48 protein-coding genes and 1 pseudogene (2 of these 49 running past the window's edge) are annotated in these 57,237 nt (G+C 69.3%); 24 read left to right on the forward strand and 25 right to left on the reverse strand.

The window, feature by feature from the left end:
• Positions 1-957: the beginning of a DNA internalization-related competence protein ComEC/Rec2 gene (locus AC0IYU_RS15160; RefSeq protein WP_472118234.1), read on the reverse strand. 1,485 nt of this gene lie to the left of the window's left edge; 957 of the gene's 2,442 nt are visible here — the first part of the coding sequence; its start codon is at positions 955-957; the stop codon falls past the left edge of the window.
• Positions 958-1,097: 140 nt separating this feature from the next.
• Between AC0IYU_RS15160 and AC0IYU_RS15165 the strand changes: the two genes are divergently transcribed.
• The 6 genes from AC0IYU_RS15165 to AC0IYU_RS15190 all read left to right on the forward strand — a co-directional run bounded on the left by AC0IYU_RS15165 (position 1,098) and on the right by AC0IYU_RS15190 (position 10,522).
• A complete protein-coding gene (locus tag AC0IYU_RS15165) occupies positions 1,098-4,631 on the forward strand; it encodes a transglutaminase family protein (protein WP_472118237.1) in 3,534 nt (1,177 codons plus the stop codon).
• 63 nt (positions 4,632-4,694) lie between these two features.
• A complete protein-coding gene (locus AC0IYU_RS15170; RefSeq protein ID WP_472118239.1) occupies positions 4,695-7,475 on the forward strand; it encodes a circularly permuted type 2 ATP-grasp protein in 2,781 nt (926 codons plus the stop codon).
• A gap of 104 nt (positions 7,476-7,579) precedes the next feature.
• Positions 7,580-8,401 carry a basic amino acid ABC transporter substrate-binding protein gene (locus tag AC0IYU_RS15175; RefSeq protein WP_472118241.1) on the forward strand — a complete coding sequence of 274 codons (822 nt, stop codon included), beginning with the start codon at positions 7,580-7,582 and terminating at the stop codon, positions 8,399-8,401.
• A gap of 19 nt (positions 8,402-8,420) precedes the next feature.
• The gene (locus AC0IYU_RS15180) at positions 8,421-9,380 is read left to right on the forward strand and encodes a transglutaminase family protein (RefSeq protein ID WP_472118244.1); all 960 of its coding nucleotides are present in this window, start codon (positions 8,421-8,423) and stop codon (positions 9,378-9,380) included.
• Positions 9,377-9,835, forward strand: a complete 459-nt coding sequence (locus tag AC0IYU_RS15185; RefSeq protein ID WP_435440138.1) for a RidA family protein — start codon at positions 9,377-9,379, stop codon at positions 9,833-9,835. Before AC0IYU_RS15180 ends, AC0IYU_RS15185 begins: the two co-directional genes overlap by 4 nt.
• Before the next feature lie 72 nt (positions 9,836-9,907).
• Positions 9,908-10,522, forward strand: coding sequence for a nucleotidyltransferase family protein (locus tag AC0IYU_RS15190; RefSeq protein WP_472118247.1), 615 nt, complete (start codon positions 9,908-9,910; stop codon positions 10,520-10,522).
• On the opposite strand, the gene AC0IYU_RS15195 is transcribed toward AC0IYU_RS15190, so the two are convergent.
• The gene (locus AC0IYU_RS15195) at positions 10,494-11,510 is read right to left on the reverse strand and encodes a hypothetical protein (protein WP_472118251.1); all 1,017 of its coding nucleotides are present in this window, start codon (positions 11,508-11,510) and stop codon (positions 10,494-10,496) included. The two genes, AC0IYU_RS15190 and AC0IYU_RS15195, sit on opposite strands and share 29 nt — an antisense overlap.
• Positions 11,507-12,409 carry a hypothetical protein gene (locus AC0IYU_RS15200; protein ID WP_472118253.1) on the reverse strand — a complete coding sequence of 301 codons (903 nt, stop codon included), beginning with the start codon at positions 12,407-12,409 and terminating at the stop codon, positions 11,507-11,509. The genes AC0IYU_RS15195 and AC0IYU_RS15200 overlap by 4 nt, the downstream gene beginning before the upstream one ends.
• A 131-nt stretch (positions 12,410-12,540) precedes the next feature.
• Between AC0IYU_RS15200 and AC0IYU_RS15205 the strand changes: the two genes are divergently transcribed.
• Positions 12,541-13,551: a CbrC family protein gene (locus AC0IYU_RS15205; protein WP_472118255.1), complete on the forward strand. Its 1,011-nt coding sequence runs from the start codon at positions 12,541-12,543 to the stop codon at positions 13,549-13,551.
• Between the two features lie 3 nt (positions 13,552-13,554).
• Positions 13,555-13,923 (forward strand): hypothetical protein, encoded by a 369-nt coding sequence (locus AC0IYU_RS15210; protein WP_472118258.1) that lies wholly within the window; start codon positions 13,555-13,557, stop codon positions 13,921-13,923.
• A 166-nt stretch (positions 13,924-14,089) separates the two neighbouring features.
• Here the strand turns inward: AC0IYU_RS15210 and AC0IYU_RS15215 are convergent, their stop codons facing one another.
• The 9 genes from AC0IYU_RS15215 to AC0IYU_RS15255 form a co-directional block, all read right to left on the reverse strand.
• The gene (locus tag AC0IYU_RS15215; protein ID WP_472118260.1) at positions 14,090-15,004 is read right to left on the reverse strand and encodes a LysR family transcriptional regulator; all 915 of its coding nucleotides are present in this window, start codon (positions 15,002-15,004) and stop codon (positions 14,090-14,092) included.
• A 27-nt stretch (positions 15,005-15,031) separates the two neighbouring features.
• Positions 15,032-15,361 carry a ferredoxin gene (gene fdxA / locus AC0IYU_RS15220; protein ID WP_472118263.1) on the reverse strand — a complete coding sequence of 110 codons (330 nt, stop codon included), beginning with the start codon at positions 15,359-15,361 and terminating at the stop codon, positions 15,032-15,034.
• Between the two features lie 31 nt (positions 15,362-15,392).
• Positions 15,393-16,169 (reverse strand): enoyl-CoA hydratase-related protein, encoded by a 777-nt coding sequence (locus tag AC0IYU_RS15225; RefSeq protein WP_472118266.1) that lies wholly within the window; start codon positions 16,167-16,169, stop codon positions 15,393-15,395.
• Complete coding sequence (locus AC0IYU_RS15230) at positions 16,166-17,329, reverse strand: CaiB/BaiF CoA transferase family protein (protein ID WP_472118269.1); 1,164 nt, start codon at positions 17,327-17,329, stop codon at positions 16,166-16,168. Before AC0IYU_RS15230 ends, AC0IYU_RS15225 begins: the two co-directional genes overlap by 4 nt.
• The gene (locus AC0IYU_RS15235) at positions 17,326-18,708 is read right to left on the reverse strand and encodes an FAD-dependent oxidoreductase (RefSeq protein ID WP_472118272.1); all 1,383 of its coding nucleotides are present in this window, start codon (positions 18,706-18,708) and stop codon (positions 17,326-17,328) included. Before AC0IYU_RS15235 ends, AC0IYU_RS15230 begins: the two co-directional genes overlap by 4 nt.
• Before the next feature lie 73 nt (positions 18,709-18,781).
• The gene (locus AC0IYU_RS15240; protein ID WP_472118276.1) at positions 18,782-19,630 is read right to left on the reverse strand and encodes an ABC transporter permease; all 849 of its coding nucleotides are present in this window, start codon (positions 19,628-19,630) and stop codon (positions 18,782-18,784) included.
• A 10-nt stretch (positions 19,631-19,640) separates the two neighbouring features.
• The gene (locus AC0IYU_RS15245; RefSeq protein ID WP_472118279.1) at positions 19,641-20,435 is read right to left on the reverse strand and encodes an ABC transporter ATP-binding protein; all 795 of its coding nucleotides are present in this window, start codon (positions 20,433-20,435) and stop codon (positions 19,641-19,643) included.
• Between the two features lie 4 nt (positions 20,436-20,439).
• Positions 20,440-21,471 (reverse strand): ABC transporter substrate-binding protein, encoded by a 1,032-nt coding sequence (locus AC0IYU_RS15250; RefSeq protein ID WP_472118282.1) that lies wholly within the window; start codon positions 21,469-21,471, stop codon positions 20,440-20,442.
• Between the two features lie 181 nt (positions 21,472-21,652).
• Positions 21,653-24,043, reverse strand: a complete 2,391-nt coding sequence (locus AC0IYU_RS15255; RefSeq protein ID WP_472118285.1) for a DNA polymerase II — start codon at positions 24,041-24,043, stop codon at positions 21,653-21,655.
• A 193-nt stretch (positions 24,044-24,236) separates the two neighbouring features.
• Here AC0IYU_RS15255 and AC0IYU_RS15260 point away from each other — a divergent pair.
• Positions 24,237-25,899 (forward strand): annotated as a pseudogene (locus AC0IYU_RS15260) (GMC family oxidoreductase).
• Here AC0IYU_RS15260 and AC0IYU_RS15265 read toward each other — a convergent pair.
• The 8 genes from AC0IYU_RS15265 to AC0IYU_RS15300 all read right to left on the reverse strand — a co-directional run bounded on the left by AC0IYU_RS15265 (position 25,874) and on the right by AC0IYU_RS15300 (position 32,753).
• Positions 25,874-26,899 (reverse strand): LacI family DNA-binding transcriptional regulator, encoded by a 1,026-nt coding sequence (locus tag AC0IYU_RS15265; RefSeq protein WP_472118288.1) that lies wholly within the window; start codon positions 26,897-26,899, stop codon positions 25,874-25,876. The pseudogene AC0IYU_RS15260 and the gene AC0IYU_RS15265 sit on opposite strands and share 26 nt — an antisense overlap.
• A gap of 124 nt (positions 26,900-27,023) precedes the next feature.
• A complete protein-coding gene (locus tag AC0IYU_RS15270) occupies positions 27,024-28,004 on the reverse strand; it encodes a 2-hydroxyacid dehydrogenase (protein WP_472118291.1) in 981 nt (326 codons plus the stop codon).
• 5 nt (positions 28,005-28,009) lie between these two features.
• The gene (locus AC0IYU_RS15275; RefSeq protein ID WP_472118294.1) at positions 28,010-28,963 is read right to left on the reverse strand and encodes a sugar kinase; all 954 of its coding nucleotides are present in this window, start codon (positions 28,961-28,963) and stop codon (positions 28,010-28,012) included.
• A gap of 23 nt (positions 28,964-28,986) precedes the next feature.
• Positions 28,987-29,736, reverse strand: a complete 750-nt coding sequence (locus AC0IYU_RS15280) for a sugar phosphate isomerase/epimerase family protein (protein WP_472118297.1) — start codon at positions 29,734-29,736, stop codon at positions 28,987-28,989.
• Positions 29,736-30,491: an amino acid ABC transporter ATP-binding protein gene (locus AC0IYU_RS15285; RefSeq protein WP_472118300.1), complete on the reverse strand. Its 756-nt coding sequence runs from the start codon at positions 30,489-30,491 to the stop codon at positions 29,736-29,738. Before AC0IYU_RS15285 ends, AC0IYU_RS15280 begins: the two co-directional genes overlap by 1 nt.
• A 47-nt stretch (positions 30,492-30,538) precedes the next feature.
• Positions 30,539-31,336 (reverse strand): transporter substrate-binding domain-containing protein, encoded by a 798-nt coding sequence (locus tag AC0IYU_RS15290; protein WP_472118303.1) that lies wholly within the window; start codon positions 31,334-31,336, stop codon positions 30,539-30,541.
• Between the two features lie 67 nt (positions 31,337-31,403).
• Positions 31,404-32,057 (reverse strand): amino acid ABC transporter permease, encoded by a 654-nt coding sequence (locus AC0IYU_RS15295; protein WP_435485813.1) that lies wholly within the window; start codon positions 32,055-32,057, stop codon positions 31,404-31,406.
• 24 nt (positions 32,058-32,081) lie between these two features.
• Positions 32,082-32,753, reverse strand: coding sequence for an amino acid ABC transporter permease (locus tag AC0IYU_RS15300; RefSeq protein ID WP_435440165.1), 672 nt, complete (start codon positions 32,751-32,753; stop codon positions 32,082-32,084).
• A 442-nt stretch (positions 32,754-33,195) separates the two neighbouring features.
• On the opposite strand from AC0IYU_RS15300, the gene AC0IYU_RS15305 reads away from it, so the two are divergent.
• The 8 genes from AC0IYU_RS15305 (at position 33,196) to AC0IYU_RS15340 (ending at position 49,076) form a co-directional block, all read left to right on the forward strand.
• Positions 33,196-34,755 carry a TolC family protein gene (locus AC0IYU_RS15305; RefSeq protein ID WP_472118306.1) on the forward strand — a complete coding sequence of 520 codons (1,560 nt, stop codon included), beginning with the start codon at positions 33,196-33,198 and terminating at the stop codon, positions 34,753-34,755.
• Positions 34,752-35,549, forward strand: coding sequence for an efflux RND transporter periplasmic adaptor subunit (locus AC0IYU_RS15310; protein WP_472118309.1), 798 nt, complete (start codon positions 34,752-34,754; stop codon positions 35,547-35,549). Before AC0IYU_RS15305 ends, AC0IYU_RS15310 begins: the two co-directional genes overlap by 4 nt.
• A gap of 53 nt (positions 35,550-35,602) precedes the next feature.
• Positions 35,603-41,548 carry an Ig-like domain-containing protein gene (locus AC0IYU_RS15315; protein ID WP_472118312.1) on the forward strand — a complete coding sequence of 1,982 codons (5,946 nt, stop codon included), beginning with the start codon at positions 35,603-35,605 and terminating at the stop codon, positions 41,546-41,548.
• Positions 41,545-42,936: an efflux RND transporter periplasmic adaptor subunit gene (locus AC0IYU_RS15320; protein ID WP_472118315.1), complete on the forward strand. Its 1,392-nt coding sequence runs from the start codon at positions 41,545-41,547 to the stop codon at positions 42,934-42,936. Before AC0IYU_RS15315 ends, AC0IYU_RS15320 begins: the two co-directional genes overlap by 4 nt.
• Positions 42,937-42,942: 6 nt before the next feature.
• Positions 42,943-45,045, forward strand: coding sequence for a site-2 protease family protein (locus AC0IYU_RS15325; RefSeq protein ID WP_472118319.1), 2,103 nt, complete (start codon positions 42,943-42,945; stop codon positions 45,043-45,045).
• Positions 45,046-45,170: 125 nt separating this feature from the next.
• On the forward strand, positions 45,171-46,844 hold the full coding sequence (locus AC0IYU_RS15330) for a hypothetical protein (protein WP_472118322.1): 1,674 nt from the start codon (positions 45,171-45,173) through the stop codon (positions 46,842-46,844).
• A gap of 178 nt (positions 46,845-47,022) precedes the next feature.
• A complete protein-coding gene (locus tag AC0IYU_RS15335) occupies positions 47,023-47,370 on the forward strand; it encodes a hypothetical protein (RefSeq protein ID WP_472118325.1) in 348 nt (115 codons plus the stop codon).
• A gap of 95 nt (positions 47,371-47,465) precedes the next feature.
• Positions 47,466-49,076, forward strand: coding sequence for an MFS transporter (locus AC0IYU_RS15340; RefSeq protein ID WP_472118328.1), 1,611 nt, complete (start codon positions 47,466-47,468; stop codon positions 49,074-49,076).
• Between the two features lie 9 nt (positions 49,077-49,085).
• Here AC0IYU_RS15340 and AC0IYU_RS15345 read toward each other — a convergent pair whose 3' ends face one another.
• Both AC0IYU_RS15345 and AC0IYU_RS15350 read right to left on the reverse strand, forming a co-directional pair.
• Positions 49,086-49,781 carry a nitroreductase gene (locus AC0IYU_RS15345; RefSeq protein WP_472118331.1) on the reverse strand — a complete coding sequence of 232 codons (696 nt, stop codon included), beginning with the start codon at positions 49,779-49,781 and terminating at the stop codon, positions 49,086-49,088.
• Positions 49,778-51,079: an NUDIX hydrolase gene (locus AC0IYU_RS15350; RefSeq protein ID WP_472118334.1), complete on the reverse strand. Its 1,302-nt coding sequence runs from the start codon at positions 51,077-51,079 to the stop codon at positions 49,778-49,780. The genes AC0IYU_RS15345 and AC0IYU_RS15350 overlap by 4 nt, the downstream gene beginning before the upstream one ends.
• A 248-nt stretch (positions 51,080-51,327) precedes the next feature.
• Between AC0IYU_RS15350 and AC0IYU_RS15355 the strand changes: the two genes are divergently transcribed.
• Positions 51,328-51,804, forward strand: a complete 477-nt coding sequence (locus AC0IYU_RS15355) for a hypothetical protein (protein WP_472118337.1) — start codon at positions 51,328-51,330, stop codon at positions 51,802-51,804.
• Entirely contained in the window at positions 51,779-52,036 is a 258-nt protein-coding gene (locus tag AC0IYU_RS15360) for a DUF1488 family protein (RefSeq protein WP_472118340.1), read from the forward strand. Before AC0IYU_RS15355 ends, AC0IYU_RS15360 begins: the two co-directional genes overlap by 26 nt.
• Positions 52,037-52,070: 34 nt before the next feature.
• Here AC0IYU_RS15360 and AC0IYU_RS15365 read toward each other — a convergent pair whose 3' ends face one another.
• A complete protein-coding gene (locus AC0IYU_RS15365; RefSeq protein WP_472118343.1) occupies positions 52,071-52,784 on the reverse strand; it encodes a Crp/Fnr family transcriptional regulator in 714 nt (237 codons plus the stop codon).
• 138 nt (positions 52,785-52,922) lie between these two features.
• Entirely contained in the window at positions 52,923-53,663 is a 741-nt protein-coding gene (locus tag AC0IYU_RS15370) for a Crp/Fnr family transcriptional regulator (RefSeq protein ID WP_472118346.1), read from the reverse strand.
• Between the two features lie 206 nt (positions 53,664-53,869).
• Between AC0IYU_RS15370 and AC0IYU_RS15375 the strand changes: the two genes are divergently transcribed.
• The 4 genes from AC0IYU_RS15375 (at position 53,870) to AC0IYU_RS15390 (ending at position 56,214) form a co-directional block, all read left to right on the forward strand.
• Positions 53,870-54,085: a hypothetical protein gene (locus AC0IYU_RS15375; protein ID WP_435440178.1), complete on the forward strand. Its 216-nt coding sequence runs from the start codon at positions 53,870-53,872 to the stop codon at positions 54,083-54,085.
• A gap of 70 nt (positions 54,086-54,155) precedes the next feature.
• Positions 54,156-55,049: an HDOD domain-containing protein gene (locus AC0IYU_RS15380; protein WP_472118349.1), complete on the forward strand. Its 894-nt coding sequence runs from the start codon at positions 54,156-54,158 to the stop codon at positions 55,047-55,049.
• Between the two features lie 13 nt (positions 55,050-55,062).
• Positions 55,063-55,311, forward strand: coding sequence for a helix-turn-helix domain-containing protein (locus AC0IYU_RS15385; protein WP_472118351.1), 249 nt, complete (start codon positions 55,063-55,065; stop codon positions 55,309-55,311).
• Between the two features lie 150 nt (positions 55,312-55,461).
• Positions 55,462-56,214 (forward strand): hypothetical protein, encoded by a 753-nt coding sequence (locus tag AC0IYU_RS15390; protein WP_472118353.1) that lies wholly within the window; start codon positions 55,462-55,464, stop codon positions 56,212-56,214.
• A 21-nt stretch (positions 56,215-56,235) separates the two neighbouring features.
• Here the strand turns inward: AC0IYU_RS15390 and AC0IYU_RS15395 are convergent, their stop codons facing one another.
• Complete coding sequence (locus AC0IYU_RS15395) at positions 56,236-56,589, reverse strand: hypothetical protein (protein WP_472118356.1); 354 nt, start codon at positions 56,587-56,589, stop codon at positions 56,236-56,238.
• Between the two features lie 228 nt (positions 56,590-56,817).
• On the opposite strand from AC0IYU_RS15395, the gene AC0IYU_RS15400 reads away from it, so the two are divergent.
• Positions 56,818-57,237, forward strand: partial view of a (2Fe-2S)-binding protein gene (locus AC0IYU_RS15400; protein ID WP_472118359.1) — the 5' portion only. The gene runs 84 nt beyond the window's last position; only the first 420 of its 504 coding nucleotides appear in the window; it begins with the start codon at positions 56,818-56,820; the stop codon falls past the right edge of the window.

Here is a 57,237-nt window from a genome sequence, read left to right on the forward strand (position 1 = left end):
GGCCAGCAGCAAGCCGCCGACCAGCGCGGCCTGTGGCGCCGGCACGCGCAGCATGAGCCGGGTGCTGCGCCGCCAGAGCCAGCCGACGACGTGCGCGGCAAGCCAGGCGAACATGGTGATGTGAAGGCCCGAGATCGACATCAGGTGGGCCACGCCCGTCGCGCGAAAGACGTCCCAGCCCGCGCGGTCGATGGCGCTCTGGTCGCCGGTGACCAGGGCCGCGATCACACCCGCCTGGCCGCGGTCGGGCACCCGCGCGAACACGGCGTCGCGCACCGATTCCCGTGCGCGCTCGACCGGGCGCAGCCATGTGGTCGACAGCAGGGCCGGGGCCGCGTCGCGCGCACCTGTGCGCACGTAGCCGCTGGCATGCAGACCTTGCTCCCACATCCACAGCTCGCCGTCGAAGCCATGCGGGTTGCGGTTGCCGTGCGGCGCCTTGAGCCGCACCGTGAAGCGCCAGCGCTCGCCGGCATGCGGCGCATCGGCGAGGTCTTCGGCATACCAGCCGAGCGCGATGCGGTCGGGCACGAGCGGCGGCGTGCCTTCGGTGCGGTCGGCCCAGCGCGCGGATTCGACGTCCAGACGGAATCGCGCGCCGGCCTCGTTGCGTTGAGGCATTTCCGCGACGACGCCGGTCACCTGCAGGTCGCGCCCTTCGAGTCCGGGACGCAGCGCGCCCTGCGCATAGGCCACGGCGCGCCACCCCGCGAGGCCCGCGCCAGCCATGGCGCCGCACACGAGCGCGATCGTCACGAGCAGTTGCGCCGGCAAGCGCCGCCACGCGAGGCCAGCCACGGCAGCCAGCAGCAATGCGGCATAAAGCCATGCCGGCCACAGCGTCGGTTGCTGCAGCTGCAAGGCCGCGCCAAGCAGCGAGCCGCCCAGTGCGGCGAAGGTGCCTGCGCCGCGCGCAACACCGGCCACAGCACCGCCGGCCGTGCGAAACGACGTCAACTCGAGCCCCCCATCCCCATGATGCAAACCCTCCCCAGGTCGCGCTCAATGGCGCGTTAATTGCTTGGCATCTGGGCTAGTATGCGTCTCACCAGAGACATCTTTTCGATGCAATCTGTCAGTACTGCACACAAAAACGCATGTCCATTCACGCCGCTCTCCACCACGTCACTCACTACAAATACGACCGCCTGGTGCAGTTGGGCCCGCAGGTCGTGCGCCTGCGTCCCGCGCCGCATTGCCGCAGCAACGTGATCTCGTACTCGCTGCGGGTCGAACCCGCCGAGCACTTCGTCAACTGGATGCAGGACCCGTTCGCCAACTACCAGGCGCGGCTCGTGTTCCCCGAGAAAACGCGCGAATTCAAGGTCACCGTCGACCTCGTGGTCGAGATGGCGGTCTACAACCCCTTCGACTTCTTCCTCGAGCCGCAGGCCGAGAACTTCCCGTTCAAGTACACGGCCTCGCAGGCCGAAGAGCTCGCGCCCTACCTCGTGGCCGACCCGGTCACACCGCTGCTGGAGGCCTACCTCGACAAGGTCGACCGCAAGGAACAGCGCACCATCGACTTCCTGGTGGGCATCAACCAGCAGGTGCAGCAGGACGTCAACTACCTGATTCGCATGGAACCCGGCGTGCAGACGCCGGAAGAAACGCTCGCCAGCGGCAGCGGCTCGTGCCGCGACTCGGGCTGGCTGCTGGTGCAGTTGCTGCGCCACATGGGCTTGGCCGCGCGCTTCGTCTCGGGCTACCTGATCCAGCTCACGCCCGACGTGAAGTCGCTCGACGGCCCGAGCGGCACCACGGTCGACTTCACCGACCTGCACGCCTGGTGCGAGGTGTTCCTGCCGGGCGCCGGCTGGATCGGCCTGGACGCCACCTCGGGCCTGATGGCCGGCGAAGGCCACATTCCGCTGGCCTGCACGCCGTCGCCGTCGAGCGCCGCGCCCATCGAGGGCGGCGTCGACGAGTCCGAGGTCGAGTTCGGCCACGAGATGAAGGTCACGCGCATCTACGAATCGCCGCGGGTCACCAAGCCCTACACCGAAGAGCAATGGTCCGAAGTGCTGGCCCTGGGCGACGCAGTCGATGCGCGCTTGAAGGCCGGCGACGTGCGCCTCACCATGGGCGGCGAACCCACCTACGTGGCCACCAGCGACCGCGACGCGCCCGAGTGGAACACCGACGCCCTCGGCCCCACGAAGCGCGGCTACGCCACCGAACTCGTGCATAAGCTGCGCGCCGAATACGGCAGCGGCGGCTTCCTGCATTTCGGCCAGGGCAAGTGGTACCCCGGCGAGCAGTTGCCCCGATGGGCGCTGTCGATCTTCTGGCGCGCCGACGGCCAGACGCTGTGGCACGACCACGAGCTGTTCGCCGACGAACGCTTTCCCACGCACTACACGAGCGAAGACGCGCGCCGCTTCACCACCGTGCTGTCGCACAAGCTCGGGCTGACCGAGCGCTACATCCAGCCCGGCTACGAAGACACCTACTACTACCTCTGGCGCGAACGCCGCCTGCCGGTGAACGTCGACCCCTTCGAATCGAAGCTCGACGACGAACTCGAACGCGTGCGCCTGCGCCGCGTGTTCACGCAGAAGCTCGACGCGGTGATCGGCTACATGCTGCCCATCGAGCCGGGCAACGCCGATGGCGACGCGCCTGCGCTCGCCGGCCCGGGCTGGAAGACCGGCCCCTGGTTCCTGCGCGACGACCGGCTGTACCTGATTCCGGGCGACTCGCCCATGGGCTACCGCCTGCCGCTCGATTCGCAGCCGTGGGCGAGCAAGGGCGACTACCCCTACCTGATCGAACGCGACCCGACCGCGCCGCGCGGTGTGCTGCCGAGCGCCACCGACTACCGCGCGCGCTATGCCGAGACTTCGACGTCGGCGCCGCAAGGAGACCGCGGCGCCGTCCCGTACGCCTTCGGCACGCCGCCGGTGGTGCCCGCGGCACTGCGCATGCAGGGTGCCGGAAGCGCCGCCGCCGCGACTGCGTCCGCAGGCACAGGGCCCGCAGCCGCCGCCCAAGACGCCGAAGACATCGGCAATGCCGCCACGCGCCAGCCGCTGCGCGGCGAGTCCGCCCACTGGGTCACGCGCACCGCGCTGTGCGTCGAGGTGCGCGACCCGCGCCGCGCCAACGGCCCGTCGGCCGAGAAGAAGGGCAGCGCCTCGGGTGTGCTCTACGTCTTCATGCCGCCTCTGGCGCGCCTGGAGGACTACCTCGACCTGGTCGCGGCTGTCGAAGCCACCGCGCGTGACCTGGGCGTGCGCATCGTGATGGAAGGCTATCCGCCGCCGCGCGACCCGCGCCTGAAGATGCTGGCCGTCACGCCCGATCCGGGCGTGATCGAGGTCAACATCCACCCGGCCCACAACTGGAAGGAACTGGTCGCGCACACCGAGTTCCTCTACAACGCCGCGTTCGAAACCCGCCTGTCGGCCGAGAAGTTCATGACCGACGGGCGCCACACCGGCACCGGCGGCGGCAACCACTTCGTGATGGGCGGCGCCACGCCCGCCGACAGCCCGTTCCTGCGCCGGCCCGAGCTGTTGGCCAGCCTGCTGCTGTACTGGCACAACCACCCCTCGCTGAGCTATCTGTTCTCGGGCATGTTCATCGGCCCGACCAGCCAGGCGCCACGCGTGGACGAAGCGCGCAACGACCAGGTCTACGAGCTCGAAATCGCCCTGCAGGAAATCGCCAAGAACCGCGAGATCTACGGCGCCAACATGCCCGCGTGGCTGGTCGACCGCACGCTGCGCAACATCCTGATCGACGTGTCGGGCAACACGCACCGCAGCGAGTTCTGCATCGACAAGCTCTACTCGCCCGACTCCAGCACCGGCCGCCTGGGCCTGCTGGAACTGCGCGCCTTCGAAATGCCGCCGCATGCGCGCATGAGCATCGCGCAGCAGCTGCTGATCCGCGCGCTGGTCGCCCGGTTCTGGGACGAACCCTACAAGGCCCCCGTCACCCGCTGGGGCACCGAGCTGCACGACCGCTTCCTGCTGCCGACCTTCGTCAAGATGGACTTCGACGACGTCATCAGCGAAATGCGCCAGGCCGGTTTTGCGTTCGATCCCGACTGGTTCGCGCCGCACTTCGAGTTCCGCTTCCCGCTGGTCGGCCAGATGCAGGCCATGGGCGTGGAGCTGTCGCTGCGCAACGCGCTGGAGCCGTGGCACGTGATGGGCGAAGAGGGTTCGGCGGGCGGCACGGTGCGCTATGTCGATTCGTCGCTCGAACGCATCGAGGTGCGCGTGACCGGCCTGAATGAAAGCCGCCACGTCATCACCGTCAACGGCAAAGTGCTGCCGCTGCAGCCCACCGGCGTCACGGGCGAGTTCGTGGCCGGCGTGCGCTACAAGGCCTGGAACCCGCCCTCGGCCTTGCACCCCAGCATTCCGGCCCATGCGCCCTTGACCTTCGACCTGGTCGACACCTGGATGAAGCGCTCGCTGGGCGGCTGCCAGTACTTCGTGGCCCATCCGGGCGGACGCAACTACGACACCTTCCCGGTGAACGCCTACGAGGCCGAAAGCCGCCGCCATTCGCGCTTCACGCGCACCGGCCATACGCCGGGCCTCATGCGCACCCCGCCGGCAACCATCGAGTTGCCGGGCAGCCGCGAATTCCCGTTCACGCTGGACCTGCGGCGATAAGGGGACATTCCGCACACGGCTGCCACGGACACCCCGTGACGGCGGTGTGACAATCCCCCTCCTGTGGAACCTTTGAACGAATCCCTGTTCGACGCCCAGGCACTGGACTTTCCAGCGGCCCTGGCGTCGGCGCTCGCCCCGGCCGCGCTGCCCGGCCATTTCGACGAACTGCGCGGCAAGGCCACGGCGGTCGTGCCCGCGCGGCCGGCGCCCGGCGCGGCACCCGCCCCTGCCGCCGCTCCGCTGCTGTACGACGCCGCCACGGAACGCCCGGTCATGCCGGCCCCGCCGCTGCCCCTGCCGCAATCGCAGTCTCAAACGCAGTCGTCGCAATCCCAATCCCAATCGCAATCCCAGTCTCAGTCACAAGGCCCGTCCGGCGAACAACCGCCGCTCACCCCCGCCTGGAATGCCTTCTTCGAGCAACTCGGCCCGGGCGGCTTCAACGACCTGCCACGGCGCGCCGTCAGCCTCGAGCGCCAGATCCGCGACAACGGCGTCACCTACAACGTCTACGCCGACGCCAACGGCCCGCAGCGGCCCTGGTCGCTCGACCTGTTCCCGCTGATCGTCTCGCCCGAAAGCTGGAGCCAGATCGAGGCCGGCGTGCTGCAGCGCGTGCGCGTGCTCGACCGCGTGATGGCCGACGTCTACGGCCCGCAGCAGTTGCTGGCCGAAGGACTCATTCCGCCGGCGCTGGTGAGCGGCCACCCCGGCTACCTGCGCGCGCTGCACGGCGTGAAGCCGCCCGGCGACACCTGGCTGCACATCACGGCCTTCGACCTCGCGCGCGGCCCCGACGGCAACTGGTGGGTGGTGTCGCAGCGCACGCAGGCGCCGTCGGGCCTGGGCTACCTGCTCGAGAACCGCCTGGCCATCACGCGGCAGTTTCCGCAGGCCTTCGAGGCGCTGCACGTGCAGCGCCTGGCGGCCACCTACAGCGCCATGATGGAAGGGCTGCAGCGCATGTGCCCGGCCGGCGTGCCGCCGCACATCGCGCTGCTCACGCCCGGCCCGTACAACGAAACCTACTTCGAGCACGCCTACCTGGCGCGCTACCTGGGCATCACGCTGGTCGAGGGCAACGACCTCACCGTGCGCGACCAGCGGCTGTACCTCAAGACCCTGCAGGGCCTGCGCCCGGTGCACGGCCTCATCAAGCGGCTCGACGACCAGTACCTCGATCCGCTGGAGCTGCGCCCCGACTCCACCCTGGGCGTGCCCGGCCTGCTGCAGGCCATTCGCGCCGGCAACGTGCTGGTGGCGAACATGCCCGGCTCGGCCTTCCTCGAATCGCCGGCCCTGCTGGGCTTCCTGCCCGGGCTGGCGCGCCGCCTGATCGGCGAAAAGCTCAAGCTCCCCGCGCTGCCCACCTGGTGGTGCGGTGAACGCGCCGCGCTCGAGGCCGTGCTGCCGCAGCTCGGCGACTGCGCCATCAAGCCCACCTACCCCGGCTTCGAAGGCCGCGCCAGCTTCGACGCCGTGCTCGGCAGCCAGCTCGGCCGGCGCGAGCTCGACGAATGGGCCGGGCGCATCGTGCGCGAGGGCGACGTGCACACCGTGCAGGGCTACCTGCCGCTGTCGCAGATGCCCACCTGGGCCAATGACATGGGCCCGGGCCACATCGCGCCGCGCGCGATGCTGCTGCGCGTGTTCGCGGTGAGCGACGGTGCGCAGTCGTGGCGCGTGCTGCCCGGCGGCCTCGCCCGGCTCGCGGGCCCCGACGCGCAGATCGCCTCCATGCAGCGCGGCGGCAGCAGTGCCGACGTGTGGGTGCAAACGCATGGCGAAGTCGACCGCACCACCCTGCTGCAGCCGCACGCCACGCCGGCCTCGCTCGCGCGGCACCGCGCGCCCGTCACCAGCCGAGCGGCGGAAAACATGTTCTGGCTCGGCCGCTACACCGAGCGCGCCGAGAACGCGGTGCGCCTGGCACGCCTCACGCTCAACCTGCTGGGCGGCGAAGACCAGTCCTCGCGCCCGCTGCTCGAATGGCTGCACCGCATGGCGCTGCGCAACGCGCTGGTGCCGGCCGAGGCGCCGAGCGCGCCGCAGTCGCGCCGCGTGTTCGAGCGCGCACTCGTGGCCGAGCTGGGCGACGTGGCGCATGGCGGCAGCGTGGGCTACAGCCTGCGCTGCATCCGCGAGGCGGCCGCCGCCGTGCGCGAGCGCCTGTCGCAGGACAACTGGAACCAGATCGTCCGCGCCGAGACCGAATTTTTGCGCCGCGCCGCCGAGCAGGCCGGCGAAGGCAGCTTTGCCACCAGCGCCGCGCTGCGCGCGCTCGAATCCGCCAGCACCGCGCTGGCCGCCATGACCGGCGCGCAGACCGACCGCATGACGCGCGACGACGCCTGGCGGCTGCTGTCCATCGGGCGCCACATCGAGCGCCTGGGGTTCCTGTCGAACGCGCTGGAGGCCGGTTTCGAGAACGGCGCCGTGCATGAGGTGAGCGGCTTCGAAGCCATGGTGGCGCTGTTCGACAGCACCATCACCTTCCATGCGCGCTACCAGCAGCGCCGCGACGTCGCCACCATGGTCGACCTGCTGGTGCTCGACGCCGAGAACCCGCGCTCGCTCGCCTGGGTCACGCAGACCCTGCGCGGGCGCATCGCGCGGCTGGCCGGCAGCGCGCCGGGCAAGCTCACCGCGCTGTCCTACGAACTGCCCGACCCGTCCAGCTGGACGCTGGAGCACCTCTGCGCCGCCGGACCCGACGCGAACTATCCAGCGCTTCTGGAGCTGCTCGCCAACTGCGAGAGTGCCGCCTACCATGTGTCGGACGCCATCGGCACACGCTACTTCACGCTGACTTCGGAATCGCTGCGCTCCGTAGGCGCTTGAACGGGCACTCCCCCATGCTTCGCACACCCCTCGCGGGGGGTCAACGCCTGCGGCCCGGCAAAGCCGGTTCCGCGGCGTTCCACGATAAATTCAAGGAGACGCGCATGCGCTGCACCGCCATCAACCGCCGCTTCGTACTGACCGCCTCGGGCCTGTGCATGGCTCTCGCTATCGCCGGCTGCGGCAAGCAGGAGCCCGCCCCGCCCGCGGCCTCGAGCGCCGCACCGGCCGCCGCTCCCGCCCGCGTGCTCGTGGTCGGCACCGACGCCGCCTATACCCCCTTCGAGTCGCAGAACGACAAGGGCGAGATCGTGGGCTTCGACATCGACGTGGTGAAGGCCGTCGCGCAAAAGGCCGGCATCGAGGTCAAGTTCGTGAACACGCCATGGGAAGGCATTTTCAATGCGCTCGACCAGGGCGACCGCGACCTGCTGGTGTCGGCCATCACCATCACCGACGAGCGCCGCCAGACCATGGACTTCTCGCAGCCGTATTTCGACGCGAAGCAGCTCATCGCCGTGAAGAGCGATTCGCCCGTGGCGAAGTTCGACGACCTCAAGACGCTCAAGGTGGGCGTGCAGAACGGCACCACGGGCGACGAAGTGGTCGGCAAGCTGCTGGGCAAGGCGAACACCGCCATCAAGCGCTTCGAGTCCACGCCGCTCGCGCTGAAGGAACTCGAAGCCGGCGGTGTGCAGGCGGTGGTGGCCGACAACGGCGTGGTGGTGCACTACCTCGCCAACAACAGCGCAGGCGGCTTCAAGACGGTGAGCGATGCGGGCTTTCCGGTCGAGAAGTACGGCATTGCGGTGAAGAAGGGCAATGCCGGGCTGCTCGCCAAGATCAACCAGGGCCTCGAAGGCATCCGCACCGACGGCACCTACGCCAAGATCTACGCCGCGCACTTCGGTGCCGCGTCGAAGTAATCCACACACACCACGCGCCATGCTGCTCCACGTCACCCACGAAACGCGCTACGAGTACGCGCCGCCGGTCGAAACGGCGCAGCACCTCGCCCACCTGAAGCCGCTGGCCACCGATTCGCAGCGCCTCGTGAGCCACAAGCTCGCCATCGAGCCGCCGCCCGCGCAGCGCGGCGAGCGGCCCGACCTCTACGGCAACACGCGCGCCTTCTTCGCGCTCGAGTCCACGCACGACCGGCTCGTGGTCACGGCAGAGAGCGTGGTCGAGACCTCGGTGCCCGTGCTGTCGCCGGCCATTGCGCGCGAGCTGCCCTGGGAGACGGTGCGCGAGCGCTTTCGCTTTCGCAAGGACGCCACCTTCGACGCGGCCTCGGAGTTCGTCTTTCCGTCGCCCTACGTGCCGCGCCACGACGACTTCGCGGCCTACGCACGCGCCAGCTTCGTGCCCGGGCGCCCCACCTTCGACGTGGCGATGGACCTCACCGAGCGCATGTACGAAGACTTCGCCTACGACGCCGACAGCACCGAGATCAACACCCCCGCCGTCGAGGCGCTCGCCCAGCGCAAGGGCGTGTGCCAGGACTTCGCCCACATCATGATCGCGTGCTTCCGCACCCTGGGCCTGCCGGCGCGCTACGTGAGCGGCTACCTGCTCACGCAGCCGCCGCCCGGCCAGCCCCGGCTGGTGGGCGCCGACGCCTCGCACGCCTGGGTGTCGGTGTACCTGCCCGGCGAGGACAACGGCAGCCCCGGCGGCTGGGCCGACTTCGACCCCACCAACGGCCGCCAGCCCGGCGAGGACTACGTCACGCTGGCCATCGGCCGCGACTACTCCGACGTGTCACCGATGCGCGGTGTACTCCATGGCGGCGCCCGGCACACGCTGAGCGTCGGCGTGACCGTGCAGCCCGTGGGGGAAGTGGTCGAGGCGCTGGCGCAAACCCGGACACAATCACTTTCTCAAGACAAGGAGTCTCCATGAGCGTTTACGACAAACTTTCCAGCCTCGGCATCACCCTTCCCCCGGTCTCGGCGCCCGCCGCGGCCTACGTGCCCTTCGTGCGCACCGGCAACCTCGTGTTCCTGTCGGGCCACATCGCCAAGAAGGACGGCAAGGTCTGGGCCGGCCAGCTCGGCGCCAACATCACCACCGACGAAGGCAAGCAGGCCGCGCGTGCCATCGCCATCGACCTGCTGGGCACGCTGCACGCGGCCGTGGGCGACCTGAACAAGGTCACGCGCATCGTCAAGGTGATGAGCCTGGTGAACTCGGTCGGCACCTTCACCGAACAGCACCTCGTGACCAACGGCGCGAGCGAATTCTTCGCCGAAGTGTTCGGCCCCGAAAAGGGCGCGCATGCCCGCAGCGCCTTCGGCGTGGCGCAGATCCCGATGGGTGCCTGCGTGGAAATCGAGCTGATCGCCGAAGTGGGCTGATCCCGCCCCGGGCGGCTACCGACATTCGAGGCCTGACGGCGGTGGTCGTCAGGCCTCTTTTCATTTGAAGCCATGACATCGACCCCCACCCAGTTCATCGCGCAGGCCAGGCAGGACCCGGTCAACGCCGCCCTGCTCTCGCGCCTGCCCGGCCTCGGCCTGCCCCAGGGTTTCCTCACCGCCGGAAGCCTCTTCCAGGCGACATGGAACCATCGCTGCGGCAAACCGCCCGGCTGGGGCGTGAAGGACTACGACGTCTTCTACTTCGACGACACCGACCTGTCGTGGGACGCCGAAGACGCCGTCATCCGCCGCGTGCAACAGGCCGTGGCCGACCTGGGCGCGACCGTCGAGGTGAAGAACCAGGCGCGCGTTCACCTCTGGTACGAAGCGCGCTTCAAGTCGCCCTACCCGCAGCTTCGGTCCACGCGGGACGGCATCGACCGCTACCTCATTGCGTGCACCCGCGTCGGCATCGACCTGGCCGACGGAACGCTCTATGCGCCCGACGGGCTCGACGACCTGGCCGCGGGCATCCTGCGCATGAACCCGATGCTGCCGATGCGCGAGCTGTTCCTCAAGAAGGCCGGCGACTACCAGGCCCGGTGGCCATGGCTCCAGGTCGTCCAGCCCGAGGCCGTGCGCAGCGACCGAGCGATTACTTGCGCTTCCAGCTCGCCACCGTGATGAACACGCCGGTCTCTTTCGCATCGCGCAAGCGAACGCTGTAGCGGCCGGCGCCGTCGGTGCCGTTGAAGACGATTTCGCGGCCCTCCTGCTCCGGGCTCGCGCCCTTGGTGAGTTCGCGGTAGGTGTCGACCAGCGCGCCGAGTTCGGCGTAGCTGCGCAGCGTCACTTCGGCGTCGGGCAGCTGCGGCTCGTTGCGTTGCGAGCGCTGGTAGTCGGTTCGCATCGGCTTGCCCGCGAGCGCCTTGGGCCGCACGATCTTGCCGGCGCTGGCCGTGCTGTTCACTTCGCCCGCCTGCACCAGCAGCGGGTGCAACGACGCCGGAAAGCCCGGCGGCAATTCATCCTTGCGCCAGCCCGGCACATCGGGCTGGCCCACGATGTACTCGACGCTGGCGATCTTCTGCGCGTCCGCGGCCTTTGCCGGGTCGTCGCTCTCGGCCATGGCCGCCAGGAAAGCCGGCAGCGTCTTGCCCCAGACGACCAGCGGCGCGGCGTCTGCCTGCCTGGCGCCGGCGGGCTGGAAGATCGACAGCACGGTCTGCGGTGCCGGGTTGCATACGTCGGGCTTGTCGCGCTCCGCCGCCGCCTTGCAATGGCCGTTGACCAACCCGAGCGCCAGCAGCTTGCCTTCGGCGTCGATCAGCATCGCGGCGCGTTTCTCGCCGTGGTCGCCGCCGTTGACTGACGCGATCACCTTGCGGCCGTCGGGCCACACCGTGCGCGTGATGTCGTGCCTGGAGCGCATGCCCTCGAGCACCTGTTGCGCAATGAGGCTGTCGGGCTCGGTGTAGCTGCCGCGCGCATAGCCGACCATCGCGACCACCGCAGCGCGAATGCCCGGCTGCTCGCTCAGGCGCAGCGGCGGCGCAGGCAACTCGGTGGTGACGGCCCCCGAGGCATCAGGTTGCGCGCCTTGTGCCTGGGCCCCGAGCGCGCAAGCGAACAGCAGCGACGCGACGACGGTTCTGGCAAGCGGTGCGTTCATTCGGCGAGTTCCATTTCAATGTTGGTGACCGCGGGCATGCGGCGCCCGTGCGTCAGATTGACAACAAAGGCCACGCCCTTGCTGCTGCCCGCGATGAAGCCCGTGGGGCCGTTCACGTGGGACACGAAGTCCTTGAGCGGCGGCGACAGCTGCTTGTAGAAGGCGATCACCTGCTCCTGGCTGTCGGTGGTCTGTAGGCGCATCACGCGGCCTGCCTTGGCGTTGCTCACCATCTGCTGGTAGGTGCTGTGGAGCTGCGCGTTCGGGTACAGCGGCACCTGCGCCGAAAAGCCCGTGGGCCGCTTCGCGGGGCGGGCCGCCATGTGCGCTGCGTCCAGCGTGACGTAGTCGGTGCGCACGATCTTCTCGTCCGCGCCGGAGACCAGGTCGTCCTTCGGCACCTGCGTGCTCCAGGTCAGCAGCGGCTGCGCCTCGGCGCGATCGACGCCGGGACGCAGGAACACCACCAGCTCCGCATGCTGGTCGTCGCCGCGGCAGGTCGGCGCGGCGCCGCAGCCGCGATGCACCAGCGCGGCGGCCAGCACTTCGCCGCTGCGGTCGTCGACCAGCACGGCGGCACGCTCGGCGCCGTCATTCATCCGGCGGTACGACGACAGCAAACGCCGCTCACCGGGCAACGCGAGTTCCTTGCGGTGCATGGCGGTGGCCAGCCCGTCGATCAGCTGTTCGGCCACAAGGCCTTCTTGCCAGAAGTACGAGCCCGACGCCATGCCCGCGAAGCGCACCACGGCACGGTCCAATGCGGGCACCTGCATGCCCTCGGCCTGGCCGCCGGCGTGCAGGAACGCCATGGGCTCGCCCGCCGAGGCGGTGCCCAGCGAGGAGAGTGAAAGAACCAGGAAAGCAGAGGAAAAAGCGAGTCGGAATCTGGAAGGCATCGAAGAGAAAAAAGAGAGAAAAGAGAAAAGCGGGAAGGGAGCGTTGCGCTCCAGGCGGGCAGCGCGCAGCCGCCGGGGGTCGGATTCTAGAAGGCGGGTACAAACACCTTTGTCAGCAACCCTTCATTGCCATGTCCAGATACCGTCCGCCACCGCCCGCGCCCGACAGCGCACTCCATGCACTCGAACAAAAGCTCGGCGTCGTGCTGCCGCCGGTCCTCAAGGCCTGCTATGCCGCTTCCAACGGCGGCACCTTCGGCGACCCGCGCCGCAGCGACGGCGAATGGCAGTTGCACCCGGTCTTCGACGCCACCGACCGCAAGCAGATGAAGCGCACCGGCGAAGACATCGCGCACTACACCAAGCTGGCGCTCAAGGACGCGCGCTTTGCGCGCAACGGCATCAGCATCGCGCACGACTACACGCTCTTGCAGCAGCTGTTCGTGCTGCGCGACGAGGCGACGGGCGTGGTGGCTGAAGAAATCTACATGTTCGACGCGTTCGCCGGCACGTGGTGCGAGCCGTACGCAGCCGACCTGCGGGCCGCCATCGACCAGGCCCGCGTACCCGAAGCCGCGCAACCCGACCCCGCGCGTGCGCTGCCCGAGTTCCGCTACTACGCCGACCCCTTCGCATCGGGCGTGCTGCGCACGTCGGGCGAGGCCTGCGCATGCTGCGGCAAGGCCACGGGCTACGTCTACGGCGGCAGTTTCTACGCGGTGGGCGACACATCGAACTTCTGCCCGTGGTGCATCGCCGACGGTTCGGCCGCGGCCAAGTTCGACGGCGAGTTCAACGACGCGGCGTCCATCGGCATGGGCGAGGCCGAGCTGCCCGCCGCCGTGGTGGCCGAGGTGTCGCAACGCACGCCCAGCTTCTTCAGCTACCAGCAAGAGCAGTGGTGGGCACACTGCAACGACGCCGGCCGCTTTCTCGGCGAGATCGAGCATGTCGACCGCGCCCTGCTCGCGTCGGAGGCGGCCAGCGACTTCGTGCGCGCCACCTGCGACGAGGCAGACCTCGGCGGCGACACCGGTTGGCAATGGCTGCTCGACACGCCGTCGCGCAAGCGCGGCATCGCGGTGTTCGTCTTCGGCTGCCTGCACTGCGGCCGGCTGGGTGGCTATGTCGACCACAGCTGACGCGTGAGCCCGCGCAAGATCGTCATCGGCGAGACCCGCTACGCCTGGGTGGTGCGGCGCATCGATGCGCACCACCTGGTGCTGCGCATCTGGCCCGGCGAGCGCCGGCGAAAGGACTTTCCGCTCGAGGTGCGGCTTCGGTTCGACGACCCCTGGCTGAACTTCGGCGAAATCGTCGCCGCCGTGGCCGTGCAGCGCGGCGACGCGTTCCAGCTGGCGCCCGTCACGCCGCGCATGGTGCGCAGCACGATCGAAGCGGCCATCGCCGCGGGCTGGACATCGGGCAGCCCGCGCGGCCACCGCTTCTTCGACCGGTGCATCGACGGCACGTTGACGCCGACGGACAGCGCGCAGCGCGCCGCAGCGCCCTGAGGTTCAACCGGTCGGGTGCGCCGGCGCCTGGCCGCGCGCACGCTCTGCACGAGGAACAGGAACACCGCACCCGCGACCAGGACCATGACGATGCGCTTCGCCACGAAGCCGATGGTCACGGCCGCTAGCGCTGGCTGCAGGATGGCGGTGTGCCCGCCATCCGGTTTCAGACCGCAGCGGCCGCGATCTCCAGTTGCGTCAGGCGCCGCGCCATGCGCCCGACGAAGTTCTGCGTCACGTGCGGCAGCACGCGCTGCGAGGGCACCACGATGCCGACCTGCAGCTGGTCGAGCGCGGGCAGCTCGAAGGGCCGCCAGATCAGGTCGCCGCGCTTCAGGTCGTCGATGAAGGCGATCTTCGAAAAGCACGAGATGCCCTTGCCGGCCATGATCAGCCGCTTGAGCATCGGTGTCGAATTGCAGGTGGCGGCCGGTTCCATGTCGTCCCAGAACGCGGCGAACTCGGGCGACAGCGCCGCGCTGATGACCGGGTGCGAGCTCGAGCGCAGGAACGGATAGCGCGCGCATTCCTTCAGCGACACGCGCGCATGGTTGGCCAGCGGATGACCCGGCGGCATCACCACGCCGATCGGCAGGTTGGCCAGCGCCACCGCCGCCACGCCGCCCGGCAGCCGGTTCACGAAGGTCATGCCCACGTCGACCTGGCCCGACATCACCATCTGCGCCACGTCCATCGGCTGCACCGCGGTGATGGTGTACGTCACGGCGGGGAACACCTGGAGAAAGTCTTCCACCGCCGAGGGCAGCATCTCCTCGAAAAACGAGTCCATGGCCGCCACCTTCACGTGGCCCGTGCGCTCGCCCTTGAGCGCATCGAGCTCGGTGCGCATCACCTGGTACTGGTGCAGCGTTTCCTGCGCGTGCTTGAGCAGGCGCTCGCCCGCGGCATTGAGCCGCAGGCCGTTGGGCATGCGGTCGAACAGTTCCACGCCCAGCTCGTCTTCCAGCTTGTGGATCTGCCGGTTGACGGCGCTCGCGGCCACGAAGAGCCGCTCGGAGGCCTTGCGCACCGAGCCGCAGCTCGCGACCTCGATGAAGTACTTGAGGATGCTGGCATGCATCAGCCGGCCCTCCCCATGTGCAGCCGCTCAACCGTGCGGGTGCGGCATCGCGGCAATGGCCGGGTGGTCGCAGGCCACGCGCCTCGCGTCGGCGCCGCCCGGCGAGCCGAGCCCGCTGACGTTCGCCGCGAAGAACTCGCGGTTGATGCCGGTGAAGTGCGCCATTTCGGGCGGCAGCCGAAGGTCTTCGTAGATGGCCTGGGTGGGGCAGGCGGACACGCAAACGCCGCAGTCGATGCATTCATCCGGGTGAATGTACAGAGTGCGCTCGCCTTCGTAGATGCAATCGACCGGGCAGCACTTGACGCAGGCGCCGTCCTTGACGTCGATGCAGGCGGCGGTGATGACGTAGGGCATGGCATCGGGCCTTCGTGACGGCGGGCGAGCCCTAGCGGCCCAGCCACTGCGGCTTGCGCTTCTGCTGGAACGCCAGCACGCCTTCGTCGGCATCCTGCGACTGCAGCGCCGCCACCAGCGCCGGCAGCCGCATGCGGTGCGCCTCGGCCGGCGACAGCGTGCCGGTGCGGCGCACCACCTGCTTGATGGCCTTGAGCGACAGCGGCGCGCAGGCCAGCAACTGCTGCACCCAGCGGTGCACGGCCGCGTCCAGTTCCGCGCGCGGCACCACCTCGTTGACCAGGCCCATCTCTAGCGCGCGCCGCGCCTTCACGCGCTGGCCGGTGAGCATCATGCCCATGGCCTGGCGGTAGGGAATCTGCCGCTGCAGCAGCAGCATGCCGCCGTCCAGCGGCAGCCGGCCCACCAGCGGCTCGGGCAATCCGAAGCTCGCCTCCTCGCAGGCCACGACGATGTCGCAACCCAGCACCATCTCGAAGCCGCCGCCCAGCGCGAAGCCGTTGACGCGCGCGATCACCGGCACGTCCAGCGTCTCGCGCAGCGCGATGCCGCCGAAGCCGCCGGGGCGCGCCGCGGCCCAGTACTCCACGCCCTTGAGGTTGGAGGTGTTCTTCAGGTCCGCGCCCGCGCAGAACGAGCGCTCGCCCGCGCCGGTGAGCACCACCGCACGGATGTCGTCGCGCGCTTCGATCTCGGACCAGATGCGCTGCAGTTCGGCCTCGGTCGGCAGGTCCACCGCATTGAGCACGTCGGGGCGGTCGATGGTGACCGTGGCGACGTGATCGACGACCTCGAAGAGAACGCTCATGCCCCGGTCTCCTCGATCAGTGCGCGCGCTTCGGCCAGCACCTCTTCGGTGTGCTGCCCCAGCTTGGGCGGGTCGCGCCGCAGGCCGGCCTTGGCGCCCGACATGTGGATCGGGCTGGCGATGAACCTGAGCTTGCGCCCGGGCGACGAACCGCCTTCCAGGATCATCGCGTTGTGCAGCGTCTGCGGATCGACGAGTGCCTCGCGCATGTCGCGCACCGGCGCAGAGAGCAGGTCCTGCTCCTCCAGCTTGGCGAGCCAGTGCTCGCGCGTGCCGCTGGCAAAGCGCTCGTGAAAGATCGCATGCAGCGCCGTCTTGTTGGCGAACTGCGCCTTCAGCGTGGCGTAGCGCGCGTCGAGCGACAGGTCTTCGAGCCCCAGCGCCGTGCAGATATCGCGCAGCGGGTTGGCCTTGAAGGCGCCCACCAGCACCAGCGGGCCGGTCTGCGTGTCGAACACCCCCGACAGCGGCATGGCAGCCCAGTTCACCTCGGAGTCTTCCATCATCACCATGGCCGCCTCCTGCATCTGCATGGCGAGCATGGAGTTGTAGAGCGACACCGAGATCTTCTGGCCCTCGCCCGTGCGCTCACGCTGCAGCAGCGCCAGCAGAATGCCCTGCACCATGTGCATGCCCGCGGTGTAGTCGGCCAGCGCCGTCGGGTAGATCGACACCGGCACCGAGGCGTCGGCGCGGCGCGCCATCACGCCGGTGAGCGCCTGCGCGAGCACGTCCTGCCCGCCCTTGTGGGCATACGGGCCGGTCTCGCCGAAGCCGGTGCCCACCGCGTAGACGATGCGCGGGTTCAGCCGCTTGCAGTCTTCGTAGCCCAGCCCCAGGCGCTCCATCACACCGGCGCGGAAGTTGTTGGTGACCACGTCGGCACCGGCGATCAGCGCCTTCACCAGTTCCATCTGTTGCGCATCGCGCAGGTCGATCTCCACACTGCGCTTGTTGCGGTTCAGGCTGCAGAAGATCGGGTTGTCGTGGCCCGCCACGGGCGCGAAGGTGGAGCGGCTCAGGTCGCCCGCGCCCTTGCGCTCGATCTTGATCACGTCGGCGCCATGGTCGGCCAGCATCTGCGTGCAGACCGGGCCCATCATCACCTGCGTGAAGTCGATCACGCGGATGCCGTCCAGCGGCAGTGCGGCGGTGCTCATGCGGCCTCCTGGGTGAAAGAACGCGCAATGGCGGGCACGTCGGCGTTGGGGCCCTTCTGGTCGCCCGGGTCGGCGCCCTGCGCGCGCAGCGTCTTCTGCAGCTTCGCGATGTCGACCTCGCGCACCGACACACCGGCATTCAGCGCCAGCGCCGCGGCCGTGCCAGTGGCCTCGCCCATCGCCATGCAGGGCGGGATCTCGCGCGAGATCTTCTGCGCGGCCGAGGTGGCCGAGTAGTGGCGCCCGGCGACCAGCAGGTTCTCCACGCTGCGCGGCAGCAGCGTGCGGTACGGGTAGTAATAGTCGCGCCCACGGGCCACGCTGTCATCGAAGCGCGTGCGCTGCGCCACGTCTTCCTTGGTCATCACGTAGGCGCCTTCGAGCAGCCGCGTCTGGCGGATGCCGGTCTGTGGCGCCATGTCGATCAGCGTGCACTTCGCAAAACCCGGCAGCCTGGCGCGCACGAACTCGATCACCTTGTGGATGGTGGCGCGGCCCTGCACCTCGGCGCGCGTCAGGTCGCTCACCTTCAGGCCGTCCAGGCCCGGCATGTGCGGGCAGTTGCACCACACCACGCCCGGCAGCGGCGTCTTGAGCCACCACGCCTCCCAGGCGCCGCCCAGCATGTGCTTGATCTCGCGGTCCAGCGCCTGCCAGGCCACGGGTTCCTCGCGCTCGAAGCGCTCGGCCTCCTCAGTGTCGACGGCACCCAGGCGGAACACGGTGGTCACGATGTAGCTGCCGCTGATGTGCGGCGCGCCGGCCGAGGCCGCCACGTCGAGGTCGCCGGTGGTGTCGATCACCACCTTGCCCAGGATGGCCTCGCGCCCGCCCTTGGTCTCGCAGACCACGCCCTTGACCTTGCCGTCTTCCACCAGCGTGCGCGAGAACCACGAGTGCAGCCGCAGCTCGATGCCGGCCTGCTGCACCATCTCCAGCGAGGTGCGCTTCCACGCGTCGGGGTCGAAGGCGGCGGCGAAGCAGATGGGGTGCGGCTTCTCCTTGCTGTGGAAGTCGTAGGTGCCCCAGCGCTTCCAGCGCCGCACCGACTCGGGCAGCGTGCCCCAGTCCTGCTGGCGCGGGTACTCGGCCAGGCCGAGCGCGGACATGCGCTCGATCATCTCCAGGCAGATGCCGCGCACCGAAATTTCCTGCTGGTGGCTGTCCCACATGTCGTCCAGCACCAGCACCATGCCGCCCGAGGCCAGGCCGCCCAGGTGGTTGTAGCGCTCCAGCAGCGTCACGCTCGCGCCGTTGCGCGCGGCGGCCAGTGCCGCGGCCTGCCCTGCGGGCCCACCGCCGACCACCACCACGTCCGATTCGGCCGCCACGCGCACGTCGTGCGCGGGCTCCTGCATCCAGTCGCCAATACGGCTCATAGAACTATCTCCTTTAGAAATTTTCGGGATGCGGCGGCACGCAGGCCGCCACCTGTTGCAAGTGCGGCAGCGCTCAGTGCACGCTCTCGGGTTGCCAGCGGATGACCCACTTCTCCGCCAGCGTGACCAGCAGGAAGAACAGGCCCGACAGCGTGGCGCTCATGACGATCGCGGCGTACAGCAGCGGCGAATCGAAGTTGAAGGTGGCCTGCAGGATCATGGCGCCGATGCCCACCGTGGCGCCCACCCACTCGCCCACCACGGCACCGATCACGCACATCGACGCCGCGATGCGCAGGGCCGAGAACAGGTAGGGCAATGCGTTCAGCAGCCGCAGGCGGAAGAAGATCTCGGTCTTGCTCGCCGACAGCACGCGCATCAGCTCCATCGCCTGCGGGTTGACCGACTCCAGCCCGCGCACCATGTTCACCAGCGTCGGAAAGAAGCACACCAGCGCGGCGATGGTGATTTTGGGCTCCATGCCGTTGCCCATGATGAGCACCAGCACCGGCGCCTTGGCCACCAGCGGCACGGCGTTGAACATCAGCACCACCGGAAAGAAGATGTCCTGCAGCGTCTTGTTGTGCACGAAGACCGTGGCCACCGCGATGGCCGCGAGGTTGCCCAGCACGAAGCCGCCGGCCGCCTCCATGGCGGTGGGCAGCAGGTTGTCGAGCAGCACGGCGCGCTTGGCGTAGAGCGTCTCCAGCACGGCCCACGGCGTGGGCGCGATGAAGGGCTTGACGTCGAACACGGCAATCACCGCCCACCACAGGAAGAGAAGGCCGGCAATGCCCAGCGCCGGCAGGATGCGGCGGCGCCACAGGCGCCTTTGCCGCGCGGCGGCCCAGGCCTGGTATTCGGGGTCGACCGGTGCGGCGAAGGCACCGGGCACGGCGGTGTCGAGGGAGCGTGTGTTCATGGCATCGGCCTCAGCAGGTTTCCAGCACGCGCCGCAGATGGCTCGTGAGGCGAACGAATTCGGGGGTCTCGCGCATTTCGAGCGTGCGATCGGCGGGCAGCTCCACCGGCACGATCTCGCGCACGCGGCCGGGGTTCGCCGCCAGCATCAGCACGCGCTGGCCGAGGAAGGCCGCCTCGTGGATGCTGTGGGTCACGAAAAGAATCGTCACGCCGGTCTCGCGCCATACGCGCAGGATTTCTTCGTTGAGCCGGTCGCGCGTGATCTCGTCGAGCGCGCCGAAGGGCTCGTCCATCAGCAGGATCTTCGGGTCGCTGGCCAGAGCGCGCGCAATCGACACGCGCTGGCGCTGGCCGCCCGACAGTTCGTGCGGGAAGGCGTGCGCGCGGTCCTTCAGCCCCACCAGCTCCAGCAGTTCCTGCGGCGAGCGGCGGCCCTTGCGGCTCGCGCCGCCGCCGACCTGCAACGGCAGCTCCACGTTCTGCAGCGCGGTGCGCCACGGCAGCAGCGCCGCGTCCTGGAACACGAAGCCGATGTCGCGGTTCTTGCGCGCGGCCTGCGGCGTGGACGACAGCACCTCGATGCGGCCGCGGCTGGGTTGCAGCAGGTCGGCCACCACCCGCAGAAAGGTCGACTTGCCGCAGCCCGAGGGGCCCAGCAGCGTGAGGAACTCGCCGAGCGCCACGTCGAGGTCCAGGCTCTGGAGGGCGGTGACGTCGCGGCGCTCGGTGAAGAAGCGCACGCCGATGTCGCGGCACGCGATGGCCGGCGCGGATGAACGGGCTGTGTCGAGAACGGCGGCCATCGTGTCAGCCCTTCATCGCCCGCGCGGCGGCGGTGGCCTTGAGCGGGTCGAGCGAGATCACGTCGTCCACCTTCGGCGTGCGCGCGGTGAACTGGCCCAGGTCCGCATAGGTGGCGATCTGCTCCTGCCACACGGCCGGGTCCATCGCGCCCCAGCCCTGCGTCTGCGCGGCACCGCCGAAGGCGTACTCGAGCATCACGTCGACCGCCACGCGCTCGTCTTCGCGCTTGAGGTTCGGGTACTCCTTCACCAGCATGTCCACCGCCTGGTCGCGGTTGGCGCGCACGTGGTGCCAGCCCTTGGCGGTGGCACGCAGGAAGGCCTCGATCACCTTGGGCTGGGTCTCCAGCGTCCTGGTCGATGCGTAGTACGGCAGCGCATAGAGGCGCACGCCCGCGTCCCACTGCGTGAGCGTGGCGATGTCGGGTCCCAGCACCTTGATGGCCGTGGTGTTCGTGAGCCAACCCGTCACCACGTCGACCTGGCCCGTGAGCAGCGGCGACATGTCCGCGCCGATGGAGACGACCTTCACGTCCTTCTCGGCGATCTTGTTCTTCGCGAGCAGCGCGCGCAGCAGGATGGCGGCCGTCGACGGAATGCCCACCCGCTTGCCCACCAGGTCGGCCGGCTTGCGCACCGGGTTCTTGGCCAGCGAGAAGTAGGTGTACGGATGCTTCTGCGCGCCCACCGCGAAGCACTTGATCGGCAGGCCCTGCGACACGGCCAGCATGATCGACGGGCTCGACGACACCTGCCCGACCTCGTAGCGGCCCGAGGCGATGATGGCCACGCCGTCGATGTTGGGGCCGCCCGGCTGGATCGCGAAGTCGATGCCCTCCTGCTCGTAGAAGCCCATGCGCTTGGCGACCACCTCGCCGATCTGGTTGCCCCCCACGATCCAGCCCAGCTGCATGTTGATGCGCGCCTTGCCCTGTGCGAAGGCGTCGACGCTGAGCAGGCCGCCGGCGGAGAGACCGCCGGCGATGAGGGACGTCTTGAGGAGACTTCGGCGACCGGGGTCCCGGAGATTGGCCATGGCGAATTCCTTGTGGATGCGATGAGGTGAACGGATGCTAGGAGCGCGCGGCGAGCGCACCAAGCACCGTTTTTCGCAACGGGCGAACTAAAAAATAGGTCCCCTTGCGCTTCCCCAATGACATCGCGGTGCATGGGGCGCACCGGCGTGCACCACATGCGGGAAAACGTGAATCCCGCGGCTAGAAAAGGCCTTGCTGCGCGGTCGTCAACGCCATGAAGCTCTCGCCCATCGGCTGCAGGATGGCGTCGGCAATCGGTTGCAGCTGCTTGCTCAGGTAGTGCTCGTGGTCGATGCGGGAATGGCGCGTTTCCAGCGGCTCCGGCCCGTTGCGGGTCATGACGTATTGAATCCAGCCGCCGCTCTGGTACTGCATGGGCCGCCCGACACTGGCGTTGTACGCGTCGGCGATGCGCGCGGCGCGCACCTGAGGCGGCACGTTGACCAGGTAGGCATCGAGCGGGTGGCGCAGGCGCTTCCTGTAGATGAGCAGGTCGTCCTTTGCGCCGGCCAGCGTAGCGCGTGCATAGTCGGTCACGAATGCCTTGTACGGCTCGCCCTGAAAGATGCGCGACAGCAGCCCCTCCTGGAACTGGCGCGCCAGCGGGGTCCAGTCGCTGCGGGCCATCTCCAGGCCGCGGTAGACCATCTCCTCCTTGCCCGATGCATCCATGCTCAGGCCCGCATAGCGCTTCTTGCTGCCCACCTCCGAGCCCCGGATGGTGGGCATGAAGAACTTCCTGTAGTGGGTGTCGAACTCGATCTCGAGCAGGTTCTCCAGGCCCTGCTCCTCGCGCAGGGTTCGCGTCCACCAGCCGTTGATGTCCCCCGCCAGTTCGGCCGCGACGGCGTGCGCTTCCTCGTTGCTATGGGTGCGCCTGAGCCAGATGAAGATGGAGTCGGTGTCGCCGTAGATGACCTCGTAGCCCCGGCGCTCCACGAAGTCGCGCGTGAGCTTCATCATCTCGTGGCCCCGCAGGGTGATGGCGGACACCAGCTGGGGATTGAAGAAGCGGCAGTCGGCCGCACCCAGCACGCCGGCGAAAGAGTTCATGAGCAGCTTCAGGGCCTGGGACAGCGGCTCGTTCCTGACCCGCTTGGCCTCGTCGCGGGCACGCCAGAGCGTGGTCACGATTTCGGGCAGGCAGTGCTTCTCGCGGGAGAAGACGGTTCCTCCCGGCCCGTTGACGTGCATCGCCGGATCGCTGGCGTTCGAACCTTCCATCAAGCCCACCGGGTCGACCAGGAAGGTGCGGATGATCGAGGGGTACAGGCTCTTGTAGTCCAGCACCACCACCGAGTCGTAGAAGCCCGGCTTGGAGCCCATCACGTACCCGCCGGGATAGGCCTTGCTCGCGATCTCGCGCACGTTCGGCGCCACGTAGCCCAGGCGATGCATGCGCGGCAGGTAGTGGTGGCTGAACGCGGCAATGGAGCCGCCGAAGTGGTCGGCCTGCAGGCCGGTGGCGTGGGCGCGCTCCATCATGAACTGCAGCAGCTTCGCCTTCTCGAAGATGCGCAGCACCAGCTCGCAGTCGCGGATGTTGTAGCGCGCGAGCGCGGGCTTGTCGTGCTGGTAGCGCCGCTCGATCTCGGCCATCTTGTCGTACGCGTCGCCGATGGACTTGCCCTCGCCGAGCAGCGCTTGCGACACGGTCTCCAGGCTGAACGAAGGAAAGCTCCACACCGCGGCCTTGAGCGCGTCGATGCCGTCGATGACCACCCGGCCGGGCATGGGTGCGAACAGGTAGCCCTGCTTGCCCGGATGGGTGCGCCACGCGACAGGCCGCCGCTCACGCCCCAGGAGGAGCGGCGCCCCGCAGTCGTCGGCTGTCTTCTGAAGCACGCGCAGGTCGAACTGGATGACGTTCCAGCCGATCAGGACGTCCGGGTCGTTGCGCTCGAACCAGTCGTTGAGCCGCTCGAGCATGGCCTTGCGGGTCGGGCAATAGACGAGCGAGAAGTCCATGGGCGCATGCCGTTCACCCGGCTCCGCCGGCTCGGGCGGCGGCTCGCCCAGCATGAAGACAACCCGTTCCTGCGTGCCGTCCAGCGCAATGGAATAGAGCGCTTCGTCCTGGCTCGTCTCGATGTCCAGCGACACCACCTTCAGCACCGGCCTGAATTCGGGCGCGGGCTTGAGCTTGCAGTCGACGAGGGTGGCGCCGTCGACCCGCCCTCCTTCCACCCGCACGCCGGCGGTGATGAACCGCTCCATCAGGTAGCGGTCGTGCGGGCGCACATCGGCTTCGAGCAGGGCAATGCCCTGCGGCTGGAGGGCACGCGCCAACCGACCGAGCTGGCGGAAGTGCGTTGCGTAGACACCGACGACGGGTTCCTGTTGGAAGGTCTTCAGTTCGAGCTCGCGCAGTTGCATGCCCGGCATGGCCGCGAGCTGCGCTTGCACCGCCGCCCTGTGCCGGGTCGCGACGAATGCGACGGAGCTCCGGGCGGTCAGGAGCACTTTCAGCGGCCCCGCATCGGTTGCCAGCCAGTACTCGATTTCGGTGCCCGACGGCGCATCGCGCCAATGGCGAGTGAGGATGAAGCCCTTGAGTTCGGTGGATGCCACGAGAGCTTGAAGGGTCGGAGAAGGCGGAAGGGCAGGCTGGGGCACAGCCGATTTTCGCCCGGTTGCGGCCGGGCGGCGTTGGCCGCAATGCGACGCACCGAGGGAAAACGCCGAGCCCCGCTTCCACGTTCATTCCTACAGTCGAATCCGTCCGCGCGGACGCAGGCAGCAAAGAACAAAAGGAAGACGCGCCATGGAATTCGACTACGTGATCGTCGGTGGCGGCTCCGGCGGCGCCACCCTGGCCTCGCGCCTGAGCGAGGACCCCGGCGTGCAGGTCTGCCTTGTCGAAGCCGGCGGCGAGGGGCGCGGCATTCTGGTGCGCGCACCGGCCGCCACGGTGGCGATGCTGCCGGGCCGCCCGCGCATCAACAACTACGCCTACCGGACCGTGCCGCAGCCGGGCCTGGACGGCCGCCGCGGTTACCAGCCGCGCGGGCGCTGCCTGGGCGGCTCGAGCGCGATCAACGCAATGCTCTACGTGCGCGGCCACCGCGAGGACTACGACGACTGGGCCCGCGCCGGATGCGCCGGCTGGTCGTTCGACGAGGTGCTGCCCTACTTCATTCGCGCCGAAGGCAACCAGCGCGGCGCCAGCGCGCTGCATGGCGCCGACGGGCCGCTGCAGGTGGCAGAGCAGCAGAGCCCGCGCGCGATCACCGAAGACTTCGTGCGCGCCGCGCAATGCTGCGGCATTCCGCGCAACGACGACTTCAACGGCCCCGAGCAGGAAGGCGTGGGCCTCTACCAGGTCACGCAGTTCCACGGCGGCGCGAAGAACGGCGAGCGCTGCTCGGTGGCCGCGGCCTACCTGCACCCGGCGATGAAGCGCCCCAACCTCCGGGTGCTGACCGGTGCGCAGGTGCTGCGCGTGCTGCTCGAAGGGCGCCGCGCGGTGGGCGTCGAGATGCGGCGCGGCGGCAAGACCGAGACAATCGCCGCGCGGCGCGAGGTGGTGCTGTGCGGCGGCGCGTTCAACTCGCCGCAGCTGCTGATGCTGTCGGGCATCGGAGAACCCGGCGAACTGGCGAAGCACGGCATCGCGGTGCGGCACGCGTTGCCGGGTGTCGGGTGTCGGGCAGAACCTGCAGGACCACACCGACTTCATCCTGTCGTACACCTCGAAGGACACCGACCTGTTCGGCATCGGCGCGGTCGCGGGGCTGAAGCTGATGAAGGCCGTCTTCGAGTGGCGCAAGCGCGGTACGGGGCTGGTCGCCACGCCGTTCGCCGAGGGCGGCGCCTTCATCAAGTCGTCGCCCGAGCTGCGGCGGCCCGACCTGCAGCTGCACTTCGTGATCGCCATCACCGACGACCATGCGCGCAAGCTGCACATGGGCTTCGGCTTCTCGTGCCATGTGTGCGTGCTGCGGCCCAAGGGCCGTGGCGACGTGCGGCTGAACGATGCCGATCCGCTGTCGGCGCCGCGCATCGACCCGCGTTTCCTGTCGGAGCCGGAGGACCTGGCGCTGCTGCTGCAGGGCGTGAAGAAGACGCGCGAGATCCTGCGCGCGCCGGCGCTCGCGAAGTACCGGCACCGCGAGCTCTACACCGCCGACGCACGCACCGACGAAGAGCGCGTGCGCCACATCCGCGCGCGCGCCGACACCATCTACCACCCGGTGGGCACCTGCAGGATGGGCACGGACGCGATGTCGGTGGTCGACGCGCAGCTGCGCGTGCATGGCATCGAGAACCTGCGCGTGGTCGATGCCTCGGTCATGCCCACGCTGATCGGCGGCAACACCAACGCGCCGACCGTGATGATGGCCGAGCGCGCGGCCGACTGGATGCGCGGGCCGATCACCTTCGACCGCGCGGTGCAGGACGCTAGGTCGCCTGCGACGAGCCCCTGACCACCAGTTCGCCGGGCAGCAGCAACTGGCGCGGCGGCACGTCGAGGCCGCGCAACCGTTCGATCAGGCATTGGGCCGCCGTGCGCCCGATGGCGTCGGTCGGCTGGGCCACAGTGCTCAGGCCCGGCCCGATGAGCGAGGCCCACTCGGGATCGTCGAAGCCGACGAAGCCCAGGTCGTCGCCGAACCGCCAGCGCAGCCGGGCCATCGCCTGCGCCACGCGCAGCGTGACCACCGCATTGCCCGCGACCACGGCCGCGCGGCGCCCGCGCCTGGCGCGCTGGCGCAGGGCGCGCAGCGCTTCGTCGAGCGCCTCGTGGCCCCCTTCAACGCATTCGAAGATCTCGCCCGCCACGCGCGGCTCGTGCGCGGCCACGCAGGCGCCGAAGGCCGCCGTGCGTTCGCGCCGCGAGCTCACGCCTTTCTGCGGCTCGGTCACGTACAGCAGCTCGCGGTAGCCGCCTTCGACCAGGTGGCCGCAGGTGGCCGTCATTGCGGCGTGGTTGTCGAGCGAGACGAAGTCGGTGTGCATGCCGGTGTGGCGCCGATCGACCAGCACCGCCGGCTTGCCGTGCAGCGTGACCGCGTCGACCACGTTGCTGCCGCGGCCCAGCGTGTTGAGGATGAAGCCGTCGACCTGGTAGCCCGCGAGCGCATCGATGGCCTCGCGCTCGCGTTCGCTCTCGTTGCCGAGGTTGAACAGCATCACGAGGTAGCCCGCGTCCTGGCAGGCCTTCTCGGCGCCGCGCAGCACGGCCACGGAATACGGGTTGGTGATGTCGGCCACGATCAGGCCGATGAGGCGCGAGCGACCGTGGCTCAGCGCCTGCGCCATCGGGCTGGGCGAGTACTGCAGCGCCGCGATCGCGACCTCGACGCGCGCGGCGATGTCGGGGCTCAGAAGACGTTCGCGATGGTTGAGAAAGCGCGAGACGGTGGCTTTGGAAACGCCGGCTGCTTCTGCGACGTCGGCGATGGTGGCGCGGCCGCTCGGCTTCATGGTCTTGCTCCTTCCCCCTTTGGGGGAAGGTTGGGATGGGGGCAGGCAGAGCGCTCGATGGATGCGCCGCTTGCCCCCACCCCTGCCCTCCCCCAGCGGGGGAGGGAGAAAAGCCTGGCACCGGTCATGCGCTCGCCGTGTCGTACGGCGCTGTCGGCTTCTCGCCAGCCAGCACCTGCAGCAGATTCGTCGTGGCCAGCTCGGCCATCGCATGGCGCGTCTCGTGCGTGGCCGAGCCGATGTGCGGCAGCGGCGTCACGCGCGGGTGCGTGCGCAGTGGCGAGTCGGCCGGCAGCGGCTCCTTGGCGAACACGTCGAGCCCGGCGGCGCGCAGCGTGCCGTGGTCGAGCGCGTGCAGCAGCGCCTCTTCGTTCACCGTGGCACCACGGCCGCCATTGATGAACGAAGCACCCGGCTTCATGCGCGCGAAGAAGCCGGCGTCGATCATGCCGCGCGTCGCGTCGGTCAGCGGCAGCATCGCCAGCACGATGTCGGCACGCGCCAGCAGGTCGTCCAGCGGCGTGTGGGTGGCGCGGCCTTGCAGCTCGGGCGCCTGCGCGGCCAGGTCGACCGCGCGGCGCGAGTGGTAGAGCACCGGCATGCCGAAGCCCAGGGCGGCGCGGCGCGCCACGGCCTGGCCGATGCGCCCGAAGCCGAGGATGCCCAGCGTCTTGCCGTGCACGTCGGTGCCGAACAGTTCTTCACCAATGTTTTTCGTCCAGCGGCCTTCGCGCACCAGGTTCGACAGCTCCACCACGCGGCGCTGCGTGGCCATGAGGATGGCGAACACCGTGTCGGCCACCGTCTCGGTGAGCACGTCGGGCGTGTGGCACAGCACGATGCCGCGCGTGTGCAGCTCGGCCAGTGCGTAGTTGTCGACGCCGACCGACACGCTGGAAATCACCTGCAGCTGCGGCGCCGCGTCGAGCAGCGCGGTGTCGACGTTGTAGCTCGAGCCGATGAGCCCGTTCGCGGTGCGCAGCGCCGCGGCAAAGGCCTCGGGCTCCTTGCGCGGATCGGCCACGGTGACGTGGTGCGCGGCCTGCAGGCGGGCCAGCTGGTCGTCGGGCAGCGCCCGGAACACGAGCACGTTCTTTGGCGTCATGGTTTTCAAAGCCCCGCTTCTTCGAGTTGCGCCCGCGTCGGCAGGCCTTCGGTATCGCCCAGCACCTGCACGGCGCGCGCGCCGATCCAGGCGCCGCGACGCACGGCGTCGGGCACGCTCCTGCCTTCGAGCAGGGCGCTCACCACGCCGGCCGCGAAGCCGTCGCCCGCGCCCACGGTGTCGATCACTTCCTTTACCGGGAAGCCCGCGACATGGCCGGTGCCGGCCACGTCGCTGTCGTAGTAGGCGCCCGCGGCGCCGAGCTTCACGACCACCAGCTTCGCGCCGCGCTCGCGGTAGAACCTGGCCACGTCCTCGGGCTTGTCGTGGCCCGTGAGCAGCAGGCCCTCTTCGATGCCGGGCAGCACCCAGTCGGCGCGCGAGGCGAGCTCGTTGACCCAGTGGCGCATGGTCTCGGTGGACGACCACAGCGTGGGGCGCAGGTTGGTGTCGAAGGAGATGGTGCGGCCGGCCGCGCGCATCACGTCCATGGTCTTCAGCGCGGCCTGCAGGCTGGTGTCGGAGATGGCGGCGAACACGCCGGTGGCGTGCAAGTGGCGCGCGCAGCGCAGCCAGGCCTCGTCGACGTCGCCCGGGCCCATCTGGCTCGCGGCCGAGCCCTTGCGGTGGTATTCGATCGGCGGGTCGCTGCCGTCGGTGACGCGGCCCTTGAACTGGAAGCCGGTGCGCTGCGCCGCGTCGGTGATCACGTGCGAGCAGTCGATGCCTTCGGCGCGCATCGCGCCCAGCAGCGCGCGGCCCATGGAGTCGGTGCCCAGGCGGCTGGCCCAGCCCACCTTCAGGCCCAGGCGCGACAGGCCGATGGCCACGTTGGTCTCGGCGCCGGCGGTGCGCTTGAAGAACGACTCGGCGTTTTCCAGCGGGCCGGGGCGGTCGGCCACGAGCAGCAGCATGGCCTCGCCGAACAGGGCGACGTCGAAGGCGGTAGGTTCTGTCATGTTGTTGTCGATTTCCTTGCGATCTACAACGGCGCGCGCGCCGCGCGGATGAAGTCGATCTGTGCGCGGGTCACGGCCAGCAGGTCGTCGCCCACGAGCGGGTATTCGATGGCATGCGGCACGTCGGCCGGCAGCGCGCGCAGCACGGCGCGCCACGGCGCGACCGAGTCGCCCAGCGGCACCGCCACCCACTTGTGCGGCAGCCGCTGCGCGCCCTTGCAGTGCACGTAGCGCACGCGGTGGCCCAGCGCCTGCGCGGCCTGCAGCGGGCACTCGCCCACCCAGTGCCAGTTGCCCATGTCGAAGGTCATGCCCAGCGACACGCCGGCACGGTCGGCCACGTCGAAGAAGGTCTGCAGCGCGGCCAGCGTGCCGGCACGCACGGTCTGGTCGTTCTCGATGACGAGTTCGACGCGCGTCTCGGCCAGCTGCACCTTCAGGCCCCACAGCGAGCCGTGCGACGACGCCTGGAAGTCGCCGATGGACATCTTCAGCCGCTTCGCACCCACGCGCGTGGCGGCATCGATGCCGCGCTTGAGCGCGGCGCTGTCGAGCCAGCCACCTTCGGCCCACAGGCCTTCGGGGCTGGAGTACACGGACGCGAGCCCGTTCAGCGCGGGCAGTTCCGCCTCGGCGTCGCGCAGCATCTCGCCGCGCACTTCCACCGAATCGGCGCCGGCCGCGCGGGCCAGCTGTGAGCACCAGAGCTGGCCGTGGCGGCCCACCTCGGCCGCACCGAAGGACGACAGAGAAATCAGGACCTCGAAGGACATCAGTGGCCTTGGTGCGAGCTGAGGATCTGGCCGAGGAACTGGCGCGTGCGCTCGTCCTTGGGGTTGCCGAAGAATTCTTCGGGCGGCGCCTGCTCGACGATCTTGCCTTCGGCCATGAAGATCACGCGGTCGGCCACGCTGCGGGCAAAGCCCATTTCGTGCGTCACGCACAGCATGGTCATGCCGTCTTCGGCCAGGCCAATCATGGTGTCGAGCACTTCCTTGACCATCTCGGGGTCGAGTGCCGACGTGGGCTCGTCGAACAGCATGATCTTGGGCGTCATGCACAGCGCGCGCGCAATGGCCACGCGCTGCTGCTGGCCGCCCGAGAGCTGGCTGGGGTACTTGCCGGCCTGCTCGGGAATGCGCACACGGGTGAGGTACTTCATGGCCACCTCCTCCGCTTGCGCCTTGGTCATGCCGCGCGAGCGCATCGGCGCGAGCGTGCAGTTTTCCAGGATGGTCAGGTGCGGGAACAGGTTGAACTGCTGGAACACCATGCCCACTTCGGCGCGCACCGCGTCCACGTTCTTGCCACCGGCCGTGAGGTCGATGCCGTCGACCACGATGCGGCCCTTCTGCACCGTCTCCAGCCGGTTGATGCAGCGGATGAGCGTGGACTTGCCCGAGCCCGAAGGCCCGCAGATCACGATGCGCTCGCCCTGGCGCACCGACAGGTCGATGCCGGTCAACACCTGGAATTCACCGTACCACTTGTTGACCGCTTCCATGCGGATGATCGATTCCGTCGTCATGCCAGGGTTTCCTTGCTGCTGCTTGCTGTGCTTGCTTGCCAGTGGGCTTACTGCATCTTGGGCAGGTCGGCCTGCAGCCACTTTTGATACAGCTTGTTGAGCTCGCCGTTGGCGGTGTTCTTCTGCACGAAGTCGTTCACGGCCTTGGTGAGTTCTTCCTGGCCGGGGCGCATCGCGATGCCCATCGACTGCTGCACCAGCGTGAACTTGTTCTCGAAGGTGTTGGCAGGCACGCGCTTGGCGATCTGCGCGGCCACGGTCACCGAGCAGCCGATGGCGTCGACCTGGCCCGAGATGAGCGCCTGCATGGCCGAGGCGTCGTCGTCGAAGCGGCGGATCTCGGTGCCTTCGGGTGCGGCCTTGGTCACGGCCACGTCCTGCGTGGACGCACGGGCCACGCCCACGCGCAGGCCCTTCAGGTCGCCGGCCGCCTTGATGGGGGTCTTGGTGGCGCCGTACAGCACGATGGTGGCGGCCGCGTAAGGCGTGGAGAACTGCACCTGCTTCGAACGCTCGGGCGTGATGGCCAGCGAAGCGACCAGCAGGTCGACCTTGTTGGTCAGCAGGAAGGGAATGCGGTTGGGGCCGGTCACCGGCACGATGTTGGCCTTGACGCCCCAGTCCTTGGCCAGCAGCTTGGCCACGTCGGCGTCGTAGCCGTCGGGCTGGTTCTTGGCGTCGGTGGTGCCGTAGGGCGGAAAGTCGACCAGCATGCCGATGGTGATCTCGCCCTTCTTCTTGATGTCGGCCACGCTTTGCGCCGAGGCGAAGGGTGCGAACACGGTCAGGGCGGCGCCCAGGCCGAGGGCTGCGAGCGCTGCGCGGCGGGTGGTGGTACGGGTCATTGGATATGTCTCCTGAAGAAAGGAAGGAACAACGAGAAAGAAAAAAGCGAAAGCGAAAAAAGGGACTTCAGCGCGCCAGTGCACGGGCGCGCTTGCGCTCCATGCGCGCGGCCAGCAGCGACAGCGGCCAGCAGATCGCGAAGTAGATCGCCGCCACCACCGAGAACACGATGAGCGGCTGGAAGGTGGCGTTGTTGACGATCTGCCCGGCGCGCGTGACCTCCACGAAGCCGATGATGGCCGCGAGCGACGTGCCCTTGATGATCTGCACCACATAGCCCACCGTGGGCGCCAGCGCAATCTTGAAGGCCTGCGGCAGCACCACGTCGCGCATGCGCGCGCTGTACTTGAGGCTGAGCGCCTCGGCCGCTTCCCACTGGCCGCGCGGAATGGCCTCGATGCAGCCGCGCCAGATTTCCCCGAGGAAGGCGGCGCTGTTCAGGATGAGCGCCACGCCGGCCGCCACCCACGGGTTGATGTCCAGCCCCAGCACCGGCGCGCCGAAGAACACCAGGAACAGCTGCAGCAGCAGCGGCGTGCCCTGGAAGATCTGGATGAAGGTGGTGGACACGCCGCGCGCCCAGCGCGACTCCGACGTGCGCATCAGCGCAATGGCGAGCCCCAGGATCGCGCCGCCCACGAAGGCGATGGCCGACAGCGCCAGCGTCCACTTGGCCGCTTCGAGGATGAAAAGGAATTCGGGAAAGCCGAAGGTACGCATGGTGTGGTCTCCGTCCGTCGTCTGTTACCGGCGGTCCGGATAGTTGAGCGTGCGCTTGTAGATCAGCTTGAACATGCCCGAGAAGGCCAGCGCCAGCGCCAGGTAGATGCCCGCGACCACGATGTAGATCTCGAAGCTGCGGAAGGTCTGCGACTGCAGGTTGGCGGCCACCGAGGTCAGGTCGTCGGCCGAGATGACCGACACCACGGCCGAGCTCAGCATCAGCAGGATGAACTGGCTGGTGAGCGCCGGGTAGATGGCCTTCAGCGCGGGCTTGATGATGATGAAGCGAAAGATTTCCCACGGCTTGAGGTTGAGCGCGCGGCCCGCCTCGATCTGCCCCTTGGGAATCGACTCGATGCCCGCACGGATGATTTCCGTGGCGTAGGCGCCCAGGTTCACCACCATGGCCACCAGCGCGGCCGTCTGCGGCGACCAGCGCAGCCCGATGGCCGGCAGCGCGAAGAAGAAGAAGAACAGCTGCACGAGGAACGGCGTGTTGCGGATCACCTCGATGTAGGCATTGATGACGAAGCGCAGCCAGCCCGGCCCCGAGGTCTTGCCCCAGGCGCAGAAGATGGCGACCAGCAGGCCCAGCACCGTGGCGATGAGCGACAGCTGGACCGTGATCCACGTGCCCTTCAGCAGCAGCGGCCAGGCGGCGAAGACGGCGTCGAATTGAAACTGGTAGTTCATGGTGGGCGAGTGCCGCAGGGGCGCCGGGTGTGCGCGTGCATGCCTCGAAAGCAATGCTTGCAGCTTATATGAAACCGGTTTCAGGCCGACCTAGGGATTCCCCTAGGTGGTCGTTTTGTCCCAATGGAAAACGACGCCATGGGCTTGCACTGCTCCGGCCTGCGAATCGAATCCATCTCGAGTTCAGAGAATTCGACAAAACGTTGCTTGTGTAATCAGGGTTAACAAAATTACACTCAGAAACAAACAGTTGCTCGATCGCGTTTCGCACCGAACAGCGTCTTCCACTGTCTCGGACGGCTTCGCTCGAAACGGTCTGTGCATGGCGAGGCTGAATTCATCGGCAGAGGGGCGCCTCCAGCGCGCCGACCAGGCACCCCGGACCTGTCGTCGACAGCGCGACCGAGGCGCGAGTCCGAGAGAGAGAACCGAAAGCCCGTCAATGCACACCCCTCAAGAACATCGATTCATTCCCCGTCGTCGCGCCGCCGCGAAAGCAGCCGTGCTCGGCGCCGCCGCGCTGCTGGGCCTGAGCGGCTGCGCGTCGTTCAGCGTGGACACCGCCCAGCTGTCGACGCCGGAAATCCGTGCCACCCTGGCGCAGGACAAGGTTGCGCTGCAGCGCGACATCGAGCCGCTGGCCGGACCGCTGACACTGGACGGCGCCATCGCCCGCGCCATCAAGTACAACGCCGACCGCCGCTACCGTGCGATGGAAGAAGCCGTTGCCATCGGCACCTTCGAGGTCGGCAAGTTCGACATGCTGCCCAAGCTGATCGCTTCGGCCGGCTACCGCGAACGCAACAACGACCTGATCACCCGCAGCGTCGATTCCGTCACCGGCCTGCCGTCGCTGGCCAATCCGTATATTTCGTCGAGCCGCGAGGCCGCCACGGCTGAAATCGGCCTGTCGTGGAGCCTGCTCGACTTCGGCCAGAGCTACTACGCCGCGCGCCAGAACGCCGACCGCGTGCTGATCGCCGGCGAACGCCGCCGCAAGGCGCTGCACAACCTGATCCTGGACGTGCGCACCGCCTATTGGCGGGTGGCCGCCGCGCAGAAGCTGATGCCCTTGCTGCGCACGACCATCGCCGATTCGGAACAGGCGCTCAAGGACGCGCGCAAGGCCGAGGACGACCGCATCCGCTCGCCGCTGGAGCCGCTGCGCTACCAGCGCCAGCTGCTGGAGAACCTGCGCCTGCTGGAGACCATCGAGCAGGAACTGTCCACGGCGCGCGTCGAGCTGGCGACCCTGACCGCCCTGCCGCTCGCCACGCCCTACACCGTGGTCGAGCCGGCCAGCGAAGTGAACACCGTCTGGCTGCAGCAACCGCTGGACCGGCTGGAAGCGGTGGCGCTGCTGCGCAACCCCGACCTGCGCGAAGGCATGTACAACGCCCGCATCGCCCAGCAGGAAACGCGGCGTGCGCTGCTCAAGCTGTTTCCGGGCCTGTCGTTCAACTACGGCTTCAAGCACAGCAACGACGACTTCCTGATCCACCAGAACTGGAACGAGGTCGGCGCGCAGATCTCGTTCAACCTGCTGGGCCTGCTGTCGGCGCCCGCGCAGATGCGCCTGGCAGACACCGGCGTGGCGCTGGCCGACCAGCGCCGCATGGCGATGCAGATGGCCGTGCTCACCCAGCTGCACATCGCCCGCCTGCAGTACGCCAACACCGCCCGCCAGTACGAACGCTCCGACGCCATCGCGCAGGTCGACGGCCGCATCGCCCAGCATGTGGCCAACCAGGCCGATGCGCAGAAGCAGTCGGTGCTGGACCGCATTTCGCAGCAGAGCACCTCGGTGCTGTCGCAGCTGCGCCGCTACCAGGCGCTGTCGAACGCCCAGGCGGCGGCCTCGCGGCTGCAGGCCACGCTGGGCATGGAGCCGTCGGTCGACGCCTCCTCCACCATCCCGCTGGCCGCCCTGACCGACGCGGTCGGCCAATCGCTGCAGACCTGGAACAAGGGCGAGTTGCCGCCCGCCGAGGAAGCACGGTGAGGCCGTCCGTGCGCAACGCGCGCCTGTGCGGCGCGCTGGCCTGTGCGCTGTTGACGCTGGTGACGCTGCCGACGGGCGTGCAGGCGGCAACGCCGCTGCCGGCGCCCGGCTCGGCGCTGGAAACACGCGAGGTGCGGGCCCAGCTGGCGCCGCGCCGCTACACGACGCTGGCCGCCGAGATCGGCGCCAAGATCAACCGCCTGCCGCTGCCCGAGGGCGCCGCCTTCAAGCAGGGGCAGATGCTGGTGCAGTTCGACTGCCTGCTGCAGCAGGCCCAGCTCGCCAAGGCCGAGGCCGCGCTGATGGCGGCCAACACAGCCTGGCGCGGCAACCAGAAGCTGTCCGACCTGAATTCGGTGGGCAAGGTCGAACTCGACGTGTCGAAGGCCGAAACGCTCAAGGCGCAGGCCGAGGTGTCGGCCAACCGCGCGCTGATCGGCAAGTGCCAGATCGTCGCCCCGTTCTCCGGGCGCATCGCCGAGCAGAAGGCGCGCGAGCAACAGTACGTGCAGCCGGGCCAGCCCCTGCTGGAGATCATCGACGACAGCCAGCTGGAGCTGGAGTTCATCGTTCCGTCCCGCTGGCTCGCATGGGTGCGTACCGGCACCGCGTTCGAAGTCAACATCGACGAAACCGGCAGGACCTACCCGGCCAAGGTGCAGCGCATCGCGGCCCGCGTCGATCCGGTGAGCCAGTCGGTCAAGCTGAGCGCGGTCATCGATGGCCGCTTCAGCGAGCTGGCCGCCGGCATGAGCGGCAAGGTCCTGATGGCGCCGCCGCCGACGCCGCGCTGACCTCTTTTCCACCCGTCCAGCGCAACCGCCGCGCCTCTTCAGGGAAGCCTGCCATGAACCCGACAATCTCCCCCCTGCGCCTGCCCGCCGGCGCCCTCGGCAGCCGCCGCCCGCTGTATGCGGCGTCGCAGCTGCTCGCGCTGGAACAGCGCTTCATGTTCGACGGCGCCGTGGCCGACGCCGCCCATGCCGCGCAAGCCGCCCACGACAGCGCGCCGCCGCCGGTGCCGCCGGCCGTGGAAGTGCGCGCCGCCGAGCCGGCGAAGGACCAGGGCAAGAAGGAGGTGGTGCTGGTCGACGCCTCGCTGGCGAACTACAAGAGCCTGGAAGCGGGCGTGCGCGACGGCGTCGGCATCGTCGAGTTCGACGGCAGCCGCGACGGCCTGGCGCAGATCGCGCAATGGGCGGCCAACCAGAACGGGCTGGACGCGATCCACATCCTGTCGCACGGCTCGCAGGGCGTGGTCAATCTCGGCACCACGCAGCTGACCGAGTCCTCGCTGTCATCGGCCGCCACGCAGGGCGAACTGGCCGAACTCGGGCGCGCGCTCACGGCCGACGGCGACCTGCTGCTGTACGGCTGCGACGTGGCCGCGGGCAGCGGCGGCGCGAAGTTGCTGGACGGCATCGCCAAGGCCACCGGCGCCGACGTCGCGGCCTCGACCGACTTGACCGGTGCGGCCCGGCTGGGTGGCAACTGGACGCTGGAGGCGCACGACGGCACCATCGACGCGCGCGAGTTGGCGCTGGCACAGTACGACGGCGTGCTGACGGTGGTCCATATCAGCGACGCCGACCTGCCAGGCAATTACTACTACAACACCACGGTGGTCCGGAACATCAACGGAAAGGATGTCAGCTTCACCGGTCCCAACCTGCTGCACACCGGCGACGATGTGCTTAATCCCGCTGGCGCCGACCTGATCGGCAGCGACCTGACCATCTCCGTCGCCAGCGGTGCCGCCTTCAGCCTGGCATCGATGAAGATGGACAACTACCTTCCCGTCCATTTTGCGCTGACCTATGCCAACGGCACCAGCACCAGCTTCGACCTGCCCGCCAATGGTGGTTTGGAGCTGGTCAACGCCTTCGGCAAGTCGATGGCCAACCTGACCAAGATCGTCATAACCTCCAACGACTACGTCGGCCTGCAGGATTTCGACATCACCGTCAATCCGGGACCGGCCAGCACGGTCAACTCGGCCGCGCTGTCGACCGACACCGGCACCAGCGGCACCGACTTCATCACCAACACCGCGGCACAGACCATCAGCGGCACGCTGTCGGCCAACCTCGGCAGCGGCGAAAAGGTGCAGGTGTCCTACGACAACGGCGGCACATGGAGCGACGCCACCAGCTACCTGGTCGGAACCAACACGTGGAGCACCAACACCACGCTGGCCGGCAACGGCATTTTCATCGCGCGCGTCACCAACGGTGTTGCCGCCAGCACAGCCTACTTGCACTCCTACACGCTGGACACCACGGCGCCAACCACCAGCTTCAGCGGCATCGCGCTGTCGGCCGACACCGGCTCCAGCAGCTCCGACTTCATCACCAAGACCGCGCCCCAGACCATCACCGCCACGCTCAGCGGCGCACCGGCCGGCACCGACATCGTCTACGGTTCGCTCGACGGTGGCAACACCTGGGCCAACATCACGAGCAAGGTGAGCGGCACCACGCTGAGCTGGAACGGCGCGACGCTCGGGGCTGGTAGCAACGCCATCATGTTCAAGGTCACCGATGCCGCCGGCAACGACAGCCCGCTGAGCTTCCAGAACTACACGCTCGACACCACCGCGCCCACCAAGAGCGTGGCCACGGCCGCGTTCTCCAGCGACAGCGGCACCTCCCCGACCGACTTCAACACCAACGTGGCGGCGCAAACCATCAGCGGCACCTTGTCGGCCAACCTGGCCAGCGGCGAGCGCGTCTACGTGTCGCTCGACAACGGCAGCACCTGGAGCGCCGCCACCGCCACGGTCGGCCAGAACACATGGTCGCTGGCCGGGCGCACCCTCACCGCCAGCAGCACGCTGAAGGTCAAGGTCAGCGACACCGCCGGCAACGACGGCGCCGTGCTGTCGCAGGCCTACGTCTACGACACCGCCGCCCCGACGATCACCGTCACCGGCCTGGCACTGTCGGCCGACACCGGCAGCAGCGGCACGGACTTCATCACCAGGACCGCAGCCCAGACCATCGGCGCGACGCTGAGCGGCGCGCTGGCCGGCGGCGACATCCTGTACGGCTCGCTCGACAACGGCGCCACCTGGACCGACATCACCAGCAAGGTCAGCGGCACCGCGCTGTTGTGGAACGGCGTCACGCTGGCCGGCAGCAACACGCTGCAGTTGAAGGTGGTGGATGCCGCCGGCAACCAGGGCACCGCGCGCAGCCAGGCCTACGCGCTCGACACCAGCGCCCCGGCCACGCCCGGCACGCCGGATCTGGCCACGGCCAGCGACACCGGCGCGCTCAACAACGACAACATCACCACCGACTCCACGCCGACGCTGAGCGGCACGGCCGAGAACGGCAGCACCGTCACGCTGTTCGACGGCGCCACGCTGCTCGGCACCGTCGTGGCCGGCGCCGGCGGCTGGAGCTACACCACCGGCGCGCTTGGCGACGGCAGCCACACCCTCACGGCCGTGTCCACCGACGCCGCCGGGAACGCCTCGGCTGCATCCGCCGGACTGACCATCACCATCGACACCACCAAGCCCACCGTCGGTTCGGTCGCGGTGCCGGCCAACGGCACCTACTACAGCGGTGGCATGCTGGACTTCACGGTCAACTTCAGCGAAGCCGTCATCGTCGACACCTCCGGCGGCACGCCGCGCATTGCCCTCGTGGTCGGCGCCACCACGCGCTACGCCGACTATGTGTCCGGCTCGGGCAGCAGCGCGCTGGTGTTCCGCTACACAGTGCCGAACGGTGACGCGGACGCCAACGGCATCACCATCGGCGCGCTGTCGGCCAACGGCGGCAGTCTGCAGGACCGCGCAGGCAACAACGCCACGATCACCCTCAACAGCGTCGGCAGCACGGCCGGCGTCAACGTCGACGGTACGAACCCCAGCATCACCAGCGTCAGCGCAAGCACTGCCGACGGCGCCTACGGCAGCGGCCAGACCATCACCATCACGGTCGGTTTCTCCAGCGCGGTCACCGTCGACACCACGGGCGGCACGCCGACACTGGCACTCGATGGCGGCGGCAGCGCCACCTACACCGGCGGCTCGGGCACCGGCACGCTGACCTTCAGCTACACCGTGGGCGCCGGCCAGAACAGCGCCGACCTCGACTACAGCTCGTCCAGCGCACTGTCGCTCAACGGCGCCACGATCATCGATGCCGGCGGCGCCCATCAGGCCGCCGCGGTCACGCTGGCCACGCCGGGCACGGCCGGCTCGCTGGGCGCCAACAAGGACATCGTGATCGACACCGCCGCGCCGACCAACACCGCGGCCGGCGCCGCCTTCTCGGCCGACACCGGCAGCTCCGGCAGCGACTTCATCACCAGGACGGCGGCCCAAACCATCAGCGGCACGCTGGTTTCCAACCTGGCGGCCGGCGAGAACGTCTACGTCTCTCTCGACAACGGCGCCACCTGGGCCCTGGCCGCCGCCACGACCGGCTCCAACACCTGGTCGCTGGCCGGCCAGACACTGACCGGCAGCGGCACGCTCAAGGTGCGCGTCAGCGACAGCGCGGGCAACAACGGCGCCGCCTATTCGCAGGCCTATGTGCTCGACACCACGGCGCCGACCACCTCCTTCAGCGGCGTTGCGCTGTCGGCCGACACCGGCAGTTCCAGCACCGACTTCGTCACCAACACCGCGGCCCAGACCATCACCGCCACGCTCAGCGCGGCACCGGCGGCCGGCGACGTCGTGTACGGCTCGCTGGACAACGGCGCCACCTGGACCGACATCACCAGCAAGGTGAGCGGCACCACGCTGACCTGGAACGGCGTCACGCTGGCCGCCAGCGACACGCTGAGGCTGCGCGTCACGGATGCTGCCGGCAACAACGGCGCGAGCACGAGCCAAGCCTATGTGCTCGACACCACCGCGCCCACCACCAGCGTGGCCAGCGCCGTCTTCTCCAACGACACCGGCGCCTCCCTCACCGACTTCATCACCAGGACCGCGGCGCAGACTGTCAGCGGCACCCTTTCAGCCAACCTGGCGGCTGGTGAAACCGTGCTGGTCTCGCTCGACAACGGCGCCACCTGGACTGCGGCCAGCATCGCCGTCGGTAGCAACGCCTGGTCGCTGGCCGGCCAGACGCTGACCGCCAGCAACACCCTGCAGGTCAAGGTTGTCGATGTTGCCGGCAACGATGGCACCGTGATCTCGCAGGCCTATGTGTACGACACGGCGGCCACGGTGCCGAGCGTAGCCCCGCTGACGGCCATGAGCACCTCGCCCGTGCTCACCGGCAGCGTCACGCTGGCGGCCGGCGAGACCCTGACTGTCACCGTGGGCGGCGCCACCTACGACGTCACGCCGGTGGCCGGCGCCTGGAGCCTGGACCTGGCCACCGCCGTGCCGGTCAGCGGCACGCTGACCCTGGCGTTGAACCAGCGCTACGAGGTGGTGGCGACAGTCACCGATCTCGCGGGCAACGTCGCGAACGACACGACGGCCGGCGAGCTGGTGCTGGGCACGGTGCCCGCCACCACGGTCACGGGCGCATCGTTTTCCGCCGACCACGGCGCCAGCGGCTCCGACTTCGTGACCAACGCCGCCGGCCAGACGGTCAGCGGCAGCCTCTCCGCCGCGCTCGCGGCCGGTGAGTCGGTCGAGGTGTCGCTCGACGGCGGCAGCACCTGGCGCACGGCCGTGGCCGGCGTCGGCGCGACGCAATGGTCGATGGCTGCCACGCTGTCGGGCAGCGGCACCCTGGCGGTGCGCGTGGCCAATGCGCTCGGCGGCGGCACGTCGTACGGGCAAGCCTATGTGCTCGACACGACGGCACCCGCCAGCGCGGCCGAAGGCATCGTGCGAACCGGCGGCGGCGCCGTGCAGGGCAGCCTGTCGGTGCCGCTCGGCGTGGACGAGACCCTGTTCGCCTCGCGCGACGGCGGACAGAACTGGTTCGCCGTGGCGGTGGCCGCCGACCGCACGTCGTGGTCGCTCGCGGGGGCCGGCGACGGCACCCTGCAATTGAGGGTTACCGACCTGGCGGGCAACACCGGGCCGCTGCGCGAGGTGCCGGCGGCTACGTTGCCAACCCCCACACCGACACCGACACCGACACCGACTCCAACGCCCGTCGTTGTGACGCCCGCCTTCCAGACGCCACCGACGCCGACGCCGCAACCCTGGCTGCCGGCGCCCGCCGCGGACATCCCCCCGATGCGCGTGCCCGTGTTCGCGGAAGACACCAGCGTGGCCGGTGGATGGCAGTTGGACGCGCTGCAGCCCGATGCCGTCCTGCGCGGCGGACTCGCCGAGTTGCTGGCCGTCATGCCGGGACGCGACGCAGCCGAGTCCCTGGGCGCGGGCGATCGTGCCGGCCGTGGCAGCGTGCTGCTGGCCGGCGTGCCGATCAACGACCTCGCCGTGCGCGGCGGCGAGCCGATCTCGCTGCAACTGTCCAGCGACACCTTCGCCCAAGGCGACGAAAAAACCAGGCTCGAACTGCGTGCGCTCATGGTGGACGGCAAGGCCTTGCCGGGCTGGCTCAAGTTCGACGCCCGCACCGCGCGCTTCGAAGGCACGCCGCCCATTGCCTTCGAGGGAACGCTGACCTTCAAGGTGGTGGCGCGCGACGCGCACGGCCGCGAGGCGGTGCAGGTCTTCAAGATCACCGTGACCAAGGACGCGGGCGTCAAGGGTGCGAGCGCCGGTTGGCAGCTCGACCTTGCGGAACCGGCCGGCCGCGCCAGCCTGAGCGACCAGCTGCGCGCCGCGCGCGGCGGCGCCACCGATCGCCTGGCGGCGCTGTCGCACAGCGCGGCAGCGGCGAGACTGCGGACATGAGCCCTGGCGCGCCCGCCAATCCGCTGCTCACGCTGCTCGAGCTGGCCCGGCGCGCGCGCGCCGCGGCCAGCGCCAACGAGTTGGCCTTCCTGGCCGTCAACGACACCCGCGTGCTGGCGCCGTACCGCCAGGCCGCGCTGTGGTTCGGCGCGGGCGGCGTCCACACGCTGTCCGGCGTGGTGGCGGTCGAAGCCAACGCCCCCTATGCGCAATGGATCGACAGGCTGTGCCGAACGCTCGCCGCGCAGCACGACACCGGCGGCGCGCTGGCGGTCGACCCCGCGCAGCTGCCGCGCGACGTCGGCGCCGCCTGGAACGAATGGCTGCCCGCCTTCGCCACGTGGGTGCCGCTGCGCGGCCTGCACCGGCGCGAGGACGCGCAAGCCGGCGCGGTGGCGGACCCCGCAGGTCTGCTGCTGGCGGGCGACGCACCCTTGCCGCCCGAACAGTTGGCCGTGCTCGACGAATGGATGGACACCTGGCAGCACGCCTGGCGCGCCACGCATCGGCGTTCCGCATGGTCCGTGGCCGCGCTGCCCGCACGGCTGCGCGGCTGGTGGAACGTCGGCGCCCAAGGCAAGCGGTGGCGCCGGCGGCTCGCCGTGGGGTTGGTGCTGCTGGCCGTGCTGTGCCTGCCGGTTCGCCTCACTGTGCTGGCGCCCGGCGAACTGGTGCCGGCCAACCCGGCCACCATCCGCGCCCCGCTGGACGGCGTGATCGCGGACTTCGCGGTCCGTCCGAACCAGATGGTGGCCGCCGGCGCGCCGCTGTTCTCCTTCGACCAGGCACCGATCGACAGCCGCCTGAGCGTGGCGCGCGAAGCGCTGGGCACCGCCGAGGCCGAATACCGGCAGGCGGCGCAGATGGTGCTCAACGACCCGCGCGCCAAGCCGCAGCTGGCGACGCTGCTCGGCAAGATCGCCGAGAAGAAGGCCCAGTCGGGCTTTCTCGAAGGCCAGGCCCAGCGCTCGCGCGTGCTGGCGCCGCAGGCGGGCATCGTGTTGTTCGACGATCCGTCGGAGTGGATCGGCCGCCCGGTGCAGACCGGCGAACGCATCATGCAGGTGGCCTCGGCCACCGATGTCGAGATCGAGGCCTGGGTCCCGCTGGGCGACGCCATTCCGCTGGCCGACAACGCGCCGCTGCACCTGTACCTGGCGGCGTCGCCGCTGTCGCCGGTGTCGGGCACGCTGCGCTACATGAGCCACCGCGCCACCGCCCGCCCCGACGGCAGCTACGCCTACCGCGTGCGCGCCAGGCTCGACGCCCCCGTCGACCAGCGCATCGGCCTCAAGGGCACGGCCAAGCTGGCCGGTGAACGGGTCCCGCTGATCTACTGGATGCTGCGGCGCCCGCTGGCCAGCATTCGCCAGTTCCTTGCCGTGTAGGGCCGCATGCCGCCGAGCCTCCCCGTCCTGCGCCAGGAGCTGGCCATCGGTGCCGGTCCGCGGCTGGCCGACGGCCAGCCCAGCTGGACGCTGCACGACCCGGTGCGCAACCTGTTCTTCCAGCTCGACTGGCCGAGCTTCGAAATGCTCAGCCGCTGGGACCTGCGCGATCCTCACGCGGTGCTCGGCGAGATCAACCGCGACACCGCCTTGCAGCTCGACCCCGACGCGCTCGAGCGCCTTGTGACCTTCCTGCGCGAGCAGCAATTGCTGCAGCCGGGCCACGGGTCGGCCGCCACCATGGCCGCGATGCGCGACAGGCAGCGCGGCAACTGGCACCAGTGGCTGCTGCACAACTACCTGTTCTTTCGCATTCCGCTGCTGCGGCCGGACCGCTGGCTGAGCTGGCTGCAGCCGCGGCTGGCGTTTCTGTTCGGCCCCACTTTCCGCCGCCTGACCATCGCCGCCGGCGTGCTCGGGCTGGCCGGCGTGTACCGCGAATGGGACCGCTTCTCCGCCACGCTGATGGACACACTCAGCTGGAACGGCGCGGTGCTGTACGGCTGCGCCATCGTGTTTGCCAAGACATGCCACGAGATGGGCCATGCGCTCACGGCCAAGCGCTACGGCTGCCGGGTGCCGACCATGGGCCTGGCGTTCTTGGTGATGTGGCCGGTGGCCTACACCGACACCAACGAGGTGTGGAAACTGGCGCGCCGCGGACAGCGGCTGGCGGTCGCCAGCGCCGGCATCGTCACCGAACTGTGCATTGCCGTCTGGGCGACGCTGGCCTGGACATGGCTGCCGGAGGGCGGCCCCAAGCAGGTCGCGTTCCTGCTCTCGACCACCACCTGGATCACCACGCTGGTCATCAACGCCAGCCCCTTCATGCGCTTCGACGGCTACTACATGCTGTCGGACTTTCTCGGCCTGCCCAACCTGCACGGCCGTGCCTTCGCGCTGGCGCGCTGGGACTTGCGCGAACGCCTGTTCGCGCTGGGCGAGCCGGCGCCGGAGGCGTTTCCGCGCCGCCGCCATGTCGGCCTGATCCTGTTCGCCTGGGCGGTCTGGATCTACCGGCTCGTGCTGTTCCTGGGCATCGCGGCGCTGGTCTACCACTTCTTCATCAAGGCGGTCGGGATCGTGCTGTTCGCCGTGGAGATGGTCTGGTTCGTCGCGTTGCCCGTGTGGCGCGAGCTGCAGGCATGGCGCGCGCGCCGCACCGCCCTGCGCCGCAGCCGACGTGCCCGCCGCAGCGCCGTGCTGGCGGTGCTGCTGGTGCTCGCCTTCTTCCTGCCGTGGCCCGACCGCGTGCACACCTCGGGCCTGCTGCAACCGCAGGCTCGCCTGGCGCTGTATGCCCCGGTCTACGCCAAGCTGGACGCGCTGCCGGTCGGCAACGGACAGCCGGTGCAGCCGGGCCAGGCGCTGCTGCGCCTGTCCTCCGCGGAGCTGGACCTGCGCGCCCGCGAGGCCGGCGCGCGCCACGACATGCTGGCCTGGCAATCGGCGGCCTCCGGACTCGATGCGACCAGCCGCAAGGACTGGCAGGTGCTCAACGACCAGCTGGCCTTTGCGAGTGCCGAGCAGGCTGCCGTGGGGACCGACCTGCAGCGCTATCGTCCGGTCGCCCCCCATGCCGGGGTGATGGTCGACATCGACCCCGACCTGCGTCCCGGCGAATGGCTCAAGGGCCAGGAATACCTCGGCTCGCTGGTGACGCCCGGCCGGTGGCAGGTGGTGACCTATGTGGGCGAGGAGGCCGTGCGCCGCATCGCCCGCGGCGACCGGGCGCTGTTCATCTCCGACGGCCTGGGCGGACCGGCGCTGCGGCTGACGGTGGCCAGCATCGACCGCGACGCCAGCCGCACGCTGGGCGAGCCCGAGCTGGCGTCGCTGTTCGGCGGCGACGTGCTGGTGCGCGAGAAGAACGGCACGCTGTACCCGGAACACGCGGTCTACCGCGTGCTGCTGGACGCCGACGAGGCGCTGCCCGCCACACACCCGTCGTGGCGCGGGCGCGTGGCCATCGCCGGGCGTTGGGAAGTACCGGCGATGCGCTTCCTGCGCTACGCCGCCTCGGTGGGCTGGCGCGAGGCCGGCTTCTAGCGCGCGTCCTGCGTCTTGCGTCTTGCGTCTTGCGCGTCGCGGCGTTGGCAGGCGCCGACACGCCTGTCGCCCAAACGCCCGGTTGCTGCCTACACTGCGCCATGCCGAACCCACCCGCGGACAACATGCCCTCACATACAGTTCCGGCAGGCTCGCCTCCCGCGGGCGCGCCCGTCGTGCAGCATTTCAGGCAGGCGCTGCTGTGGCCCCTGCGGCTGATGCCCGCGCCCGGCGCCAGGCCGGTCCACCACGGGCCCTGGCACGTGCTGCGCGAGATGGGCGACGCCTCGCCGTGGCGCGAGGAGGTGGACGAATACACCGGCGACAGCAGCCGCTTCCACGAGCGGCACTACAACGAGTTCGTGAGCTTTCTGCCGTACGTGCAGCGCTTCCTGTACGGCGAGGGCCGCGCGCACGGGGACAGCGGCAGCGACGGCGATTCGCCGATGCGCATCTTCCGCCGCCACGACATCGCGGCGGTGCGCGTGGTGGCGCAGCCGGGCGACGCGCCGGTCACGCTGCAGGTGGTTCATTGCGACCTGTATTTCTTCTTCGACATCGACGTGGTGCTGCTCAACCTCGAGGTCGGCGCGGACCACCTGAGCCTGGCCCAGGCGCAGGAAATCCTCTACCGATTCGGGCGCGCCTACCCCGCGGGCTGGGAGCCCGACGGCACCGCCCTGCACTGCATGGCCAGCGTCGAATGGCTGGGCGCCGACGGCCGCGTGCTCGCGCGCTCCGACGCGCAGCAGCGCGACGCCTTCCTGTCGCATGTGGCCCAGCACCGCGCGCCGCGCATCTCGTCGCACTGGGCGTTCCTGATGCAGCCGCTGGTGACCGACTACTCCGAGGAGCCCGGCGCGCTGCGCTACCGGCAGATCGACTACTACCGCATGCCGGTCATGGCCTACCTGTCGCTGGACGATCCGCGCCGCCTCACGCGCGACGACTTCGTGCGGCTGGCGCTGGTCACCGGCGCGGGCGCGGCCGATGCCCACCTGCCCTATGCCGAGCACCACCTCGCGGACTTCGAGCACAAGTACTGCTACGACCGCTTCTGGGTCGATGCCGGCGCGGCCCCGCGCACGCGCTACCTGTGCAACGGCCATGCGCTCGTGGTGGTGGGCGATGCACATTCGGAGTTCTTCTGCTGCCGCGACCGCGGCGTGCTCGCGCAATTTCGCCACCAGCACTTTTTGCTGTTCCTGATCGCGCACTTCCAGAAGGCGTCGCTGCTGATGTTCTCCGACCAGCTGGTGGAGGCGCTGAGGAAGCTCGACATCCGCAGCACGCCGAGCGTGAAGCAGTTCAAGCGCGCCATCCGAGCGAGCTTCGAGCGCTTCCTGCGCTTCACGCACCGCTACTGGTTCCACGAGATCTCGGAGCAGGCGCAGGTGCGCGCGCTGTCGCATATGTGCGCCACGCACCTGGGCCTGGACGCGCTCTACGACGAGGTCAAGTCGCGCATCGCCGACATGAACACCTACCTGGACGCCGACAGCCTGCGCCGCCAGGCCAGCACCGTGGTGCGCCTCACGGTGGTCACGCTGTTCGGGCTCATCGGGACCATCACCACCGGCTTCCTGGGCATGAACCTGCTGGCCGAGGCCGATGCGCCGCTGTGGCGCAAGGCGGTCTGGTTCGGCGTGGTGTTCGCAGCGACCACCTGGCTCACGATCTACACCATGGTGAAGTCGCAGCGCCTGTCGGACTTCATCGACGCGCTGTCGAACGACAGGCTGGGGTTGCGGGGGAAGATGGCTGCGCTGGCGAGGGTGTGGCGCTCGGGTGGCGACTAGCGTCAGTTGGCGCAAGCTGGTGGCGACGATGAACCACAAGTCCCGAACCCGGCGTTTTCACGACCGGTCACGCACGGTGCGCCTTCGCTGACAGCAAGCGTCGTCACAGCCCCACCCGGCTGCTGCGGCGCAGCGCCTCTATTGAAGTCTTCAACCACTTCGTACAGAGGCTCCCTACATGAACCGCATCGCCACCACATTCCTTGCAAGCTGCATCGCCCTGGGCGCCGCTTCCGCCATGGCACAAGCAGGCGGGGGTGGCGGCCCCGGCCTGAACAGCCCCGACAGCCCCGCCATGCAGCAGAACACCTCGCCCGGCGGCACCGGGCCTACCAACCCCAATGGCATGACCACCGCGCCCACCGCCACGCCGGGGACGCCGAACTCGGGCGGCAACCTGTCGGGCAGCACCAAGGCGCCGGGCGGCGCAATGAGTTCGGGCCGCAAGTCGGACGGCAGCTCGAAGAAGGGCATGACCAACAACACCCAGGGCACCGGGCAGGCGCAGACGCCGAGCTCGCAGTAAGCACCGCAGTCGGCAGGCGTCGCTGCCGCCTGCCCGCGAGCACGAAAAGGGCTGCGCCGATATGATTTGGTCGCCCCGACGACCGCCCCCCGCGCTTGAACTTCAACACCCCCGCAGCCACAGCCCACGCCCCGTCCCTCTGGGCTCCGCTCGCGCACCGGCCGTTTCGCGGCCTGTGGACGGCCGGCAGCCTGTTCTTCGTGGGCAACGCCATGCAGAACATGGCGGCGTCGTGGCTGATGATCGAGCTCACGGCCTCGTCGTTCCTTGCGGCGCTGGTGCAGACCGCTTCGTTCCTGCCGATGTTCCTGCTGTCGCTGCCCGCCGGCGTGCTGGCCGACACCACCGACCGCCGCAAGCTGATGCTGCGCATCCAGGGCGTGTACGCCGCTGCGGCGCTGGTGCTCACCGGGCTGGCGCTGGCCGGCTGGGTGGGGCCGGGCACGCTGCTGTTCTTCACCTTCCTGCTGGGCGTGTGCACGGCGCTGCAATCGCCGTCGTGGAACTCGGCCGTCAGCGACACGGTGGAGCGCAAGGAGCTGCCTCAAGCCATCACGCTGGTGTCCATGGCCTTCAACGGTGCGCGCGCCGTGGGGCCGGCGCTGGCGGGGCTGGTGTTCGCGTTCACCGGGGCCAGCGCGGTGTTCGCGGCGGCCGTGCTCACCGCCATGGGCATGAGCTACGCCACCGGCCGCTGGCCGCCGCGCCCGCCCTTGCCGGCCAAGCTGCCCGCCGAGCGGCTGTGGGGCGGCATGCTGAGCGCGCTGCGCTATGCGCGGCATTCGCCGGCCATCTTCGCGCAGCTGGTGCGCACCGCGGGCTTCAGCGGGCTGGGCTCGGCGCTGTGGGCGCTGCTGCCGGTCATTGCGTCGCAGCGGCTGGACCTGGGTGCGGCGGGCTACGGGTTGCTGATGGCCTGCCTGGGCACGGGCGCGGTGTCGGCGGGCTTCTTCGTCGGGCGCATCCGCTCGCGCTTCGGGCTCGACACGCTGGCGGCCTGCTGCTGCCTGGTGTTCGCGAGCGCCATGCTGGTGGGCGCGCTGTCGACCTGGCGCCCGCTGGTGTACCTGAGCTTCGTGCTTGGCGGCGCGGCCTGGATGACGATGATGTCGACCTTCAACGCCGCCACGCAGACCAGCGCGCCGCCGTGGGTGCGGGCGCGCGCCGCGTCGCTGCACACGCTGTGTTCGCTGGGGGCCTTCGCGCTCGGCTCGGCGCTGTGGGGGGCGGTGTCCAGCCTGCTCGGGCTGCCGGCCGCGCTGTGCCTCTCGGCTGCGTTCATGGTGGCGAGCGTGGGCCTGGCGCGGCCGTACCCGCTGCGCATGGGCGCGGACGACGAGGTGACGCTGGCCGCGCACAGCGACGAGCTGCTGCTGCCGAAAGAGCCCGAGTTCGAGGCCGGGCCCGTGGCCGTCGAAGTGGTCTATTGCATCCGCGAGGCCGACGCGCGGCGGTTTCTGGACACGGTGCAGCAGTTGGCCGTACCGCGCCGGCGCGACGGCGCCACCTTCTGGCGCGTGTACCGCGACCTGGGCGACCCGAGCCGCTACGTGGAGCGTTTCATCGTCACCTCGTGGGCCGACTACCTTCGCCAGCGCTCGCGCGCCACGGTGGCAAGCAACGAGCTGGAGGCCAGCGCGCGCGTGTTCCAGGTGCCCGAGGTGCCGGTGGTCACGCGGCACTACCTGGCCGAGCGCAGCCCCTGACGCCGAGTTTCAGGTGTCCACCCAGCGGCACGCCTCGTCGAGCGTGGCGCGCGTGGTGCGGAAGCGGTTGGCCGGATGCGCCGGGTCTTCGTAGCCGAAGGAAATGCCGCACACCACCTGCCGGTCCGGCGGGATGTCGAACCACCGGTGCAGGAACTTCGCGCGCGACGCGATGGCGGCCTGCGCGATGCTCGCCACGCCGCGCGCCCGGGCGGCCAGCATGAAGTTGCTCACGTAGGCGCCGCAGTCGAGCACGCCATAGGTGCCGAGCACGGCCTCGGTGGTGACGAGCGCCATGTGCGGCGCGCCGAAGAATTCGAAGTTCAGCTGTGCCTGCCGCGCCGAGGCTTCGCGGTCGCCGTGCGCAATGCCCACGCTGTCGTACAGCTGGAAGCCGCACTCGCGCCGCCGCTCCCGGTACACGCCGCGGTACTCGGCCGGCGGTGCGATGTCGAACGACGGGTCGGCCGAGGCCTCGGGCTCGGCCATGGCGCGGCGCAGCCGCTCGGTGGCCGCGGCGCTGGTCACCGCCACCTGCCAGGGCTGCGAGTTGCACCACGAGGCGGTGCGCTGCGCGGCGCGCAGGATGGCGTCGATCAGCTCGCGCGGCACGGGCTCGGCGAGGTAACCGCGGCAGCTGTAGCGCGCGTCGAGCACGGCGTCGAAGGCGCCGGCCTGCAAGGCGTCTGAAGACGTGGGATTCATGTCGGGTCCAGCAAGGGTTGCATGGGTTCGGCGCGCGTGCGCAGGAAGCCTTGCGCGGGCGCGATCCAGTCGACGGCGTGCGGCAGTTCGGCCGCACCAGAGAGCGCGCAGGGCGTGCAACGGCCGCTGAAGAGCGTGTTCTCCTGCACGAGCAGGAAGCAGCGCTCGCCCGAGACCTGCACGGTCTTCAGCGTCAGGCCGCCGAGGTCGAGCAGGTCGCTCGCGCTCTGCGCCGGATCGCCGGCGCCGGTGAACAGCGTCCAGCGGATCTCCCCCGGCGCCGCCGCGCGCACGGTGGCCCGCGCGATGTCATCGCCAGGGGGATCGATCAGCGCCCATTCGCCGCGGTCGCCGCCGCCCACCAGGTAGCTGTTGCACTCGGCCTGCGCGCCGGTCGTCACGCGCACCACGTGCGGCGACAGGCGCACCACCAGCCCGTCCTCCAGCGCGTGGCGGCCCTGGCCGTGGCCATCGGGGTCGATGCGCCCCAGCTCGGCATAGGCCGGCTCCCACGGGTTCACCGGATGGCGCCCGCCCGGGCCGGTGGCCACGCGCGGCATGATCATCGGCACCTCGCGCAGCGCCTGCGCATGGTCCATGCAGTCCTGCGCCTTGGCGAAGGACTGCAGCTGTTCGAGGATGCGGCGCGTCACGTTCATGAGCTTCAGCGCGCGCTGCGGGTTCAATGCCTCGGCGGGCGTGAGCCACAGGCACTCGACCGTCTCGCGCGTGTCGGCGCTCGGGGTCTGCGCCGGCGGCGCCAGCGCGACGAAGAAGCGGGTGTCGAAGCGGCGCGGCATGCCCGGCGGAGTGAGCCAGTGGCTGAAGTAGCGCAGCCGGTCGACCGCGAGTTGCCAGCCGCGCGCGCCGCACATGTGCAGCAGCGCGTCGGAGCCCAGCTCGGCGGCGTGGCGCATGGCGGCGCGTTCGTGCGGCGGCAGCGCGTCGAGCGCCACCAGCCCGCCCGTCTCCTCGGAGGCGAACAGCAGCCCGGCCTCCTCGAAGCACTCGCGCACGGCGGCCACGTAGTAGTCGAGCCCGTTCGCGGGCACCGCCAGGCGCAGGCTCGCGGCGGCGTCGTCCAGGCCGCAGCAGGCCGCGTGCATGGCGGGGTCGTGCGTGTCGACCGTGCCGCCGGGGAACACGCTGGCGCCGCTGTTCTGGTCGGCCTCCTTCTCGGCCCGGCGCAGCATCAGCACCTCGAGCCCGGCCGCGCCGTCGCGCAGCACGATGAGCGAGGCGGCCGTGCGAATGGGCCGCACGCCGGGCGCAGCAGGCGTCTTCATGCCTTGGTTCATCGGGACATTCATCTGTGGTGGATCTGTTCAAAGGTTAGCGGGTCGGTCGCCATGGGGCGTCCCGGGCGCGACACCCGACGGCTTTCGGCGCCGGAACCTCAGGGCCGCATCGCCATGCGCATGCGCCGCGAAAGTATCGTCCAGCCGCATGCATTCAGGGCGTCTGTGAGGCAGCGCACAGACGCCGGGCGCGCGCGCGCCTACAAGCTGGAGTCATCTTTCGCAGTGCACCCACCGCTGTACTCCCCATGATCTACCTCGTCCGTCCCGGCCTTCCCCAACCGCTCACGGTCGCGTCCCCGCCCGGCGAGGCGCAACCCGTCCCCGCAGCGCACGACGACCTCGAGAACTGGACCGACCTGCTGCAAGCATTGACCGCCCGGCTGCGTTCGGGCGCGCGGGCCGGGGCGGCGGACGCATCGGCCCGAGGCGCGCAGCGACTGCAGCAACTGGTGACGGATTGCGCCTCGGACCTCGACCTGCTGCACCAGGCACTGTGCGCCGAGCGCGCACGACAGCACCGGCTGGAGACGGGCGTGACCAGGACGGCCGCAGGGTCGGGCGAATCGCTCGCGGCCGCGCCAGGTGAAGCTCGGAACGGTACCGCACAGACGCCGGGCCTCATGCATGCGACAGTGCACGAGGCAGCGGCCTGCGCCGATGTCTGCGCGCCACCCTGCCTCCAGAAAGATCTCCAAGATGTCCGACGCCCCCTACTTTCATGACGCCTCCGGCACGGTCCGTTTCTCGGTGACCGTGGAAGGCGGCCAGGCCGTGAGCGCCAGCATCGGCAGGGAGGTGCTGCGCTACCACTTTCGCACCGCCGAGAGCGCCGATTCGCTGGCAACCTTCGGGCAGCACGTCGATGAGATCGAGTCGGCCGTGCGGCGCCGGCTGGCGCAGGGCGCGATGGAGCCCGTGATGCTGCGCGAGCACGACATGCGCAGCCCGGCATGAGCAGCCGGCGAGCGACGAGCCCCCGGCATGCGCCCTAGCCTCGGGAGAGCAGGTCCGTGTAGCTGCGCCGGTTCGCCCGGTAGCAATCGCAGGCCGCGCTCTCCAGCCCCTGGCGGTCGGTGATGGTGATGACGCCGCGGCGGTAGTCGATCAGGCTGCGCGTGTGCAGCGCCGTGGCCGCGTTGGTGATGCCCACCCGCCGCACGCCCAGCATGCGCCCAAGCAGCTCGTGCGTGAGCGTCAGGCGCGCCGAATGCGCACAGTCCTGCGTGGTGAGCAGCCAGCGCGCGAGGCGCTCCTCGATCTGGTGGAACTGGTGGCACAGGCCCAGGCGGCCGAACTCGGCCAGCAGCACGCACACATAGCGATTGAGCACGCGTTTCAAGGTGGCGCTCTCCAGCAGTTCCTCCTCGAACGATTGCGCCGTCAGCCGCCATGCCAGGCCCGCGCCCTGCACCAGCGTGCGCAGCGGCGCGCGCTGGGCGTCCAGCGACAGCTCGTAGCCCAGGGCACCGTCGTTGCCGACCATGCCGGTCTGCAGGCCGTCGTGGCCGTCGGCCACCGACACGAGCGAGACAAAGGCGCTGGTGGGAAAGTGAATGTGCAGGATCGGGTCGCCCGGTTCGTACAGAACCTGCGCCGCCCCCAGCTGCACGTTGTCGCACCGGGCGAGCAGGCGATCCCGGTCTGCGGGCGGCAGCGCTTCGAGCAGCCGGTTGAGCACCGGGGCGGCGGGGTCTGGAGTCACGGAACCGCCTGTTGAAAAGAGGAAAGAGCGCAAGCGCCGTCGCATGAACACGTCGGCATCCGCATTGTTGCCCGCCGGAGTGTCGTCATCTGTGCGCCTGCGTACCGAGTGGAATGCGGGGAACCCGGGCGCGCAGGCTCAGCTGGCGAGCCGGTCCGGCAGCAGACGGTCCGTTTCGCGCTTGACGACTTCGTAGCACTCGCACACCTGGCGTTCAAGCCCCGGCCGGTCGAGCACGGTGATGTGGCCGCGCGCGTACTTGATCAGGTTCAGGCGCTGCAGCTTGCCCGCCGCTTCGGTCACGCCTTCGCGCCGCACGCCGAGCATGTTGGCGATGAGCTCCTGCGTCATCACCAGTTCGTTGCCGGGCAGGCGGTCCAGGCTCAACAGCAGCCATCGGCACAGCTGCTGCTCCAGCGAATGGTGCCGGTTGCACACCGCCGTCTGCGACATCTGCGTGATGAGCGACTGGGTGTAGCGCAGCAGCAGGTGAAGCAAAGGCCCGCCTTTTTCGGTCAGTTCCTTGATATGGGTCGCGCTCACCCGGTAGGCATTGCCCGCGCTTTGCACCACCGCCCGGTTGGGCGTGCTGCCCCCGCCCATCAGGAGCGAAACCCCCACCATGCCCTCGAAGCCCACCACGGCAATTTCAGCCGATTGCCCGTTTTCCAGCACATACAGCAGCGAAACGATGGCGTCGGTCGGAAAAAACACGTACTGCTGCACCACGCCGGACTCGTAAAGCACTTCTCCCAGACGCAGCGGCACCAGTTCGAGCAGCGGTTTCATCCGGGCCATCACCTCGGCGGGGATGACATCCAGCAGGCTGTTGCGCGCGGCAGCCGCAGGCAACGAAGACGAAGACGAAGGCAGTGCCATGGCAGGGAGCGGCTTCCAAAGTTCACATGATTCTGCGGCGCATCCACTCGCGTCTGTACGTTAGCGCACAAAGTACTGCCATTTTGTTTTGGGGGGGCGTCGGTGCGCTGGCGAACGGTGCCGGCAACGATTTGGCGCTAGCGTGGGAACAAGTCACCTCTGCTTTGGAGGAAAACCCTTGCGGGGACGCAGGAGGCCGAATGCCCATGCGAATGCTCAGCCGCCTGTGCTGCGCGCAATTACCGCTGCTGATCGACGACCAGGAGGAAATCCAGATGTGCGAAGTGCTGCGCAGCGCGGGGCTCATCGAGGCCGACCTGCCGCCGGTGCTGTACCGGCGCGGGCACCACGTGTATGCAGGTCAGGCCACCGTGATGCGTGTGACGCCGAAGGGCCTGTCCGCGTCGGGGCAGAAGCGCTGAACGAAGGGGCTGTGCGGGCGGCGTCCAATTCAACCGCTGCGCCACGGTGCCTAAAAAAAAGGCGGCTTTCATGCACCTGAAATCTTTCGATTGCAGCAAAATCCCGGGCTTCGAGAAAACTCATTCCAAGATCGCAATGACGCTGGACGACCTGTTTGCCGATAGCCATCTGCTGCCCACGGTACCGAAGGTGGTGTTCGATCTCATCGAGATCCTGCGCGACGAGGACGCCGCGGTCAGCGCGGTGGCTCGCAGGCTCGAGCTCGACCAGGTGCTGACCGCCAGGGTCCTGCGCCAGGTCAACTCCCCCTATTTCGGGCTTCGGCGGAAGATCTCGTCCATCCAGGACGCCATCCAGATGCTGGGTTTCTCCTCGATCCGCTCCCTGGTGGTGAGTTCGGGCCTCACGGGCACCTTCCGCAAGGTCGACGGCGTGAACCTGCCGGCGTTCTGGTCGCACAGCCTGCGCGTGGCGTCGGTGGCGCGCTACCTCGCCGGCAAGACCCGGCGCGTCGACCAGAGCCTCGCATTCACCGTCGGCAGCATGCACGCCATCGGCCACCTGATCATGGCCGGCGCCATGAAGGAGCAGATGGCCGTGCTCAATGCAGCCCACCCCTTCGACGCCATGGGCCGCCTCGAAGTGGAAAAGCAGCAGTGGGGCTACCACTACGGCGACGTCAGCGCCCGGCTGGCCGCACGCTGGGAATTTGCCTCCGACTTCACCAGCGCCCTGGCCGGCTTTGCCGACCCGATGGCGTGCGAACAGCAAGACCCGCTCGCCAATGTGCTGCATCTGGCGGTGTGGCGCGTTGCGCTGGAGCGCGAAGGGCTCGTGATCGGCGATGCGCGGCACGTGTGGCCGGCCCTCTCGGCCGACGCCATCGGCCTGTCGGAAGCGGTCGTCCAGGAGATGCCGGCACCGCGCGAGCTGGCTTTCGATCTCGAATCGATGATCGCCTGAGCCTGCGCAGTCCATGGCACAGGGCAAGCGAGTTTCCGCAGACATCAGCGAGGACGCCCTTCGGGCGATCAAGGACATGGGCGCCGCCGCCAAGGCGGGCCGAATCGGCGCGGGCGAGGGGCAGGCCGCGGCGGCCGCCCGCCTGGGCGTGCACGTGCAGACCATCGCGCGGATCGAGTCCGGGGAACCGGGCGTCGCCATCGGGCACGTGCTGGGCATGCTGGTGCTGTACGGCATCACGACGAAGCTGCAGCAGCCGTAGTCGCCCATCAGGGGGCGAGCCTCGTTCAGAGGGTCACGGTCATTCGAGCATGGGACAGGCAGCGCAAGCGTGCGGGGTCGCGCTATCCTCGCCGCCCCACCCACCTGCGGAGCACCGATGACTTTTTGCGCTGTCCTTGCATTGCCGGGCTTGAGCCTGGCCGTCGCCGACACGAGATTCACCTTCGAGGGGAACACGCCCGGGGTGCAGCACCACGACGGCCCCGACGACCTGTCCATCGACATCGCCGGCACGGGCCACCGGACCACGCTGCCCTTCCATCGCCGCAAGCTCCAGATGATCGGGCGCAGCTGGGCCACGGGCACGGGCGGCGTGCTGGCCGTGCGGGCGGCCCTGAACGCGCTGAGCGCCGCCGCGGCGCAGGACGGCCCCGCCGCGCGCGCGCTCGTTCTTGGCCGGACCGACGAGCTTCTCAAGGACGCCCGCGCCGCGAGCGCTCCGGACGCCAGCCTTCTGGACACCATCCTGATGTGCGCGCGCTTCGCGCAGGCGCCGGCCGTGCCGCTGCCGTGGGCGTTCTCGCTCACCGAGCGAGCCGGCGACGCGCCGCAGAAGATCGAGTCGCCGATCCTGGTCAATTGGCCGCTGGCGCTTGCAGACAGCGATCAGCTGGCGGGCGCGGAAGACGCGCTCGACGCCGGCCTGACCCGGTCGGGCGGCCTGCCGGACATTGTTCGCGCCTTCGCGGGCGCGCTGCACACGAGCTCGCAACACGGCGCGTCGTGCGGCCCGATCGCCCAGATCGGCTTCACCGCCGATCGCGGGCCGAAGGGCGTTCTTTCTTATTACGTGAGCGCGAACGCGGCGGAACTCAGCCGCTGCAGCGACGCGGAGTTCGAAGCGTTGATCGGGCAGCCGATCGAGGTTTCCGAGGGAAGCTGAGGTTGTCGCCAGGCAGCCTTCTCAAAGGGCACCTGCGAGGGTCAGCTGTCGCCGGCTCGTCCAAAGGTTGACCAGGGCGTCGAGCTCCGTGGCATGGAGCCGGTCGGGCCGGACAGCTCCTTCGTCGAGCAGGACCCCTGTCCCGAGCGAGGCCTGCCAGCAATTGTCAGAGAGCTTCCTGAAATGGCCGAGGCACACGTATCCGAATGGCGCCGAAAGGGAGAAGGCACATCGCCGCAGCAGCATGCCGTCGCTGCGCGCGCCTTCTACCTCCTTGGTCGACACGAGCACGTGCAGACCATCGTCCTGGAGGATGTTCTGCCTCGGCAGGATGGCCAGGAGCGGGGAAGGGCGGGGGGAACTCGAATCGGGCATGACTGTCCGTATATCGGCAACCGGGCGCGCAAGTTGAGGGCGCCGATGTCCGGACAAGGGTAAGCACCCAAGCCCGGTGCCCGCCTCGTCGACCCCCCTTCTCGCGCAGCACTTGCGCCAAGTCCGGCAGCCATTCGCAGCCGGCCTTGGGCCCAAGCAAAAATCCCGAAGTCGCGCTATGGTTCGGTGCCGCTCCCCACGGCGAATTTCAAAAAGAAGGCAGGGCCCATGATCGATCTCAACATCAACGGCCAGTCCGTTGCCGTCAACGCCCCCGACGACATGCCCTTGCTCTGGGCATTGCGCGACATCGTCGGCCTGACCGGCACCAAGTTCGGCTGCGGCATCGCCCAGTGCGGCGCCTGCACCGTGCACCTCGACGGCCAGCCCGTGCGCTCGTGCGTGCTGCCGGTCGGCAGCATCGGCAAGAAGGCCATCACCACCATCGAGGCCATCGCCCAGACGCCGGCCGGCCAGAGCATCCAGAAAGCCTGGCTCGAGGTCGACGTGGTGCAGTGCGGTTACTGCCAGTCGGGCCAGATCATGTCCGCCGCCGCGCTGATCCAGCGCACGCCCAACCCGAGCGACGCCGACATCGACATGGCCATGTCGGGCAACGTCTGTCGATGCTGCACCTACTCGCGCATC

This window comes from Variovorax sp. AC103 (assembly GCF_979254005.1).

What these genes read in the sequence shown, in the direction of transcription:
- AC0IYU_RS15165 (WP_472118237.1), top strand. Translation starts at nt 1,098, where the DNA reads ATGTCCATTCACGCCGCTCTCCACCACGTCACTCACTACAAATACGAC.
- AC0IYU_RS15175 (WP_472118241.1), top strand. Translation starts at nt 7,580, where the DNA reads ATGCGCTGCACCGCCATCAACCGCCGCTTCGTACTGACCGCCTCGGGC.
- AC0IYU_RS15180 (WP_472118244.1), top strand. Translation starts at nt 8,421, where the DNA reads ATGCTGCTCCACGTCACCCACGAAACGCGCTACGAGTACGCGCCGCCG.
- AC0IYU_RS15185 (WP_435440138.1), top strand. Translation starts at nt 9,377, where the DNA reads ATGAGCGTTTACGACAAACTTTCCAGCCTCGGCATCACCCTTCCCCCG.
- AC0IYU_RS15190 (WP_472118247.1), top strand. Translation starts at nt 9,908, where the DNA reads ATGACATCGACCCCCACCCAGTTCATCGCGCAGGCCAGGCAGGACCCG.
- AC0IYU_RS15195 (WP_472118251.1), bottom strand. Translation starts at nt 11,510, where the DNA reads ATGAACGCACCGCTTGCCAGAACCGTCGTCGCGTCGCTGCTGTTCGCT.
- AC0IYU_RS15200 (WP_472118253.1), bottom strand. Translation starts at nt 12,409, where the DNA reads ATGCCTTCCAGATTCCGACTCGCTTTTTCCTCTGCTTTCCTGGTTCTT.
- AC0IYU_RS15205 (WP_472118255.1), top strand. Translation starts at nt 12,541, where the DNA reads ATGTCCAGATACCGTCCGCCACCGCCCGCGCCCGACAGCGCACTCCAT.
- AC0IYU_RS15215 (WP_472118260.1), bottom strand. Translation starts at nt 15,004, where the DNA reads ATGCATGCCAGCATCCTCAAGTACTTCATCGAGGTCGCGAGCTGCGGC.
- fdxA (WP_472118263.1), bottom strand. Translation starts at nt 15,361, where the DNA reads ATGCCCTACGTCATCACCGCCGCCTGCATCGACGTCAAGGACGGCGCC.
- AC0IYU_RS15225 (WP_472118266.1), bottom strand. Translation starts at nt 16,169, where the DNA reads ATGAGCGTTCTCTTCGAGGTCGTCGATCACGTCGCCACGGTCACCATC.
- AC0IYU_RS15230 (WP_472118269.1), bottom strand. Translation starts at nt 17,329, where the DNA reads ATGAGCACCGCCGCACTGCCGCTGGACGGCATCCGCGTGATCGACTTC.
- AC0IYU_RS15235 (WP_472118272.1), bottom strand. Translation starts at nt 18,708, where the DNA reads ATGAGCCGTATTGGCGACTGGATGCAGGAGCCCGCGCACGACGTGCGC.
- AC0IYU_RS15240 (WP_472118276.1), bottom strand. Translation starts at nt 19,630, where the DNA reads ATGAACACACGCTCCCTCGACACCGCCGTGCCCGGTGCCTTCGCCGCA.
- AC0IYU_RS15245 (WP_472118279.1), bottom strand. Translation starts at nt 20,435, where the DNA reads ATGGCCGCCGTTCTCGACACAGCCCGTTCATCCGCGCCGGCCATCGCG.
- AC0IYU_RS15250 (WP_472118282.1), bottom strand. Translation starts at nt 21,471, where the DNA reads ATGGCCAATCTCCGGGACCCCGGTCGCCGAAGTCTCCTCAAGACGTCC.
- AC0IYU_RS15265 (WP_472118288.1), bottom strand. Translation starts at nt 26,899, where the DNA reads ATGAAGCCGAGCGGCCGCGCCACCATCGCCGACGTCGCAGAAGCAGCC.
- AC0IYU_RS15270 (WP_472118291.1), bottom strand. Translation starts at nt 28,004, where the DNA reads ATGACGCCAAAGAACGTGCTCGTGTTCCGGGCGCTGCCCGACGACCAG.
- AC0IYU_RS15275 (WP_472118294.1), bottom strand. Translation starts at nt 28,963, where the DNA reads ATGACAGAACCTACCGCCTTCGACGTCGCCCTGTTCGGCGAGGCCATG.
- AC0IYU_RS15280 (WP_472118297.1), bottom strand. Translation starts at nt 29,736, where the DNA reads ATGTCCTTCGAGGTCCTGATTTCTCTGTCGTCCTTCGGTGCGGCCGAG.
- AC0IYU_RS15285 (WP_472118300.1), bottom strand. Translation starts at nt 30,491, where the DNA reads ATGACGACGGAATCGATCATCCGCATGGAAGCGGTCAACAAGTGGTAC.
- AC0IYU_RS15290 (WP_472118303.1), bottom strand. Translation starts at nt 31,336, where the DNA reads ATGACCCGTACCACCACCCGCCGCGCAGCGCTCGCAGCCCTCGGCCTG.
- AC0IYU_RS15295 (WP_435485813.1), bottom strand. Translation starts at nt 32,057, where the DNA reads ATGCGTACCTTCGGCTTTCCCGAATTCCTTTTCATCCTCGAAGCGGCC.
- AC0IYU_RS15300 (WP_435440165.1), bottom strand. Translation starts at nt 32,753, where the DNA reads ATGAACTACCAGTTTCAATTCGACGCCGTCTTCGCCGCCTGGCCGCTG.
- AC0IYU_RS15305 (WP_472118306.1), top strand. Translation starts at nt 33,196, where the DNA reads ATGCACACCCCTCAAGAACATCGATTCATTCCCCGTCGTCGCGCCGCC.
- AC0IYU_RS15315 (WP_472118312.1), top strand. Translation starts at nt 35,603, where the DNA reads ATGAACCCGACAATCTCCCCCCTGCGCCTGCCCGCCGGCGCCCTCGGC.
- AC0IYU_RS15320 (WP_472118315.1), top strand. Translation starts at nt 41,545, where the DNA reads ATGAGCCCTGGCGCGCCCGCCAATCCGCTGCTCACGCTGCTCGAGCTG.
- AC0IYU_RS15325 (WP_472118319.1), top strand. Translation starts at nt 42,943, where the DNA reads ATGCCGCCGAGCCTCCCCGTCCTGCGCCAGGAGCTGGCCATCGGTGCC.
- AC0IYU_RS15330 (WP_472118322.1), top strand. Translation starts at nt 45,171, where the DNA reads ATGCCCTCACATACAGTTCCGGCAGGCTCGCCTCCCGCGGGCGCGCCC.
- AC0IYU_RS15335 (WP_472118325.1), top strand. Translation starts at nt 47,023, where the DNA reads ATGAACCGCATCGCCACCACATTCCTTGCAAGCTGCATCGCCCTGGGC.
- AC0IYU_RS15345 (WP_472118331.1), bottom strand. Translation starts at nt 49,781, where the DNA reads ATGAATCCCACGTCTTCAGACGCCTTGCAGGCCGGCGCCTTCGACGCC.
- AC0IYU_RS15350 (WP_472118334.1), bottom strand. Translation starts at nt 51,079, where the DNA reads ATGAACCAAGGCATGAAGACGCCTGCTGCGCCCGGCGTGCGGCCCATT.
- AC0IYU_RS15355 (WP_472118337.1), top strand. Translation starts at nt 51,328, where the DNA reads ATGATCTACCTCGTCCGTCCCGGCCTTCCCCAACCGCTCACGGTCGCG.
- AC0IYU_RS15360 (WP_472118340.1), top strand. Translation starts at nt 51,779, where the DNA reads ATGTCCGACGCCCCCTACTTTCATGACGCCTCCGGCACGGTCCGTTTC.
- AC0IYU_RS15370 (WP_472118346.1), bottom strand. Translation starts at nt 53,663, where the DNA reads ATGGCACTGCCTTCGTCTTCGTCTTCGTTGCCTGCGGCTGCCGCGCGC.
- AC0IYU_RS15375 (WP_435440178.1), top strand. Translation starts at nt 53,870, where the DNA reads ATGCGAATGCTCAGCCGCCTGTGCTGCGCGCAATTACCGCTGCTGATC.
- AC0IYU_RS15380 (WP_472118349.1), top strand. Translation starts at nt 54,156, where the DNA reads ATGCACCTGAAATCTTTCGATTGCAGCAAAATCCCGGGCTTCGAGAAA.
- AC0IYU_RS15385 (WP_472118351.1), top strand. Translation starts at nt 55,063, where the DNA reads ATGGCACAGGGCAAGCGAGTTTCCGCAGACATCAGCGAGGACGCCCTT.
- AC0IYU_RS15395 (WP_472118356.1), bottom strand. Translation starts at nt 56,589, where the DNA reads ATGCCCGATTCGAGTTCCCCCCGCCCTTCCCCGCTCCTGGCCATCCTG.